49 protein-coding genes (2 of these 49 only partly in view) are annotated in these 57671 nt (G+C 59.7%); 47 read left to right on the top strand and 2 right to left on the bottom strand.

Annotated elements, in window-relative coordinates:
* Window positions 1-2105, top strand: the 3' portion of a protein-coding gene (locus AC05K6_RS02085; RefSeq protein ID WP_476727622.1) for a RelA/SpoT family protein. Its footprint begins 163 nt before the window's first position; only the last 2105 of its 2268 coding nucleotides appear in the window; its start codon lies beyond the left edge, outside the window; it ends in the stop codon at window positions 2103-2105.
* Between the two features lie 75 nt (window positions 2106-2180).
* Here AC05K6_RS02085 and AC05K6_RS02090 read toward each other — a convergent pair whose 3' ends face one another.
* Window positions 2181-3044: a peptidylprolyl isomerase gene (locus AC05K6_RS02090; protein ID WP_293791541.1), complete on the bottom strand. Its 864-nt coding sequence runs from the start codon at window positions 3042-3044 to the stop codon at window positions 2181-2183.
* A gap of 112 nt (window positions 3045-3156) precedes the next feature.
* Here AC05K6_RS02090 and AC05K6_RS02095 point away from each other — a divergent pair, with 112 nt between their 5' ends.
* The 4 genes from AC05K6_RS02095 (at window position 3157) to AC05K6_RS02110 (ending at window position 10455) form a co-directional block, all read left to right on the top strand.
* The gene (locus AC05K6_RS02095) at window positions 3157-3843 is read left to right on the top strand and encodes an MBL fold metallo-hydrolase (protein WP_473963259.1); all 687 of its coding nucleotides are present in this window, start codon (window positions 3157-3159) and stop codon (window positions 3841-3843) included.
* 22 nt (window positions 3844-3865) lie between these two features.
* Window positions 3866-5185, top strand: coding sequence for a histidine--tRNA ligase (hisS, locus tag AC05K6_RS02100; RefSeq protein WP_476727623.1), 1320 nt, complete (start codon window positions 3866-3868; stop codon window positions 5183-5185).
* A gap of 242 nt (window positions 5186-5427) precedes the next feature.
* On the top strand, window positions 5428-7566 hold the full coding sequence (locus AC05K6_RS02105; RefSeq protein WP_476727624.1) for a bifunctional metallophosphatase/5'-nucleotidase: 2139 nt from the start codon (window positions 5428-5430) through the stop codon (window positions 7564-7566).
* Between the two features lie 84 nt (window positions 7567-7650).
* Window positions 7651-10455 carry an ExeM/NucH family extracellular endonuclease gene (locus tag AC05K6_RS02110; RefSeq protein ID WP_476727625.1) on the top strand — a complete coding sequence of 935 codons (2805 nt, stop codon included), beginning with the start codon at window positions 7651-7653 and terminating at the stop codon, window positions 10453-10455.
* A gap of 29 nt (window positions 10456-10484) precedes the next feature.
* On the opposite strand, the gene ypfJ is transcribed toward AC05K6_RS02110, so the two are convergent.
* The gene (gene ypfJ, locus AC05K6_RS02115) at window positions 10485-11444 is read right to left on the bottom strand and encodes a KPN_02809 family neutral zinc metallopeptidase (protein WP_476727626.1); all 960 of its coding nucleotides are present in this window, start codon (window positions 11442-11444) and stop codon (window positions 10485-10487) included.
* Window positions 11445-11578: 134 nt separating this feature from the next.
* Between ypfJ and aspS the strand changes: the two genes are divergently transcribed.
* The 42 genes from aspS to AC05K6_RS02325 all read left to right on the top strand — a co-directional run.
* Complete coding sequence (aspS, locus tag AC05K6_RS02120) at window positions 11579-13381, top strand: aspartate--tRNA ligase (protein WP_293791535.1); 1803 nt, start codon at window positions 11579-11581, stop codon at window positions 13379-13381.
* A 10-nt stretch (window positions 13382-13391) separates the two neighbouring features.
* On the top strand, window positions 13392-14654 hold the full coding sequence (locus tag AC05K6_RS02125) for a phosphotransferase (protein ID WP_476727627.1): 1263 nt from the start codon (window positions 13392-13394) through the stop codon (window positions 14652-14654).
* A gap of 21 nt (window positions 14655-14675) precedes the next feature.
* A complete protein-coding gene (locus AC05K6_RS02130) occupies window positions 14676-16070 on the top strand; it encodes a replication-associated recombination protein A (protein ID WP_476727628.1) in 1395 nt (464 codons plus the stop codon).
* A 78-nt stretch (window positions 16071-16148) separates the two neighbouring features.
* Complete coding sequence (alaS, locus tag AC05K6_RS02135; protein ID WP_476727629.1) at window positions 16149-18812, top strand: alanine--tRNA ligase; 2664 nt, start codon at window positions 16149-16151, stop codon at window positions 18810-18812.
* A 20-nt stretch (window positions 18813-18832) separates the two neighbouring features.
* On the top strand, window positions 18833-19300 hold the full coding sequence (gene ruvX, locus AC05K6_RS02140) for a Holliday junction resolvase RuvX (RefSeq protein WP_293791532.1): 468 nt from the start codon (window positions 18833-18835) through the stop codon (window positions 19298-19300).
* A 79-nt stretch (window positions 19301-19379) separates the two neighbouring features.
* Complete coding sequence (mltG, locus tag AC05K6_RS02145; RefSeq protein WP_476727630.1) at window positions 19380-20534, top strand: endolytic transglycosylase MltG; 1155 nt, start codon at window positions 19380-19382, stop codon at window positions 20532-20534.
* A gap of 61 nt (window positions 20535-20595) precedes the next feature.
* A complete protein-coding gene (locus AC05K6_RS02150; RefSeq protein WP_448307629.1) occupies window positions 20596-21480 on the top strand; it encodes a shikimate dehydrogenase in 885 nt (294 codons plus the stop codon).
* Between the two features lie 100 nt (window positions 21481-21580).
* A complete protein-coding gene (locus AC05K6_RS02155; RefSeq protein ID WP_476727631.1) occupies window positions 21581-22066 on the top strand; it encodes a prepilin peptidase in 486 nt (161 codons plus the stop codon).
* A gap of 54 nt (window positions 22067-22120) precedes the next feature.
* The gene (gene aroC / locus AC05K6_RS02160) at window positions 22121-23380 is read left to right on the top strand and encodes a chorismate synthase (RefSeq protein WP_293791523.1); all 1260 of its coding nucleotides are present in this window, start codon (window positions 22121-22123) and stop codon (window positions 23378-23380) included.
* A complete protein-coding gene (locus AC05K6_RS02165; RefSeq protein WP_448307632.1) occupies window positions 23377-23937 on the top strand; it encodes a shikimate kinase in 561 nt (186 codons plus the stop codon). The genes aroC and AC05K6_RS02165 overlap by 4 nt, the downstream gene beginning before the upstream one ends.
* Before the next feature lie 63 nt (window positions 23938-24000).
* Complete coding sequence (gene aroB / locus AC05K6_RS02170; protein WP_476727632.1) at window positions 24001-25107, top strand: 3-dehydroquinate synthase; 1107 nt, start codon at window positions 24001-24003, stop codon at window positions 25105-25107.
* A 48-nt stretch (window positions 25108-25155) separates the two neighbouring features.
* Window positions 25156-25608, top strand: coding sequence for a type II 3-dehydroquinate dehydratase (gene aroQ / locus AC05K6_RS02175; protein ID WP_473963270.1), 453 nt, complete (start codon window positions 25156-25158; stop codon window positions 25606-25608).
* 46 nt (window positions 25609-25654) lie between these two features.
* Window positions 25655-26743, top strand: coding sequence for a M24 family metallopeptidase (locus AC05K6_RS02180; protein ID WP_476727633.1), 1089 nt, complete (start codon window positions 25655-25657; stop codon window positions 26741-26743).
* Window positions 26744-26806: 63 nt separating this feature from the next.
* Window positions 26807-27370: an elongation factor P gene (gene efp / locus AC05K6_RS02185; protein WP_293791514.1), complete on the top strand. Its 564-nt coding sequence runs from the start codon at window positions 26807-26809 to the stop codon at window positions 27368-27370.
* 21 nt (window positions 27371-27391) lie between these two features.
* A complete protein-coding gene (gene nusB / locus AC05K6_RS02190; RefSeq protein WP_476727634.1) occupies window positions 27392-28015 on the top strand; it encodes a transcription antitermination factor NusB in 624 nt (207 codons plus the stop codon).
* A 69-nt stretch (window positions 28016-28084) separates the two neighbouring features.
* Entirely contained in the window at window positions 28085-28672 is a 588-nt protein-coding gene (gene pyrR / locus AC05K6_RS02195) for a bifunctional pyr operon transcriptional regulator/uracil phosphoribosyltransferase PyrR (protein ID WP_476727635.1), read from the top strand.
* 3 nt (window positions 28673-28675) lie between these two features.
* Window positions 28676-29611, top strand: coding sequence for an aspartate carbamoyltransferase catalytic subunit (locus AC05K6_RS02200; protein WP_476727636.1), 936 nt, complete (start codon window positions 28676-28678; stop codon window positions 29609-29611).
* 78 nt (window positions 29612-29689) lie between these two features.
* A complete protein-coding gene (locus AC05K6_RS02205; RefSeq protein WP_476727723.1) occupies window positions 29690-31045 on the top strand; it encodes a dihydroorotase in 1356 nt (451 codons plus the stop codon).
* Between the two features lie 70 nt (window positions 31046-31115).
* Window positions 31116-32255, top strand: a complete 1140-nt coding sequence (carA, locus tag AC05K6_RS02210) for a glutamine-hydrolyzing carbamoyl-phosphate synthase small subunit (protein ID WP_476727637.1) — start codon at window positions 31116-31118, stop codon at window positions 32253-32255.
* Between the two features lie 58 nt (window positions 32256-32313).
* Complete coding sequence (carB, locus tag AC05K6_RS02215; protein WP_476727638.1) at window positions 32314-35679, top strand: carbamoyl-phosphate synthase large subunit; 3366 nt, start codon at window positions 32314-32316, stop codon at window positions 35677-35679.
* Between the two features lie 20 nt (window positions 35680-35699).
* Window positions 35700-36524 (top strand): orotidine-5'-phosphate decarboxylase, encoded by an 825-nt coding sequence (gene pyrF / locus AC05K6_RS02220; RefSeq protein ID WP_476727724.1) that lies wholly within the window; start codon window positions 35700-35702, stop codon window positions 36522-36524.
* Between the two features lie 294 nt (window positions 36525-36818).
* Window positions 36819-37139 (top strand): integration host factor, actinobacterial type, encoded by a 321-nt coding sequence (mihF, locus tag AC05K6_RS02225; RefSeq protein WP_005294871.1) that lies wholly within the window; start codon window positions 36819-36821, stop codon window positions 37137-37139.
* 2 nt (window positions 37140-37141) lie between these two features.
* Window positions 37142-37708 (top strand): guanylate kinase, encoded by a 567-nt coding sequence (gene gmk / locus AC05K6_RS02230; protein ID WP_476727639.1) that lies wholly within the window; start codon window positions 37142-37144, stop codon window positions 37706-37708.
* Window positions 37709-37795: 87 nt separating this feature from the next.
* Window positions 37796-38077 carry a DNA-directed RNA polymerase subunit omega gene (rpoZ, locus tag AC05K6_RS02235; RefSeq protein WP_034988049.1) on the top strand — a complete coding sequence of 94 codons (282 nt, stop codon included), beginning with the start codon at window positions 37796-37798 and terminating at the stop codon, window positions 38075-38077.
* A 20-nt stretch (window positions 38078-38097) separates the two neighbouring features.
* Window positions 38098-39366, top strand: coding sequence for a bifunctional phosphopantothenoylcysteine decarboxylase/phosphopantothenate--cysteine ligase CoaBC (gene coaBC, locus AC05K6_RS02240; protein ID WP_476727640.1), 1269 nt, complete (start codon window positions 38098-38100; stop codon window positions 39364-39366).
* A gap of 83 nt (window positions 39367-39449) precedes the next feature.
* Window positions 39450-40676 carry a methionine adenosyltransferase gene (gene metK / locus AC05K6_RS02245; protein WP_476727641.1) on the top strand — a complete coding sequence of 409 codons (1227 nt, stop codon included), beginning with the start codon at window positions 39450-39452 and terminating at the stop codon, window positions 40674-40676.
* 25 nt (window positions 40677-40701) lie between these two features.
* Window positions 40702-42765 carry a primosomal protein N' gene (locus AC05K6_RS02250; RefSeq protein ID WP_476727642.1) on the top strand — a complete coding sequence of 688 codons (2064 nt, stop codon included), beginning with the start codon at window positions 40702-40704 and terminating at the stop codon, window positions 42763-42765.
* Between the two features lie 11 nt (window positions 42766-42776).
* Entirely contained in the window at window positions 42777-43283 is a 507-nt protein-coding gene (gene def, locus AC05K6_RS02255) for a peptide deformylase (protein WP_293791500.1), read from the top strand.
* Window positions 43280-44284: a methionyl-tRNA formyltransferase gene (gene fmt / locus AC05K6_RS02260; RefSeq protein ID WP_448307643.1), complete on the top strand. Its 1005-nt coding sequence runs from the start codon at window positions 43280-43282 to the stop codon at window positions 44282-44284. Before def ends, fmt begins: the two co-directional genes overlap by 4 nt.
* Before the next feature lie 7 nt (window positions 44285-44291).
* Window positions 44292-45806, top strand: coding sequence for an RsmB/NOP family class I SAM-dependent RNA methyltransferase (locus tag AC05K6_RS02265; RefSeq protein ID WP_476727643.1), 1515 nt, complete (start codon window positions 44292-44294; stop codon window positions 45804-45806).
* A 16-nt stretch (window positions 45807-45822) separates the two neighbouring features.
* Entirely contained in the window at window positions 45823-46500 is a 678-nt protein-coding gene (gene rpe, locus AC05K6_RS02270) for a ribulose-phosphate 3-epimerase (RefSeq protein ID WP_476727644.1), read from the top strand.
* A 4-nt stretch (window positions 46501-46504) separates the two neighbouring features.
* Window positions 46505-47569, top strand: a complete 1065-nt coding sequence (ribD, locus tag AC05K6_RS02275) for a bifunctional diaminohydroxyphosphoribosylaminopyrimidine deaminase/5-amino-6-(5-phosphoribosylamino)uracil reductase RibD (RefSeq protein WP_476727645.1) — start codon at window positions 46505-46507, stop codon at window positions 47567-47569.
* 66 nt (window positions 47570-47635) lie between these two features.
* A complete protein-coding gene (locus AC05K6_RS02280; protein WP_476727646.1) occupies window positions 47636-48292 on the top strand; it encodes a riboflavin synthase in 657 nt (218 codons plus the stop codon).
* 19 nt (window positions 48293-48311) lie between these two features.
* Window positions 48312-49556 (top strand): bifunctional 3,4-dihydroxy-2-butanone-4-phosphate synthase/GTP cyclohydrolase II, encoded by a 1245-nt coding sequence (locus AC05K6_RS02285; protein WP_293791491.1) that lies wholly within the window; start codon window positions 48312-48314, stop codon window positions 49554-49556.
* Window positions 49557-49593: 37 nt separating this feature from the next.
* Window positions 49594-50076, top strand: a complete 483-nt coding sequence (gene ribH / locus AC05K6_RS02290; RefSeq protein ID WP_293791489.1) for a 6,7-dimethyl-8-ribityllumazine synthase — start codon at window positions 49594-49596, stop codon at window positions 50074-50076.
* A 35-nt stretch (window positions 50077-50111) separates the two neighbouring features.
* Window positions 50112-50567: a PH domain-containing protein gene (locus tag AC05K6_RS02295; protein WP_293791488.1), complete on the top strand. Its 456-nt coding sequence runs from the start codon at window positions 50112-50114 to the stop codon at window positions 50565-50567.
* A 2-nt stretch (window positions 50568-50569) separates the two neighbouring features.
* The gene (gene uvrC / locus AC05K6_RS02300) at window positions 50570-52621 is read left to right on the top strand and encodes an excinuclease ABC subunit UvrC (RefSeq protein WP_476727647.1); all 2052 of its coding nucleotides are present in this window, start codon (window positions 50570-50572) and stop codon (window positions 52619-52621) included.
* Between the two features lie 11 nt (window positions 52622-52632).
* Window positions 52633-53508 (top strand): RNase adapter RapZ, encoded by an 876-nt coding sequence (gene rapZ, locus AC05K6_RS02305; protein ID WP_448307651.1) that lies wholly within the window; start codon window positions 52633-52635, stop codon window positions 53506-53508.
* A 14-nt stretch (window positions 53509-53522) separates the two neighbouring features.
* Window positions 53523-54533: a gluconeogenesis factor YvcK family protein gene (locus AC05K6_RS02310; RefSeq protein WP_476727648.1), complete on the top strand. Its 1011-nt coding sequence runs from the start codon at window positions 53523-53525 to the stop codon at window positions 54531-54533.
* 55 nt (window positions 54534-54588) lie between these two features.
* A complete protein-coding gene (gene whiA / locus AC05K6_RS02315; protein ID WP_293791484.1) occupies window positions 54589-55575 on the top strand; it encodes a DNA-binding protein WhiA in 987 nt (328 codons plus the stop codon).
* A 185-nt stretch (window positions 55576-55760) separates the two neighbouring features.
* Window positions 55761-56768 carry a type I glyceraldehyde-3-phosphate dehydrogenase gene (gap, locus tag AC05K6_RS02320; protein ID WP_293791483.1) on the top strand — a complete coding sequence of 336 codons (1008 nt, stop codon included), beginning with the start codon at window positions 55761-55763 and terminating at the stop codon, window positions 56766-56768.
* 155 nt (window positions 56769-56923) lie between these two features.
* On the top strand, window positions 56924-57671 hold the 5' portion of the coding sequence (locus AC05K6_RS02325; RefSeq protein WP_448307653.1) for a phosphoglycerate kinase. 464 nt of this gene lie beyond the right edge of the window; 748 of the gene's 1212 nt are visible here — the first part of the coding sequence; it begins with the start codon at window positions 56924-56926; the stop codon falls past the right edge of the window.

Here is a 57671-nt window from a genome sequence, read left to right on the forward strand (position 1 = left end):
CGGCCGAAAGGCTGCACGAGGGCGTTAAGCGCAAGTCGGGTGAGCCGTACATTACCCATCCGCTCGCCGTGGCAACTATCGCCGCCGAGATAGGTATGGATACCACCACGGTGGTCGCAGCACTGCTGCATGACACGGTGGAGGATACGGATTACTCGCTGGAGGATCTTTCCCGCGATTTCGGCACAGAGGTCGCACGTCTTGTAGATGGCGTCACTAAGCTCGACAAGGTAGTGCTGGGGTCCGCGGCGGAGGCAGAAACGATCCGCAAGATGATCGTCGCCATGTCCGAGGATCCGCGCGTACTGGTGATCAAGGTGTCGGATCGGCTCCACAACATGCGCACGATGCGCTTCCTGCCACCAGAAAAGCAGGCTAAAAAGGCCCGCGAAACCCTTGAGGTGATCGCTCCGCTAGCGCACCGCCTGGGCATGGCGACGGTGAAGTGGGAGCTAGAGGATCTCGCCTTCGCCATTTTGTACCCGAAGAAGTACGACGAGATCGTGCGTCTCGTTGCTGACCGGGCTCCGAAGCGTGACCAGTACCTGGCCAAGGTCAAGCAGGAGATCGAGTTGGCAATGTCTCGCAGCTCTCTGCATGCCACCGTGGAAGGCCGACCGAAGCACTACTGGTCGATCTACCAGAAAATGATTGTCCGCGGCCGCGACTTCGACGAGATCTTTGACCTGGTCGGGGTACGCATCCTCGTGGATAGCGTGAAGGACTGTTATGCCGCGGTTGGTGGGATCCATACGCTATATCAGCCAATGCCGGGACGTTTTAAGGACTACATCTCCTCGCCCCGCTTTGGTGTGTACCAATCGCTGCACACCACAGTGATTGGGCCCGATACCAAGCCACTGGAGGTGCAGATCCGCACCCATGAAATGCACCATAATGCCGAATACGGCATCGCGGCGCATTGGCGCTACAAGGAAACTCGCGGCAATAACAATAGCGAGTCGCAGGAAGTAGACCAGATGGCGTGGATGCGCCAGTTGCTGGATTGGCAGAAGGAAGCAGCGGATCCGAACGAGTTCCTGGATTCGCTTCGTTATGACCTATCCACCAACCAGATCTTCGTATTCACTCCAAAGGGAGATGCGATTACGCTGCTGAACGGCTCCACACCGATCGACTTCGCTTATGCGGTGCACACGGAGATTGGGCATCGCTGCATTGGCGCGAAAGTCAACGGCAAGTTAGTGGCGCTGGAATCCAAGCTTAAGACGGGCGACAAAGTAGAGGTATTCACCTCCAAGGATCAAAACTCCGGCCCGTCGAAGGACTGGATGAACATTGTCGTCTCCCCACGGGCGAAGGCGAAGATCCGTCAATGGTTCGCCAAGGAACGCCGTGAAGAAGCTGCAGAAAAAGGCCGCGATATGCTGGCCGCGGAGGCACAACGCGGTGGCCTTGCGGTGCACCGTTTGTTTACGCACGAATCGCTGCGATTGCTGGCCAGCGAACTTAACTACTCTGACGTCGAGGCACTATATACGGCCATTGGGCGGGGAGAGATCACAGCGGGGAACGTATGCCACCGCCTGGTTGACGGGGTGGAGCCGGAATCCGAGGCGGATGACGTTTTACATTCTCGCCCCGCCACATCGAAGATTGCCAACACGCCACAGGAAGGGCGGGGAGATGGCTCCGGCATCCTAGTTCAAGGTGAGTCGGATTTCTCTGCCAAGCTGGCAAAGTGCTGTACTCCAGTGCCAGGCGATAAGATCTTCGGCTTCATCACGAAGGGCGGGGGAGTTAGTGTCCACCGCACCGACTGCACTAACGCCGAGAAACTACATCAAGAGCCACAGCGCATCATCGAGGTTTCGTGGGCAAGCAGCTTCCACAACGCGGTGTTTATGGTGACGATCCAGATCGAAGGACTGGATCGCAATGGATTGCTCTCCGAGGTCACACGCGTTGTATCGGAGCAGAAGGTGCCGATTATTGCCACGAATTCGCACACAGCGGGCGACCGGGTGGCAACGATCCGCTTTACTTTCGAGGTGTCGGACACGAAGCAGCTGGGCTACATGATGAACCAGTTGCGCAATGTCGAGGGTGTCTATGACGTCTACCGTGTGACGACCGGCGGCTAGAAGGATCTAGCCCCTCCGGTCACGTTGCATCTTGCGCAGTGGGACTTAACGCGGTCGGATTTAGCGCGGTGGGAGTTAACCCAGTACCGCGGACTCGATCTTGATGTCCTCGGTCGGGGCTGCATCACCCTCCGGTGCCTTCTCCATCAGCTTGTCGAGTGCCTTTAGACCCTCTTCGTCGATAGTGCCGAAGATGTTGTACTTCGGCGGCAAGGTGGTATCTCCCGTTACCAGGAAGAACTGACTTCCGTTCGTGTTCGGACCGCTGTTGGCCATGGCCAGGGTTCCGCGCTTGTAGTTGACGGGAGTTTCAGCCTTGTCCTTCTTAACTCCGTTCGTCGGGTACTCATCCGGGAACGAGTAGCCTGGGCCGCCTGCACCGGTGCCCTCCGGGTCACCGCACTGCAGGATGGTCATGGAGTCAGACTTGACGGAACGGTGGCACTTGGTGGAATCGTAGAATTTCTTCTGCACCAGATGCGCGAAGGAATTCGTCGAGCACGGAGATTTATCGTTGGCCAGCTCCAGACCAACCTTCTCGCCGTTCACGGTGAGAGTCACCTTCTGGGTGCCATGTGCAGAAACGTCATTGCCGTCCGGCAGACCAGCCTCGCTGAGCTTGCCCTTCGGGTCCTTCTTGTACTCGCACTTGACGCTATTGCCGTAGGGCTTCAGAGGCCCCTCGGGGAGTGCTGCGGTTTCCACTTCCGGCTCGGAGGTCTGCTCGTTGCTTTCGGCGACCTGATCCTCATCTTTATCGGAACTATAGGTGGAAGCGAACCAGATGCCACCTACGATAAGGACCAGCACGGCGAGGGTGGCGAAAACCACGCCCAGAGGAGCGATCTTGGCCTTGCGTTCACGAGACTTCAGAGCCTTCTCCAGCTCCTTTAGCGCCTCGTCACGCTTGGCCTCGTTCGGGTAGTTCTTTTCAGACACGTTTTCTAGAGCCTTTCTTCTGCTAGATACGGTGATCCATTATGCCTTATGGAGAGCACGAATCGGGCACAAGGGCACGCCCCTCGATGAGCTTTCGCTAGGGTGTAGTGGCATGAGCACCAATTACTCCGACCGTCCCGTAGCCCTGCCGGAGACCACGCAGATCTTGAGCTTCGCCGCTGGACCCTTCGAGACCAATTGCTATGTTTTGATTGATGGTTCTGACGCCACTTCGGGGGAAAACTTCCCGGCGGTCGTTATCGATCCTGGGTTAGGTGCGTACGAGCGTATTCAATGTCTCGCCGCCGAACACAACTTCAAGGTAGAGAAAGTGGTGCTGACTCACGGCCACATTGACCACATCCGAGACGCGGGTGCCTTTGGCGTGCCGGTGTTCGTTCACGAGCTGGATCGTTTCATGTTGGAGATGGATCAGGCAGCCAGCCCGCTCGCGGTACCTTTCGACGTGGCCAATATGCCAGCTATTGAGGATATTCATCCCCTTGAAGACTCGATAAGCATTGGCGGTACGGAGTTTGATATCCACCACATGCCCGGTCATTCCCCAGGCCATGTGATGTTCCGCGTGGATGGGCTGATTATCGGCGGCGATGTCCTTTTCCGCGGGGGAGTGGGGCGTACCGATCTGCCTGGTTGCTCGCCGGAGGACATGATGCTGAGCTTGAAGAAGCTGACTACGGATTTTGCGGACGAAGACATCGTCTTGCCGGGGCACGGACCGCACACCACCATCGGCGAGGAGAAGCGGACGAATAGCTTCCTGGCAGCCGTAAAGTAGCGGTTTAGTAGACTGTTTCTTTGTGACTGAGAGCGACAAGAAGCAACAGAAGGCTCAGAAGCCTAAGACCCAGAAGTTTAAGGCCCTGAGCGCGCCAAAGGGCGTGCCAGATTATTTTCCGCCGACGTCAGCGGAGTTCAAGGCGGTTAAGGACGCCTTTACCTCCGCGGCGCACACGGCAGGTTATGAGCACGTGGAGTTGCCGATCTTTGAGGAGACCTCATTGTTTGCTCGCGGTGTAGGTGAATCCACCGATGTCGTATCGAAGGAAATGTATACCTTTGCCGACCGGGGTGGTCGGTCGGTGACCTTGCGGCCGGAGGGCACTGCGGGCGTCATGCGCTCCGTCATTGAGCACAATCTGGATCGTGGACAGCTACCCGTCAAACTGGTCTACAATGGCCCGTTCTTCCGTTACGAGCGCCCGCAGGCCGGTCGCTACCGTCAGCTCCAGCAGGTCGGCGTGGAGGCCATTGGCGTGGACGATCCCGCGCTGGATGCCGAGGTCATCGCGCTGGCTAACCGCTGTTTTACCTCCATTGGCCTCACCGGTTTTCGCCTGGAGCTAACCAGTTTGGGCGACTGGGATGACCGTCCTGCATACCGACAAAAGCTGCAGGACTTCCTGTCAACCTTGCCCCTGGATGAGGAAACTCAACGCCGTGCGCAGCTGAACCCGCTGCGGGTGCTCGATGATAAGCGTCCAGAGATGCAGGAGATGCTGGCGGATGCACCGTTGATGCTCGACCATTTGAGTGATACCTCCCGCGAACATTTCGAGACCGTGACCGGGCTGCTTGATGATTTGGGAGTTGATTACACCATCAACCCGCGCATGGTGCGCGGACTCGACTACTACACAAAGACCTGCTTCGAGTTCGTTCACGATGGACTGGGTGCACAGTCCGGCATCGGCGGCGGCGGACGCTACGACGGCCTGATGGCACAGCTGGGCGGGCAGGATCTTTCGGGAATCGGCTTTGGGCTGGGCGTCGATCGAGCTTTGCTGGCGCTGGAAGCGGAGGATAAGCAGGCGTCCACAGGCAGAAGGGTCGACGTCTACGGCGTGGCACTGGGCGCAGAGGCTAAGCGCCGCATGGTGAGCATCGTCAACGACCTCCGTGGCCGTGGCATTTCGGCCGATATGTCCTACGGCGATCGCGGGCTCAAGGGCGCGATGAAGGGAGCGGATCGCGCTGGCGCTCTGTATGCCCTGGTGCTGGGTGATAAGGAGTTGGCCGAGGGGACCGTGACGGTGAAGGATCTCGCAGCCCACGAGCAACACGAGGTAGACCTGGCAGCAGTTGTGGAGCTGTTGGCGGAAAAGACAGCCGAGGGTTAAACCGGCGTCGAGTTCACACAGTTCACACCATTGCCCCCGCGTAACACCACGCGGGGGTATTTTTGGTGAATTAAAGATTAATAGAATTGTTACCTAACGTGAAGGTACAGGTCAGGTGCGGATCGACTCGGGATAGTGCACGGACAAAAGCGCGTAACGATGGTTAGCTCTCATTCGTTGTAACACCTTCTTTTTACGCAATTGTTTGCGATTGACGATTTCCAACGAGGAGAAAGCCCCAAGTGTTTAAGTTGTCCCGCCGCAGTTCCCGCGCCGTCGTGACTTTCGCCATGGCGCCCGCCCTTGCCCTCGCGGGCCTGAATGTCCCCGCGTATGCAGCTGAGTCCGACCAAGTCAGTCTCAACATCCTCGGTGTTACCGACTTCCACGGTCACCTGTCCCAGGCAAAGGACCGCGAGGAAAACATTTCGGAACCCGGCGCGGCAGTGATGGCCTGCTACATCAACAAGGAGCGCGAGGAGAACCCGAACACCAGCTTTGTTTCTGCGGGTGACAACATCGGTGGCTCTCCCTTCGAGTCCTCAATTTTGAAGGACGAGCCCACCATTGAGGCACTGAACAAGATGGGGCTGGAGACCTCCGCAGTAGGTAACCACGAGTTCGACAAGGGGTGGGATGACCTCGAAGGCCGGGTTGGTGTGAACGGCGACAAGTTGGCAAAGTTCCCCTACTTGGGCGCGAACGTTAAGGGCGCACAGCTCGCCCCTTCTAAGGTCATCGAAAAGGACGGCGTGAAGATCGGGTATGTCGGTACCGTGACTGACACGACCTCTGAGCTCGTTTCTCCAGACGGCATCAAGGGCATTAGCTTTACCGACCCAGTGGCCGCCACTAATGCAGAGGCACAGCGCCTGAAGGAGAGTGGAGAGGCTGACGTTATCGTGGGTCTGGTTCACGAGGGCATGGACAACACCGGATTCTCTGACAAGGTGGATGCAGTAATCGCTGGCCACACTCATGTTCTGCGCAAGCTGGACGGCAAGCCGGTTCTGGTGCAGCCGGCCAATTACGGAATGGATCTGGCTGACATTGACATCGTCTATGACAAGGCCGCCAAGAAGGTCGTGTCTGTTACCGCCACCAACCGCACCGCTAAAGACATGATGGACCGCTGTGGCTCCACGCCGGATGAAGAAGTGGCGAAGATCGTCACCGCAGCGAAGAAAAACTCGGAGATCGAGGGGGAGAAGGTTGTCACGAACCTGAAGAACGATTTCTACCGTGGTGCAGACGCCGGTGCTGAGACTGGCACCAACCGCGGCACCGAGTCCTCCCTGAACTCCATGATCGCGGACGCCACCCTGTACGGTGTAAACAAGCTGACCGACCTGAACGCCGACATCGGTGTTATGAACGCAGGTGGTGTGCGTGAGGACCTGGCATCCGGCGAGGTGACCTTCGCTGAGGCATTCGCCGTCCAGCCGTTCGGCAACTCCCTGGGCGTTGTGGAGATCACTGGTGAGGACCTGAAGAATGCTCTCGAGCAGCAGTGGCAGCAGGGTGGCAAGCGTCCGATGCTGTCGCTCGGTCTGTCCAAGAACGTGCAGTATGCCTACAACCCGGATGCTGCGCAGGGCAAGCGCATCTCCTACGTCACCATCGACGGTAAGCCCCTGGATCCGACGAAGACCTACCGCGTGGCGGGCTCCAGCTTCTTGCTCACCGGTGGCGATGGTTTCGATTCCTTCGCGAAGGGCAAGTTCCAGGACGCAGGGCAGATCGATGTCGATGTATTCAACCGCTACCTGAAGGACAACTCGGATATCTCCATTCGCCCGAACCAGACCTCCGTCGGCGTGCAGCTGTCCGGCGCTGGCGTGGACGAGGCTCAGGTGACCGACGAGGCGCTGCGTGGGACCATCCTGGCTCCGAACAAGGACGTCACCGTCAACCTCAGCTCCCTGAGCTACACGGGTCCTGAGGCAAAGCCGAAGACGGCGACCGCCAAGTTCCTGCGCTGCGAGGGTGAAAAGGCCATCACTGTCGGTGAGGCTTCCGAAGATATGGACAACACCATCACCGACTCCCGCGACGAAACCGGCAAGGCCACCGTCAACCTTACCGTTCCAGAAGAGGCTGCGTTCCTGCAGATCACCACCGATGCTGGCTCTAAGCTGAACTACCCGATCTCCGTCGAAGGCAAGCTCGATGTCGATCGTGGCTGCGGTGCAACGTCGGACGAGAAGCCGGGTGCAGAAGGCTCCCTGTCCGGTTCCTCCACCGGCGGCATCATCGGCACCATCCTGGGCATCCTCGCCGTGATCATCGGTGGCGCAACTGCCATCGCTTGGGTGCAGAACCACGGTGGCATCCCGACCCATATCCTGCCGAAGTGGGCTCGCGACCTGCTCCACATCTAATCACCTGACATCAACACTGATTCACCATTTCAGCTCTCGCACCTTTAATGCGGGGGCTGTTTTCACCAGAAAGCTTGAAGAAATATGAAGGCTCGTTTCAGAACCATCACCTCCGTCGCAACGTTCAGTGCTATGGCGCTCGGCGCCAATATCCTTTCTGTTCCAACCGTAGGAGCAACCCCCGCTGGCGATAGCGTCGTCATCAGCGCTGTTTACGGTGGCGGCGGAAACTCCGGCGCCACCTTGAAGAATGACTATGTGGAGCTTTTCAACCCAACCGATAAGCCCATCAGCCTGGACGGCTGGACCGTCCAATATCTTTCCGCAAAGGGAAATAACAATGGCCACCCTGTTGCCCTATCCGGCACGATTCAGCCGAAGTCGTTCTACCTGATCAAGGGCGCTGCGCGTAATGGCGGTACCCAGGACTTTGTTTCGGACGCCACCGGGGACAACCTGGATCTGAGCGGTTCCAATGGCACCGTCGTGTTGAGCGACACCGCCGACAAATGGGCTGCAGGTAACCCCGCGATCGACATTGTGGGCTACGGCAATGCGCAGGTGAATGAAGCTGCCGGTACTGGGACTCTGAGCTCCACCAAGGCAGCAGCTCGTGCTGCCGATGGCAAGGATACCGACGACAATAGCGTCGACTTCACCGTCGGCGCTCCAGCTCCACGTTTCAGCGGTGGTAATGCTCTTGATCCCAATGCGACGGCACCGGAACAGCCGGAAAATCCCACTAAACCGGAACAACCGGGCGAAGCAGAGCAGAAGAAGATCTCCGAGATCCAGGGCACGGGTGCAGAGTCCCCGCTGGTGGACAAAGAGGTAAAGACCGCAGGCTGGGTAACCGCTAGCTACCCTTCCGGGGGATTCGATGGCTTCACGATTCAGGAGGGAGGCACAGCCAAGCTGCACAAGCCGGGAGAGGCCTCCCAAGCTGTGTTCGTCTACACCGGCAAGAATGGCACCCCAGCCGACCTGGGTAAGTGCGTCGTTGTTACGGGCAAGGTAGGAGAGCACGCCGAATCTACGCAGATCGGTTATGCAAAGTACACCGAGTCCACCAACCCTGCCGAAGACTGTGGCGAAAAACCAGAACCAATCTCTGATTCGATCCCGCTAGACGAGGAGACTCGCGAGGCAAATGAGCACATGCTGTTCAAGCCATCTGCGACGTACACCGTCACCAACAACTACAACCTGAACCAGTACGGCACTGTAGACCTGGTGGAAGGTGACAAGCCCCTGTACCAGGCAACTGCCATGGTGGCGCCCGGTGCGGAAGCTCAAGCTTATGAGGCCGGTAATGCCAAGCGCGTCGTTACCCTGGACGATGGCGCGACGCTGAATTACTTCCGCAACAAGGACGCGCAAAATACACCACAGCCGTACCTGAAGACGGCGGAGGGTATCAAGTCGCTGCGCTCCGGGGATCAGGTAAGCTTCGCCAACCCGGTGGTGCTTTCCTACAATTTCAAAACGTGGGGATTGCAGCCGACACGTCAGGTCACGGGGGATACTGCCCAGGCTGACCTGCCGATCAACTGGGAGGATTCACGTCCTGCCGAGGAACAGGGTCCGAAGGCCGTCGGCGGTAGCCATTCCATTGCCAGCTTTAACGTGTTGAACTACTTCACCGATTTGGGGCAAGGCGAGGCCGGCTGCAAGGCTTACAACGATCGCGAAGGCAACCCCGTAGCTACTGATTCCTGCAAGGTTCGTGGAGCCTACTCGGAACAAGCATTCAAGGACCAGCAGTCCAAGATCGTCAAGGCAATCAACACCCTCAACGTCTCCGTTTTGGGGCTGGAAGAGATTGAGAACTCCGCTCGCTTCGGCGCGGACCGCGATGCAGCACTGAAGCACCTCGTTGATGAGCTCAACAAAGCTGGCGGAAATTGGAAGTACGTGCCAAGCCCGAGCAAGGTGGCGAAGAACGAGGATGTGATCCGCACGGCGTTTATCTACCAGCCGGACAAGGTAGAGCCGGTCGGGGAGTCCAAGATTCTCGACGTTAACGCCTTCGACGGGATTGCCCGTCAACCACTGGCTCAGCAGTTCAAGAACAAGGGCGCGGCTGATGACCAGGCATTCGTGGCGGTTGTCAACCACTACAAGTCCAAGGGGAGTGTAGCCAGGGGAGACACTGACACCGGCGACGGCCAAGGCAACAACGCCCGTCTGCGAGCCGACATGTCCCGCGAGCTGGTGAAGTGGTTGCGCGAGGATCCCGATCTCAAGGACAAGCCACAGTTCGTGTTAGGAGACTTCAATGCTTATGCAAAGGAAGAAGCAATCAGCATCATCGAGCAGGCGGGCTACACCAACCTCGAAGATAAGTACGAGGCAGGCCACTCCTACCAGTTCGGCGGACGCTTGGGATCCCTGGATCACGTGCTAGCCAATGAAAAAGCAACGCAACTGGCCACCGGTGCGGATGTCTGGGACATCAACGCCGACGAGTCGGTGGCGTTTGAGTATTCGCGCCGGAACTACAACGTGGTGAACTTCTATGAGCCGAATGTCTTCCGTGCTTCGGATCACGATCCGATCAAGGTGGGCTTCAATGCTCCGGGGGCTGACCCGAAGCCGACTCCGGATCCGCAGGAGCCGGGCGACCCCGGTAACCCCGGCAACCCCGACAAGCCGGGTGGATCTTCTGGGTCCTCGGATACCCCTGGTTCCACAGGATCTTCGGGTTCTAGCGATAACCAGAAGGGCGAAATCAGTGGCTCGGCCAAGGCTGGCATCATCACTACAATCATCCTTGGCATTATCGCCCTGGGCGCTGGCGGCGCCGGCGTATGGGGTTGGATCAACCACCTGATTCCAGCCCACGCTGTGCCAAGCTGGCTGCGGCCTTTCCTTCCTCCGCAGCGCTAGGGCAGTATCTAGGCCACTATCCAGGGCGTTTAGCGCTGGAAGTCCTGGTGGCAGGACTTCATAGTGCCACCCTGGTAGCCGCGCATAAACCAGTCCACGCGCATCTTTGAGGATCCGTGGGTCCATTTGTCAGGGTTAACTTCCTGCCCGGCGCTGGACTGGATGGCGTCATCACCAATGGCACGGGCGGTCTTAATTGCCTGCTCGACCTGCTCCTGGGTGAGGGGCTCCAGGAGAGCTCCCTCGCCCTTATCTGCGTTCTGGGCCCACACACCGGCGTAGCAGTCGGCTTGGACTTCCATTTTCACCGCATTGGAGTCCTCGCCTGGATTGTTGTAGTCGCTTAGCCCCAGGTTCCCTTCCAGCTGCTGAATGTGGTGGCCGAACTCGTGGGCAGTGACGTACATCTGTGCGAACGGTCCATCGGAACCGCCCATCTTTTTTAGCTCCTTAAAGAAGGGCGTGGACATGTACACCGTCTCGTCGCCTGGGCAGTAGAAAGGCCCTGTGTTGGCGAGGTTTGCCGATCCGCACCTGGTACTGGTTTGGCCTTCGGCAATCACAAGCCCAGGCTTGGTGTAATCGATCCCGGCTTCCTCGGGAAGTGCTCGGCCCCAGAAATCGTCGACGGAAGTCGCGGTCGCCAGGATTCGGCAGTCGTCGTCCTTATTCGCGTCATCGGCGGTCTTGCAGTGCTCGAAGCCTTCACCCTGCCTACTATTACTGACGCCCGCACGCTGGTCGGAGGCATTGTTTCCACCCAACATTCCGAGTCCGCCGTTAAAGAGGAACACCAGAATGGCGGCAACGATGATTCCCGGAATGCCGAAGCGGCGAGCGAGGGCGCCAAAAAGTAGGCCGGTAAACAGGCCGCCGCCCCCACCTTGGTTGCCACCCCCGCCCCCGAGGCCGAAACCGCCTCCGCCGGAGCCGGTACCTCCGCGCTGGCCACGATCGGAGTAATTGTTCAAATTATTGTTGAAAGTCACAAGTGAATCGTGCCATACCTAGGTGACATATACAGCCTTATATGGACAAGGTAAGCTGTAAGGTCGAAAAAGGCTCAAAAGCTAACACTAGCTAACACTTACGCGAACAATAACGAGGAAGGACTCTGAGGAACGTGCTGCGCACACACCTTGCGGGCGAGCTGCGCCCAGAAAACATCGGCGATGAAGTGACCTTAACTGGCTGGGTCGGTCGTCGACGCGACCACGGTGGCGTCATCTTCATCGACCTGCGCGACCGTACCGGCGTGGCACAGGTCGTTTTCCGTGAGTCCGAGGTAGCCGAGCGCGCGCACGACCTGCGCAGCGAATACTGCCTCAAGGTCACCGGCGTGGTCGAATCCCGACCTGAAGGATCGGAGAACCCAAACCTGGCTTCCGGCGGCATCGAGGTCAACGTTTCCGAGCTGGAAGTTCTGAATGCCTCGGCTGCACTACCGTTCCAGATTGACGATCCTTCCACCTCCGGTGAGGTGGGCGAGGAGACTCGCCTGAAGTACCGCTACCTTGACCTGCGTCGCAAGTCCCAAGGTGATGCTCTGCGTCTGCGTTCTCGCGTGAACCAGGCCGCCCGCGGTGTGCTGGCCAACCACGACTTCACGGAAATCGAAACTCCGACGCTGACGCGCTCCACCCCGGAGGGCGCTCGTGACTTCCTGGTGCCGGCGCGTCTGCGCCCGGGTACCTTCTACGCCCTGCCGCAGTCCCCGCAGCTGTTCAAGCAGCTGCTGATGGTGGCTGGCATGGAGCGCTACTACCAGATCGCCCGCTGCTACCGCGACGAGGACTTCCGCGCCGACCGTCAGCCGGAGTTCACCCAGCTGGACGTCGAGATGTCGTTCGTCGACCAGGAAGACGTGATCTCCCTGGCCGAGGAAATCCTGGTGGCTATCTGGAAGGAGATCGGCTACGAAATCTCCACCCCGATTCCGCGCATGACCTACGCCGATGCAATGAAGTACTACGGCTCTGACAAGCCGGATCTGCGCTTCGATATCCAAATCACTGAGTGCACCGAGTTCTTCAAGGACACAACCTTCCGCGTTTTCCAAAACGAGTATGTCGGCGCAGTCGTCATGGACGGTGGTGCAGACCAGCCACGCCGCCAGCTAGATGCGTGGCAGGAATGGGCAAAGCAGCGCGGTGCGAAGGGCTTGGCCTACATTCTGGTTGGCGAGGACGGCGAGTTGTCTGGTCCGGTGGCCAAGAACATTACCGACGCTGAGCGCGCTAGCATCGCCGAGCACGTCGGCGCTAAGCCGGGCGACTGCATCTTCTTCGCTGCGGGCGAAACGAAGCCGTCGCGTGCCCTGCTGGGTGCAGCGCGCGGTGAGATCGCCAACAAGCTGGGGCTCATCAAGGAAGGCGACTGGGCCTTCACTTGGGTCGTGGACGCCCCTCTGTTCGAACCGGCTGCAGACGCCACAGCCTCCGGCGACGTGGCTCTGGGCAACTCCGCTTGGACCGCCGTGCACCACGCCTTTACCTCCCCGAAGCCGGAATACCTGGACAACTTCGACGAGAACCCGGGCGAGGCCCTGGCCTACGCCTACGACATCGTGTGTAACGGCAACGAGATTGGTGGCGGTTCTATCCGTATCCACCAGCCCGACGTCCAGGAGCGCGTGTTCAAGGTCATGGGGATCAGCGAAGAGGAGGCTCGCGAGAAGTTCGGCTTCCTGCTCGATGCGTTCGCCTTCGGCGCCCCGCCACACGGCGGCATCGCTTTCGGCTGGGATCGCATTGTTTCCCTTTTGGGTGGCTTCGATTCCATCCGCGACGTTATCGCCTTCCCCAAGTCCGGCGGTGGCGTAGATCCTCTGACCGACGCTCCGGGCGAAATTTCCGCAGCGCAGCGTAAGGAATCTGGCATCGATTTCAAGCCTAAGAAGGGCCAGCAGGGCCAGAAGGAAAAGTAGGCGATTTAAAGTGCAATCTATCGAGTCCACCGTCGAGGCAGCCACGCAACTTTTGGCTACCCGCTTCGGAGGCTCACCAGAGCTCAGCGACCCGCAGGACCTGGGCGGCAGTGGATCCTCGATGGTTTTGCGCTGCAGGGTGTCTGCCGATCCTTTCCTGCAGGAGCGATCGGTGGTCATTAAGCAGCTGCCGCCAGAGGCCGGACAGGGTGCAGAGTCCAACACGGAGGGCGCCCCAACTGACAGTGGTGGTAGTGCCAGTTTCGGTCCCGATGCGCTAGGCATGCTGCGCGAGGTTGTGGCTTATCAGTACACGAACACGCTGGCCGAGACAGTTCGCCCTGGTCCGGTACTGCTTGCATATGACATCGACCAGCGCCTACTGGTGCTGTCCGACGCTGGAGACGGCACGAGTTTCACTGATGTGCTGACTCTCCACGATTCCAAAGCGAGGGGTGTCGCGCTGCGTAAGCTCGGCCGTTCGCTAGGCAAGATGCATGCCGCGACGTTCGGCGGGGCTTCGGCTTACTCGACGCTGATGCGACGCCAGTGTCAGCGTCATCAGATTAGCCCTGAGGCCATCGATGAATCGGATATCAACGTCGGTGAGCTCATCCAATCTGGCGTGGAGCTCATGACCTCCAATGGTTTGACCATCGACCCGGTGGTACACCGCTACGCCTCCCAAGCTGCGGAGCGCCAGACAAAGTCCGAGTATCAGGTCTTTACGCCCTTTGACCTGGCCCCGGACAATGTGATGCTCACCAACAACATTGTGCTGCTCGACTACGAGTGGGCGGGATTCCGGGATGCTGCATTTGATGTGGCGTGTGTAGTCGCGGGCTTCCCACAGGACAACACGACCCCCGCTCTGGACGAACCCGAGACTACTGAGTTCCTGGCTGCTTGGCGTGCCGAAGCTCAGCAGATTTGGCCTACGATCTCTGACGACGAAGTGTTCCACGAATGGGTGATGTCAGCCCTTATTGGCTGGGCTTTCCTGTCGTTGATCATGATGTATTACGGGCGCCTTTCGGTGGCCAAGCATTCCTCTTTCGTCTTCGGCGAAGAGTCCGACAACCAGGACGTTTCCCGCTCCATCCGTCATATGTCGGAGGAGCAGTTGGAAGACCTCGCCACGACAGTGGAGGCCATCGAGCGTTTCTCTCGCCGTCGCGACTCCAAGGATTTCGAGGCTATCGGCGCTTTTGCACGTATGCTTCTGAAGGTTCTGGCGCAACTGGGGGCTTTCCCTCACGAGCGCGAGGACTAGCGTCGACGAGGTGTAAAACCTATGGACGATCTTTTCTCCCACACTGGCCAGGGCGACAAGAAAAGGCAGGAAAGCAGTGCCGATCAGGCGTCCGCAGAGGCCTACTTTCACCCAGGCACCCATGCGCCGCTGGCCGTTCGTATGCGCCCGCGCACACTGGATGAGGTAGTGGGACAGGACAAGGTTCTCGGCCCCGGTTCGCCATTGCGCCGCCTGATCGAGGGCCAGGGTGATACCTCCGTGATTCTTTACGGACCGCCCGGCACAGGAAAGACGACAATCGCCAGCCTGATCTCGCAGGCCTCGGGGCGCCGCTTTGAGGCATTAAGCGCCCTGAACTCCGGTGTCAAGGAAGTCCGCGCCATTATCGAGCAGGCCCGCAAGCGCCTCCTCCTCGGCGAGCACACCGTCTTGTTTATCGATGAGGTTCACCGCTTTTCGAAGACCCAGCAGGATGCCCTCCTTGCCGCAGTCGAGAACCGTACCGTCCTGCTCGTTGCCGCCACGACCGAGAACCCCTCCTTCTCTGTTGTATCGCCGCTGTTGTCCCGGTCGCTGCTCGTACAACTGTCTTCGCTTAGCGACGCCGACATTCGCACCGTACTCCAACGCGCCCTCGACGATGAGCGAGGATACGGTGGGCGCTTGCATGTTACGGAGGAAGCCTTAGACCAACTCGTTGCCATGTCCGCAGGAGACGCCAGGCGCAGCTTGACTTACTTGGAAGCCGCAGCCGAGGGAGTCCAGTTCGATGGGGAAAATGAAGTTGGGGAGCTGGTGGCGTCCCAAGTAAAAAAGTCCCTGAATAAGGCCGTGGCGCGCTACGACCGCGACGGCGACCAGCACTACGACATCACCAGTGCCTTCATCAAATCCATCCGTGGGTCGGACCCTGACGCGGCTTTGCACTACCTGGCGAGAATGCTAGAGGGTGGGGAAGACCCGCGGTTTATTGCGCGCAGACTCGTGATTCATGCCAGCGAGGACATCGGCATGGCGGATCCACAAGCACTGCAGGTTGCCGTCGCTGCGTACCACGCAGTGGGCTTTATTGGCATGCCGGAGGCACGCCTGAACCTGGCGCAGGCCACAATCCACCTGGCTACCGCCCCGAAATCCAATGGAGTAATCGCCGCGATTAACTCCGCTATCGGGGATGTTCAGGCAGGTAGAGGCGGGGCAGTGCCAGCGCATTTGCGCGATGGTCATTACCAAGGCGCTAAGGCATTAGGTAATGCGGTGGGGTACGTCTACCCGCACGATGACCCCAAGGGAGTTGTCCCGCAGCAATATCTGCCGGAGGATTTGAAGGATGCCGTGTACTACCGGCCAACCACCCATGGGCACGAAAAGACCATTGCAGCTCGGTTGAGTAGCCTGAGGGCTATCGTTCGCTCCTTTTTGACCCGGGGGTAGAATGTATGCGTTCCATCTACGGTTTACACTGACCGACGATTAAAACTTTCGACTAAAAATCTACGAGGTAAAGCCAACGTGCAAACGCATGAGATCCGCCAGCGCTTCATCGAGCACTTCACCAAGGCCGGGCACACCGAGGTCCCGAGCGCATCGCTGATCCTGGACGACCCGAATCTGCTGTTCGTCAACGCCGGCATGGTGCCGTTTAAGCCTTACTTCCTAGGCCAGCAAAACCCACCGTTCGAGAATGGCACTGCAACGTCTATCCAGAAGTGCGTGCGCACGCTCGATATCGACGAGGTTGGCATCACCACCCGTCACAACACGTTCTTCCAGATGGCAGGCAACTTCTCCTTTGGTGCTTACTTTAAGGAAGGCGCCATCACGCACGCCTGGACACTGCTGACCAATCCAGTGGACGAGGGCGGCCTGGGGCTCGACCCGGAGCGTCTGTGGGTCACCGTCTACACCGATGACGACGAGGCTGCAGAGATCTGGAACAAGAAGATCGGTGTGCCTGAGCACAAGATCCAGCGCCTTGGCATGGAGGACAACTACTGGTCCATGGGCATCCCCGGCCCGTGTGGCCCGTGTTCCGAGATCTACTACGACCGCGGCCCGGAGCATGGCAAGGAGGGTGGCCCGATTGTCGACGACACCCGTTACATCGAGATTTGGAACCTCGTGTTCATGGAGAACGAACGTGGCGAGGGGCTTGGAAAGGGCAACTTCGAAATCGTCGGCAAGCTGCCGAAGAAGAACATCGATACCGGCCTCGGCATCGAGCGTGTGGCCTGCATCCTGCAGGACGTGGACAACGTCTACGAAACCGACCTGCTGCGCCCTGTCATCGACGTCGCCCAGGAGGTAACAGGCGCGAAGTACGGTGCTGATAAGACCAACGATGTGCGCTTCCGCGTCATCGCCGACCACTCCCGCACTGGCCTTATGCTGATGCTCGACGGCGTGACCCCCGGTAATGAGGGGCGCGGTTACATCCTGCGTCGTCTGCTGCGTCGCATTATCCGTTCTGCCCGTCTGCTGGGTGCAACGGGCGAGACGCTGGAGAAGTTCATGGATACCGTGCGGGAGACCATGACCCCGTCCTACCCAGAGATCGCCGACAACTACGAACGCATCCGCGCAGTGGCTTTGGCCGAGGAGAAGTCTTTCCTGAAGACCCTCGAGTCTGGTTCTCAGATGTTCGACGATTGGGCACGTGGCGCGAAGGAACGCGGCGAAGATACCGTGCCGGGCGACGTTGCATTCTCCCTGCACGATACTCACGGCTTCCCGATCGACTTGACCCAGGAAATGGCCGCAGAAGCTGGTCTCAAGGTCGATATTGACGGATTCCATGACCTCATGGCGGAGCAGAAGGCCCGCGCCAAGGCCGACAACAATGCCAAGAAGTTAGGCCACGTGGATCAGACGATCTACCGCCCGTTCGTGGACAATCACCCGACTGTGTTCACCGGCTACGAGAACCTGGCCGACGAGGCTTCCGTGCTGGGCATTATCCGTGACGGCGCGCTCGTGGAGACCGCTCCGGAGGGCGCTGCCGCCCAGGTGATTCTGGACCGCACCCCGTTCTACGCCGAAGCCGGTGGTCAGATGGCCGACCGTGGTGAGATGAAGTCCACCTCGGGTGCCGCCCGCGTCGAGGATGTGCAGAAGGTCGGTAAGAAGGTGTGGGTGCACCATGTGACCGTTAGCGGTGGTGAGCTGGCTGTGGGACAGAAGATCCAGGCCACTGTCGATAAGGCTTGGCGCCACCAGGCCCGTCAGGCGCACTCCGGTACCCACCTGATCCACGCCGCACTGCGTGAGGTGCTAGGCCCCACAGCCGTACAGGCCGGTTCTATGAACAAGCCGGGCTACCTGCGCTTTGACTTTAACTATGGTGAGCAGCTCACCGAGCACCAGCTGGGTCAGATCGAGGAGATCGCCAACGGTGCCGTTGACAGCGACTACCAGGTCAACACCATCGAAACCTCCCTTGAAGAGGCAAAGGCAATGGGCGCCATGGCGCTCTTCGGCGAAAACTACGGCTCCGAAGTTCGCGTTGTGGAGATTGGCGGACCATTCTCCATGGAGCTTTGCGGTGGTATCCACGTCGATCACTCCTCCCAGATCGGCCCGATCGCCGTGCTGGGCGAGTCCTCCGTCGGATCCGGTATCCGCCGCATCGAGGCATATACGGGTATGGATTCCTTCCGCTTCCTGAGCACCGAAAAGTCCCTTGTTGCGGGTCTGGCTACCAGTTTGAAGACTCCCAGCGAGGAACTCCCTGAACGTATCGATAGCCTCACCGCCAAGCTGAAGGCCGCTGAGAAGCAGATCCAGCAGCTGCGTGGCCAGCAACTGCAGAGCCAGGTCGGCGAGCTGGTAAACAAGGCCGAAACGCTGGGTGATGTCAAGGTCCTGGCCCAACAGCTCCCCGAGGGAGTGGCAGCTGGCGATCTGCGTACCCTGGCCATGGATGCGAAGAACCGCCTCGGCTCTGAAGCCGCTGTTGTGGTGTTTGCTTCCGTTGATGGAGACAAGGTGCCTTTCGTCGCCGCTGCCAACGACGCTGCCGTGGCTCAAGGCATCAAGTCTGGCGAGCTGGTCAAGACGTTCGGTGAGAAGGTCGCTGGACGCGGTGGCGGTAAGCCCGCCATGGCTCAGGGCTCTGGTTCTGACGCCGCTGGCATCCCAGCTGGTATTGAGGCCGTCAAGAGCGCACTGCGCAGTTAAGTGGGATCGAAGGTTTCTTAATGCATACTGAAACGCCAGACCCAGCTACCGATCCCGGCCGTGGTAGGAGGCTAGGCCTCGACGTCGGCACCGTGCGCATCGGGGTGGCGATTTCAGATCCAGACTGCATCCTGGCCACCCCCGTAGAGACCGTGCAGGCCACCGCAGACGATGGTGATGTGCAGCGTGTCGTAGAGATCTGCCGGGAGAACTTCGTCGTGGAAATAGTCGTCGGCCTTCCAGTGGCACTGCGTGGAAACCATACCCAGAGCACAATTAATGCGGAGGAGTTTGCCCGGCTAGTTAAAGAGGAATTGCCGGATATTCCGTTGCGCATGGTGGATGAGCGAATGTCCACAATGGCTGCTACCCAGGCTTTTCACGCCTCTGGCGTCAATAGTAAAAAGGGCAGAAAAAAGATCGATCAGGCAGCGGCGGTGCATATCCTGCAGGGGTGGTTAGACACGCGGCGGCGCGTGCTTTCCTAAAATTTATCAATTCGTGAGAAAATGACCGCTGAATTGTAAATCATTGTTGTAGAACTCTGGACGAAAGGGCCCACGACCTATGGGATCGACCCGCAACATGCAGCCAAAGTTTCGACGGCGCCGCCAGCTTGCCGCCGCATTGGCTCTCGCCCTGGTTGTTCTGTTGGTCGGTACGTGCGTATACGTTTGGTACCAGCGCGACGTCGTTGCCGTGCGTGACTTCGCCGGCGAAGGTAATGGCAATGTGGTCATGGTTAGGGTCAGCCCCGGCGACTCAGTCGATAGCCTGGCGGAGCAGCTGGTGGACAAAGGCGTGGTCGGATCCCGCCGTGCCCTGATGTCGGCTGCCGAACGCAAGGAACCAGAGCTACAGGCGGGGTACTACCCGTTGCAAGAGCAAATGTCCGCAGACAAGGCGCTCGATTGGCTGTCCAGTGACGATCGCCGTCGCGGCGTGGTCGACATTCCCAATGGTTTGACCCTCAACGATGTGAAGGTGGTTGGGGGCGAAAGCCGCAAGGGCATCTTCAGCCTGATTTCGCAGCAAACCTGCCAGGATGAGCACACCTGCGTGTCCGTCGAAGATTTGCAAAAGGCTGCGGCGCAGACCCCGCCGGAGCAGCTGGAAATCGCGGATTGGGCGATGGAAAAGGTCAAAGCGCGCGGTGACGACCCGAAACGTATCGAGGGCTTGATTTCCCCAGGCGTTCACCTTTTTGATCCCACGAGCAGCCCCGAGGAGATCCTGAAGTCCTTGCTCAATACCTCCAAGGAGGAGTACCAGGACACTGGGCTTGTCTCTTCGTCCCAGAAGGTAGGCCTGAACCCCTACGACATGCTGGTTGCGGCCTCCCTGGTGGAGCGCGAGGCACCGGAGGGCGATTTCGATAAGGTAGCCCGCGTGATCCTGAACCGTTTGGCGGAGAAGCAGAAGCTGGAGTTCGACTCCACGGTGAACTATGACCTCAGCGAAGTCGAGGTCGCAACGACTGACGCCGACCGTAATCGTCCGACTCCGTGGAATACCTACGCCAAGGAGGGCCTGCCGGAGACCCCGATTTCCTCCCCGGGCCTGCAGGCACTGCACGCCATTGAGAACCCGGCTGATGGCGATTGGCTGTACTTCGTTACGGTGGATCGCAACGGTCGCACCGTTTTCAACCGCGACTTCGCTGCGCACGAGCGTGCTATCGAGGAATCCCGCCGCAACGGTGTTTTGGACTCTAACAGGTAGCACCAGCTTTTAACTCTTAAGAAAACGTTTTCTCGAAGAAGCACGAATAGGGTGAATTGCTATGTCCGCCGCAGGCCACGTGATCTCGGTCGATGAGTTTCTAGGGATGACCAGTCTGCGCTGTGCAGTGCTGGGCAGTCCGATTGAACATTCGCTATCCCCGCAGCTGCACACTGCTGGTTATCGCGCCCTTGGCCTGGACATGGACTATGTGCGGGTCGAGGCAGGAGAGTCTCGCGATATTCGTCGGCTAATGGAAGAGTCCGATGGTCTGGTTCGTGGTTTCTCCGTGACCATGCCGGGCAAGCAAGCTGCTCTGGAGCTCTCGGATTTGGCTACCACCCGCGCTCAAGAGATCGGATCGGCCAATACCCTGGTTCCGCAAGGCGACGGCCAATGGCTTGCCGATAACACCGATGTTGACGGGGTTGCTCGTTGCTTGGAGTACATCGGTGGTGGCGATACTGCTGGCCTGCGGGGAGCACGCGCCGTCATTGTTGGAAATGGGGGGACGGCGCGTCCGGCAGTCGCCGCTTTGGCCGCCGCTGGGGTCGAGCATGTGACTGTCCTGGCTCGCTCCGAGCGGGCTCTGAACCTGCAAAGCGTCGTAGAAACGCTGGGTATGGAGTTTTCTTGGTCCCGTTTTGAAGAAGCGGATATCGCCCAGACCTGCGCAGACGCAGCGGTTGTCGTGTCGACTATCCCGGCTCATGCCGCCGCGGAACTTTCCGCAGGGTTGTGTGCTGCCGCGGGTATCGTGGACGTCATTTATGACCCCTATCCCACGCCATTGCTGTCAGCTGCCCAGGCTAAGGCAGTGCCGCATGCGGATGGTCTGCGGATGCTTGCAGGCCAGGCAGAGGAGCAATTCCGTTTGTTCACCGGCAAGTCTGCCCCAGAGGGGCTCATGCTCGATACCGTCCTGCAGGCCAAAGGGCAACTGTAGTTCATAGCCGTTGTGGATAAATCTCTTTTGTCCACAAGGCACTCACTTTCGGCGGTGCTCTGGGCTGGCGCTGTCCGCGCCGCTCGCTAGCCTGCGAGACGTGCCGAACTCCTCGTTTCTTCTTCTCTTTTTGCCCTGGGCGGTTGCTCTCCTAATTTTTGACGCCCGCACCTCCCGCTTGCCCAACTGGCTCACCCTCCCGGGCATTCCCGTGGCAGTAGCGTTGTCGTGGACGATTCCGTGGGCTAACGCTTGGGCGTTTCTCGGAGGGCTGGCCTGGTCGGCATTGGCATTCGGATTACCGCTCATACATCATCGGTTGTTTGCGGGAGCTGGCGATGCAAAGCTTGCTTTGACGACGGGAACTCTTGCGGCTGTGATCTTCCCGCCGGGCGTGATTATTGCCGTGGGACTTAGCGGTCTCATGCACTGCATTTATTTTGCATTCTGCAGCCATTCATTTTCTGGTTTGACGCAGTGGGGTTGTAGGGGATGCACAGCAAACTCAGCTCGGGCGAGTCCACATGGCCCTGCGATGTTGATGGCAACGGGAGTAGTGGTGGTGGCGTCGTTAATGCTGCGTTAATAAAACGTCACGTCATTGGGGCTAGACCTGCACGTGACCTGTATTATGCTTCTTATGCTTCGTTGGACTACTGCAGGTGAATCGCACGGCCAGGCTCTGATTTCTTTGATTGAGAACCTCCCGTCCGGACTCTCGGTCACCCGGGAAGATGTTTCCTATCAGTTGGCACGTCGCCGCCTGGGCTACGGCCGGGGTGCGCGTATGAAGTTTGAGGCGGATGAGGTCACTTTTGTCGGTGGAGTGCGCCACGGCAAGACTCTTGGAAGCCCGGTTGCGGTAATGATCGGTAATACCGAGTGGCCCAAGTGGACCACGATCATGTCGGCCGACCCGGTGGATGAATCCGACCCGGAGGTCGCTAAGGAGATGTCCAGCGGACGTGGTGCAAGGCTGACTCGCCCGCGCCCTGGTCACGCGGATTTCTCGGGCATGGTGAAGTACGACCACGATGAAGCACGCCCGATTTTGGAGCGTTCCTCTGCCCGCGAGACGGCTGCTCGCGTCGCAGCTGGCACTTTCGCCCGGGCGCTCCTGCGAGAGGTCTTGGGAGTGGAGGTGCTGTCGCACGTCATTAGTATTGGCCGCTCCGAGCCCTACGCGGGACCCAGCCCGGATTTTTCTGACCTTGAGGCTATTGATGCTTCCCCCGTACGCGCCTTCGATTCTGCGGCTGAGGAGTCCATGGTTGAAGAGATCAAAGCGGCAAAGAAGTCCGGCGACACACTCGGAGGCATCGTCGAAGTTGTGGTGAAGGGTCTGCCGATCGGCTTGGGCTCACATGTCTCTGGTGATGAGCGTCTCGACGCACAGCTGGCAGCTTCCCTCATGGGGATCCAAGCAATCAAAGGTGTGGAGATCGGTGATGGTTTTGAGGAAGCTCGTCGCCGCGGCTCCGAAGCACATGACGAGATGGAGGCCGGTGCGGAAGGCGGAGTACGCCGCCTGAGTAACCGGGCTGGTGGTCTGGAAGGCGGTATGACAAACGGGGAAGATCTGCGCGTCCGCGCCGCCATGAAGCCTATTAGCACTGTTCCGCGTGCCCTGAAGACTGTGGATATGGCAACGGGTGAGGCCGCAACGGGCATTCACCAGCGTTCTGATGTGTGTGCGGTTCCGGCCGCCGGCGTCGTCGCCGAGACGATGGTAGCCCTCGTGCTGGCGCGTGCTGTGCTGAAGAAGTTCGGTGGCGACTCCGTGGCAGAAACGAAGCGCAACGTGCAGTCCTACCTTGAGTACGTGGACAGCCGACTTGACTGGGCTGCCGAGGCGAACAACGCTGCCGATGGGGAAGTGGCGGACGGAGACATCCGATGAGTCCCCGCGCGGTGCTGGTTGGGCTTCCCGGTTCCGGCAAAACCACCATCGGTAAGCGTTTGGCAAATGCTTTGAACCTACAGCTTGTCGACACCGACCATTTGCTCGAAGCCAAGCTAGGGAAGACCTGCAACCAGATCATGGCCGAACTGGGCGAGCCGGGCTTCCGCGAGCAGGAGGCGACCGTAGTCGCAGAGGCTCTGACCACCGATGGGATCGTTTCCCTCGGTGGGGGCGCCGTAGTCACAGAAAGCACCCGCGACCTGTTGGCAGATCACACGGTGGTCTACCTCAATGTTTCTATTGCTGAAGGCGTTCGCCGCACCTCCGGTTCCAAGACGCGACCGCTTCTGAATGTGGCTGACCCCCGCAGCAAATACGAGGAGCTTTTCGCCCAACGTTCGGCATACTACGAGGAAGTGTCCAACTTCATGGTTCGCTGTGATGGAAAAGAGCCCCGCCGCGTGGTCACAGACATCCTTCGGTTCATTGAAGAGATTCGCCTGGAGCGACTCACCGAGCGCAGTTCCGAGCCCCACGACCCGGTTTTCCGATAGCACGTATCCCAACCCACGCCCCAACAACTGATTGACAACTGATTGACGAGGAATCCCCATCAAATGTCTGACGCACCGCGCCAAACCTCTACACAGAAGCGCATTCGGGTGGCATCTCAGTCGCCCTACGATGTGGTGATTGACCGAGGGATCGAGTTCGCTTCCGAGGAGATCCTCAACGTAGCTGGGAATACCGCCAACTACCTCATCATTCACCAACCGGCCCTGGGCGCTCGCGCGAAAGAACTGGCTGCGCGTCTTTCCTCTGCTGGCTTTAGCGCGCATACCTATCAGATCGAAGACGCAGAGTCCGCCAAGACAGCTGAATCCGCTGCTGCCTGTTGGGATCAATGCGCGCGCGTCGGCCTCACCCGTGCCGACACCATCATCGGCCTGGGAGGGGGCGCGGCGACTGACCTCGCTGGGTTCATTGCCGCCACGTGGATGCGAGGCATCAAGGTGGTTCACTATCCCACCACATTGCTGGCCATGGTGGATGCGGCCGTGGGCGGCAAGACCGGTATCAACACCCCAGCCGGGAAGAACCTTGTTGGTGCCTTCCACGAACCAAGTGCGGTCATCATCGATCTGGAGGTGCTCGATACTCTCCCACGCGAGGAGATGATCGCCGGATCAGCAGAGATCATCAAGGCGGGCTTCATCGCCGACACCGAAATCCTCGACATCTACGAAGCAGACGCACAGGCTGCACTGGATCCGCACGGTAGCCTGCCGGAGTTGATTGCCCGCGCTATCCAAGTGAAGGCCAACGTGGTGGCGGTAGATCTCAAGGAGTCCAGCCTGCGCGAGATTCTTAACTACGGTCACACCTACGGCCACGCGGTGGAGCACCATGAGGATTATCGCTGGCGCCACGGCCAGGCGGTCGCCGTGGGCATGATTTTCGAAGCGGAGTTGGCGAAGGCCGCTGGATTGTTGAGTGCCGAGGACGTTCGGCGTCACCGCGATATCCTCAACTCTGTGGGGCTGGCGACCAGCTACAACGGCGCTGAGCTCGACGAGCTACTCGCGGCGATGGGGCGAGACAAGAAGAATAAGGGCGGCAAGATCCGTTTCGTCGTTCTCGAAAGGATCGGCACTCCCACCCGCCTGGAAGGCCCGAGTGAGGAGCTGTTGCGCGAGGCGTATGCCGCTAGCGTGGAAGCGTGAACCAGAACATAAAACCCAAAACGTATACCCAAGCCTTAGGAGGCAGCGATGAATCCAGCACAACCTCATGCGCCGAAGGTGTGCGTTGTTAACGGGCCGAATCTTAATCGCCTGGGCAAGCGCCAGCCCGAGGTCTACGGCACCACCACGCTGGCCGATGTGGAGGATCTGCTAGCCCGCGAGGCACAATCCCTGGGGATCGAGATTGACTTCTTCCAATCGAATCATGAGGGAGAATTGCTGGATCGCATTCACCAGGCCGCCGACGATGGGGCTGCGGTAATCATCAACCCTGGAGGGTTTACCCACACCTCTGTTGCTCTGCGCGATGCGCTTGCTGAGATCGCGGACGGCGCGGGTTTCGTGGAGGTACACATCTCCAATGTTCACGCGCGTGAGGAGTTCCGCCACCACAGCTATCTCAGCCCACTGGCCAGCGGCGTCATCGCGGGTCTGGGAATTTACGGCTACGTCGCTGCCCTGCGCTACTTTGCCCAATAGCGCCCAGCTAAATCTCTGCGTAACGCCATAACTTTAAGGAGTGTTGATGTCTAAGAAACTTTTTGACGCCTACCGCACCCGCCGCAATAAGGCCACAGCACTGATCCAGGAGTCCGAGCATGCGGCGCTTCTTATCAGCGACCTGAAGAATGTTCGCTATCTCACCGGTTTTTCCGGTTCTAACGCATTGCTGGTTATCCGTGAGGACGGCGAACATCTGCTCCTGACGGACGGACGCTACGACACGCAGATCCGAATTGAAACCGGCGAGCCTGATGACGTGGCCATTGAGATTGGTAGCAAGCTTTTTGACCGTGCGGCTGAGTTCGCCAAGATGACTGCGGGGGAGAGGTTCGCCGTTGAATCCAGCCTGGCTTATGGCCAGGCTCAGGGCTTGGGCAACCCGCCGGTACTGGCGGATGTGGTGGAAAAGCTGCGCCTTGTAAAAGATGAGCTGGAGATCGAAGCTCTTGCCGAGGCTGGTGAACTGGCCGATAGCGTATGGCGATCCTTTATTGAAGATGGTGGTATCCGCGAGGGCATCACCGAAATTCAGGCTGCCGCAGAGTTGGAGTTCCAGCTTCGTACTGCCGGGGCTGATGGTTTGAGCTTCGACACAATCTTGGCCAGTGGCGTGAATGCCACTAAGCCGCACGCGGGTGTATCTCGAGAGAAGATTGTTCCCGGGCTAGTGACGGTGGACTTCGGCGTATACCTCAATGGCTATGCCTCCGACCAAACCCGCACAGTTTGTGTGGGAGAGCCAGATGAACTAACCCGCGAGCTCTACGACGTGGTGTACCGTGCGCAGAAGGCCGGGGAAGCGATCCTGGCCCCAGGCGTGGAGCTGCGTAATGTCGACGCGGCCTGTCGAGAAGTTATTTCCGAGGGTGGTTACGGCAAGTTCTTTGTGCATTCGACCGGGCACGGCGTGGGGCTCGATGTGCACGAGGCTCCGCGGGCGGCAGCGGGCGTCGATCCCGCAGAAAAGCTTGTAGAAGGCATGACCGTAACAGTAGAGCCGGGCATTTATATCCCGGAAAAAACGGGCTTGCGCATCGAGAACACGTATGTGATTACCGCCGATGGTGCGCGTAGCTTTAATGCCTCGCCGACGGAACTCATCGTCGTTTAGGGTTTGGCGAGCTGCTAGACTGCAATAGCCAAAAATTTTTTACTCGCTAGAAGGAGACCATTCGTGGCAACTACCGCAGACTTCAAGAACGGCCTTGTGTTGAAGATGGACAACAAGCTTCAGCAGATCCTGGAGTTCCAGCACGTCAAGCCGGGCAAGGGCCCTGCTTTCGTTCGCACGAAGCTGAAGGACGTTGTCTCGGGCAAGATCGTCGATAAGACCTTCAATGCCGGCGTGAAGGTCGAGACCGCTACCGTGGATCGCCGCGACATGACCTACCTGTACAACGATGGCACCAACTTCGTTCTGATGGACGAGAAGACCTACGATCAGATTGAGCTGGCTCCGCACCTGATGGGTGATGGTGCCAAGTTCCTGCTGGAGAACACCACCGTGCAGGTTTCCTTCCACGAGGGCGAGCCACTGTTCGCCGAGCTGCCGGTATCCGTTGAGCTGAAGGTTGAGCAGACCGATCCGGGTCTGCAGGGTGATCGATCCACCGGTGGCACCAAGCCCGCCACCCTGGAGACCGGGGCGGAGATTCAGGTACCGCTGTTCATTGAGACCGGTAACGTACTGAAGGTGGATACCCGCACGGGCGAGTACCTATCTCGCGTCAACAACTAAGGCAGCGACTGCTTTTCACCCATGACTGAAGAACGTACAGCTGAGACGAACGCGGGCAAAGGCACCTCGTTTAAGCGCCATGGCTCCCGCTACAAGGCGCGCCGCCGCGCAGTGGACATTCTGTTTGAGGCGGAGTTCCGCGACATCGACCCGGTGGAGATCGTCGAAGAGCGCATTTCCCTGGCCAAGGATGCGGCTAACCAGGTCAAGCCTGTGCCGGAGTACACCCAACAGATTGTGCCCGGAGTGGCAACGAACCTGGATGCGCTGGACGAAGCCATCGCTTTGCACCTTTCCAGCGAGTGGCGCTTGGATCGCCTGCCAGCCGTCGACCGCGCCGTGTTGCGCGTCGCGGCGTGGGAGCTGAAGTTCAACGATGATGTCCCCTCTCAGGTGGCAGTAGTTGAGGGGGTAGAGCTAGCGAGCGAATACTCCCACGACAAGGCTCCGAGCTACATTCACGCAGTACTGGATGGCATCAACAAGGACATGCAGGTACAGGCTGACCTGCAGATCGCCGATGCAGCTGCAGCGCAGCGTGTCAAAAGCGAGGCGGACGACAACCTGGATTCACTGCTTGGTGACGTCGTAAACGAAGAGGGGGAGGCTTCCGACAAGGAAGCCGGTGATTCCGCGAACGCGTGATAGACTGCGAGTCGGACAATGTAGACATCCTTTAACAGACCGCACAGAGAGGCGGGAAAGGAGGTCACGATGAACCCGACGGCTGGGGAAGCCGGCGTCACCTTACTCGACGCAGATCAAGTTTCCCGTACTGTCGCGCGCATCGCGCACCAGATTATTGAAAAGACCGCGCTTGACGGGGAAGAGGCTCAACGCGTGGTTCTTCTAGGCATTCCATCGGGGGGAGTGCCGCTCGCGGCACGCTTAGCCGAGAAAATAGAGCATTTCACGGGGGTAGAAGTCTTCCAGGGTTCTTTGGACATCACCCTGTACCGAGATGACCTTCGTACCACAACTCATCGGGCGCTGAAGCCCACGAAGGTTCCGCCGCAAGGTATTGATGGCACCACCGTAGTGCTGGTCGACGATGTTTTGTACAGTGGCCGGTCTATTCGCGCTGCTCTCGACGCCCTGACGGACATTGGCCGACCAGAATCCGTACAGGTGGCTGTCCTCATCGACCGTGGCCACCGAAAGCTGCCTATCCGAGCGGACTACGTAGGCAAGAACATTCCCACAGCTGCGGATGAGGATGTGACGGTAAACCTCGCCGAGCTGGACGACGTCGACAACGTGATTCTGTTCCGCCGGTCGAGCGCACAGGAAGAGAGTAAGTAGCCCATGAAGCACCTGATTAGCATCGCTGACCTGAACAAGTCCGAGATTCTGGGTCTAATGGATGAGGCCGATCGCTTTGCCGAGGCACTCGATGGTCGCGAAATGAAGAAGCTGCCCACCCTGCGGGGGCGCACCATCTTCACGATGTTCTACGAAAACTCCACCCGCACCCGTTCCTCGTTTGAAACCGCCGGAAAGTGGATGAGCGCGGATGTTATCAACATCTCCGCCAGCAGCTCCTCAGTGAAGAAGGGCGAATCCCTCCGCGATACCGCACTCACGCTGAAAGCCGTCGGCGCCGATGCGATCATTATGCGCCACCCGTCCTCCGGTGCTGCCCGGCAGGTCGCGGGGTGGCTGGATGATACGGCCATCATCAACGCAGGTGACGGTTCCAACCAGCACCCGACCCAAGCCCTTTTGGACGCCACCACAATGCGCAACCGCATTGGGGACATTAGCGGCAAGAAGGTCATTATTGTCGGCGATATCCTGCACTCCCGCGTGGCTCGCTCGAATGCCCAACTGCTGACGACCCTCGGCGCGGAGGTGGTGTTCGTAGCTCCACCGACACTAATTCCACTGGGTATTGAGCACTGGGGTGCATACCCGGACAGCGTGCGTGTCAGCTACGACTTCGACAGTGAGATCGCCGACGCCGACGTGGTTATGATGCTGCGAGTCCAAGCTGAGCGCATGAATGGTGGCTTCTTCCCCTCGCACCGCGAGTACGCCACCCGCTACGGACTCTCGCAGGCACGTGCGGAACGTATGAAGGATGACGCCATCATCATGCACCCGGGGCCGATGTTGCGGGGTATGGAAATTAACTACGATGTGGCTGATCTGCCGAACACCGTGGTGCTTAATCAGGTGACCGCCGGCGTGCATGTGCGTATGGCCGTCCTATTTACCCTTTTGGTCGGGGACGAGGGATAGCGAAGAAGGGTACAGAGGTTCAGCATGGCAAACACAGCAAAGACAGATAAGAAGACTTTCGACAAAGGAGCATTCACTATGACCTCCGAGTATCCTGCCACCGGCGAGCTGGCCAGCCACCCGACCGGCGCTGACAAGGCAGTCCTGTTGCGCGGCGTATTGATCTACGGCGAGGGCGACAAGCAGGATGTGCTTATCCAAGATGGCGTAATCTCCGAGATCGGCAGCGACCTAGCTGACTCTGCTCCAGCGGGTGCGGAGGTACTGGATCTCGACGGACAAGTGTTGTTGCCGGGGCTGGTGGACATGCATGTGCACCTACGCGAACCGGGACGGGAAGATACTGAGACCATTGCCACCGGCTCCGCAGCAGCGGCTCAGGGTGGCTTTACGGCTGTATTCACTATGGCCAACACTGCTCCCGTGACGGACAACCCCGCGATCGCAGAAATGGTGTGGTACAAGGGGCAAAACACGAATCTCTGCGACGTTCACCCCGTCGGCTCTATCTCGAAGGGACTAGAGGGCAAGGAGCTTACGGAGTTTGGCATGATGGCCGATTCTGATGCAAAGGTGCGGATGTTCTCCGACGACGGAAAGTGCGTCGACGATCCACGCCTAATGCGTCGCGCCATCGAGTACTCCAAGGGAATGGATGTGCTGCTGGCTCAGCACTGCGAGGAGCCCCGCCTGACCATCGGCGCTGTCGCCCACGAAGGAGAGACCGCCGCGCGTCTCGGCCTGGGCGGATGGCCGCGTGTCGCCGAAGAATCCATTGTCGCCCGGGATGCCATCATGGCTCGCGACTACGGCGGAAGGCTGCACATCTGCCACGCCTCCACGGAAGGTACCGTGGATCTGCTGCGCTGGGCGAAAGACCAGGACATTCCGCTTACCGCAGAGGTAACCCCACACCACCTGCTGCTCACCGATGAGCGACTGGAAACCTACGACGGCGTGAACCGAGTCAACCCGCCGCTGCGCGAACAACGCGATGTGGAGGCGCTCCGTGCAGCACTCATCGACGGCACCGTCGACTGCGTGGCCACCGATCACGCGCCACACGGTTCGGAAGACAAGTGCTGCGAGTTCGATAAGGCCCGCCCCGGCATGCTGGGAATCGAGACCTCTCTGGCACTCATCGCCAAGATCTTCGTTATCGATGGCGACCAGGACTGGCGCTTCGTAGCCAAGGTGATGTCCGAGCGACCTGCCGAGATCACCAAGCTCCCCGGACACGGTCGCCCGATCGCGGTCGGGGAACCGGCAAACTTGTGCGCTGTGGATGTCAATAAGTCCTGGGTCGCGCACGGCCACGACATGGCTTCCAAGGCCAATAACACTCCCTACGAGGGCATGGACATGCCCGTGAAGGTGAGCACCACGCTGTTGCGGGGCAAGGTGACCTGCAAGAATGGCTCAGCGGTGCACTAAGCATCCACGAGTGGGCGTCAATTAAAAAAAGAACCAAACACAACAGCTAAGAGTTAAGGAAATAAGCACAATGAGCTACACGCCAGCAGCACTGGTTCTCGCCGATGGAAAGATCTTCCGCGGCCGCGCATTCGGCGCGACGGGGCGCACCCTGGGCGAGGCAGTTTTCACCACCGCCATGACCGGTTATCAAGAGACAATGACCGACCCGTCTTACCACCGTCAGATTGTGGTGGCGACCGCTCCGCACATTGGAAACACCGGCTGGAACGACGAGGATTCCGAGTCTCGTGGCGGCAATATCTGGGTCGCTGGGCTGGTAATCCGCGATCTTTCCCGCACCGTAAGCAACTGGCGTGCCACCAGGAGCCTGCCGGAGGAGATGGAAGCACAGGAGATCATCGGTATCCAGGGCGTAGACACGCGCGCGATCGTTCGCCACTTGCGCGACAAGGGTTCGGTAGCCGCGGGCATCTTTAGCGGTGACGCCCTTAGCTCCGACGACGATATGATCAGCCAGGTTCAGGCTCAACCGGCAATGTCGGGTGCAGACCTGTCCGGCGATGTAAGCACCGACGAGCTGTACGTGGTGGAGGCTGAAGGGGGAATCAAGCACACCATCATCGCCTACGACATGGGTATTAAGACCAACACCCCGCGCGAGTTCTCCAAGCGCGGCGTGCGCAGCGTGGTCGTTCCCTCGACGACTACCTTCGACGAGGTAAAGAAGCTGATGGAGGAGTACAACGCCTCGGGCGTGTTCATCTCCAACGGCCCAGGCGATCCGGCGACCGCCGATGCAACCGTGGAGGAGCTAAAGAAGGTACTGGAAGCCAAGATTCCGTTCTTCGGCATCTGTTTTGGTAACCAGCTGCTTGGTCGCGCACTCGGCATGGATACCTACAAGCTGAAGTTCGGCCACCGGGGTACGAACGTGCCGGTGATCGACCACCGAACTGGCAAGATCGACATCACCGCACAGAACCACGGCTTCGCTCTGAAGGGCAAGGCTTTGGAGACTTTCGACACCCCGTTCGGCGAGGCGCAGGTGACGCACACCTGCCTGAACGATGACGTGGTTGAGGGAGTAGCGCTGGTAGATGGCAGCGCATTCTCCGTCCAATACCACCCGGAATCCGCGGCTGGACCGCACGATGCAAACCCGCTGTTCGACAAGTTCTTCGAGAACCTCGAAAAGTACAGCAACTAAAACGCAACTGAAGAAACTGCAGCAACCTTAAGCAACAGGGATAGTAGGGAAGACACCAATGCCACGTCGCGAAGATATCAATCACGTACTCGTCATCGGCTCCGGCCCGATCGTCATCGGCCAGGCTTGTGAGTTCGACTACTCCGGAACCCAGGCCTGCCGCGTGCTCAAAGAAGAGGGCTTGCGCGTTACGCTGATTAACTCGAACCCGGCGACAATCATGACCGACCCGGAGTTCGCCGACCACACCTATATCGAGCCGATCTCCCCGAAGTACATCGAGAAGATCTTCCAGGTAGAGCAGGATGCAGGGCACAAGGTCGACGCCGTCCTGGCGACTCTCGGTGGCCAGACCGCATTGAATGCCGCCATCCAGCTGGATCGCTTGGGCATCCTCGACAAGTACGGGGTGGAGCTGATTGGCGCGGATATCGACGCTATTGAACGCGGTGAGGACCGCCAGAAGTTCAAGGACATCGTTGAGAAGATCGGCGGCGATTCCGCACGCTCCCGTGTTTGCCACAACATGGAGGAAGTACACGAGACCGTCGCAGAGCTGGGTCTGCCCGTCGTTGTGCGTCCGTCGTTCACCATGGGTGGTTTGGGCTCCGGCCTGGCCTTTAACGAAAAGGATCTGGAGCGCATCGCCGGCGGTGGCCTGGCGGCCTCCCCAGAGGCGAACGTGCTGATCGAGGAGTCCATCCTCGGTTGGAAGGAATACGAGCTGGAGCTTATGCGCGACGGCAAGGACAACGTCGTGGTCGTCTGCTCCATCGAGAACGTGGACGCGTTGGGTGTGCACACCGGTGACTCCATGACTGTTGCCCCCAGCATGACCTTGACTGACCGCGAGTTCCAGACCATGCGCGATCAGGGTATCGCCATTCTCCGCGAGGTCGGCGTGGACACCGGTGGTTGTAACATTCAGTTCGCGGTGAACCCGAAGGACGGACGCATCATCACCATCGAGATGAACCCGCGCGTTTCCCGTTCCTCAGCCCTGGCCTCTAAGGCCACTGGTTTCCCGATCGCCAAGCTGGCTGCGAAGCTGGCCATCGGCTACACCCTGGATGAGGTGCGCAACGACATCACCGAGGTCACCCCAGCCGCTTTCGAGCCGACCCTGGACTATGTGATCGTCAAGGCTCCGCGCTTTGCTTTCGAGAAGTTCCCCGGCGCCGACGATACGCTGACCACCACGATGAAGTCCGTAGGCGAGGCCATGGCAGTGGGGCGCAACTACGTCACTGGTCTGAATAAGGTGATGCGCTCCTTGGAAACCAAGCAAGCTGGATTCTGGACCGTCCCAGACGAGGCGTTTGCCGGTGAACGTGCCACCGACAAGGAAGCCGTGCTGGAAGATCTAAAGCGCCCCACCGAGGGTCGCATGTACGACGCGGAATTGGCGCTACGTCTGGGCGCTACTGTCGATGAGGTCTATGCCGCTTCTGGCATTGACCCCTGGTTCCTGGACGAGCTCGCCGGGTTGGTCGAGTTCCGCGCCCGTCTTGTGGACGCCCCAGTCTTGGATGTGGAACTTCTCCGCGAAGCTAAGTACTTGGGTCTGTCGGATGCACAGATTGCCGCGCTGCGTCCGGAGCTTGCTGGCGAGGATGGCGTGCGCGCCCTGCGTTGGGCACAGGGCATTCGTCCGGTGTTTAAGACCGTTGACACCTGTGCTGCTGAGTTTGAGGCTAAGACGCCATACCACTACAGCTCCTATGAGCTGGATCCCGCAGCCGAGTCTGAGGTGGCTCCGCAGCGGGATAAGAAGAAGGTGCTGATTCTCGGCTCTGGTCCAAACCGGATTGGCCAGGGCATCGAGTTCGACTATTCCTGTGTGCACGCGGCTTTGGAACTTTCCCGCGTGGGCTATGAGACCGTTATGGTCAACTGCAACCCGGAGACCGTGTCCACCGACTACGACACCGCTGACCGCCTGTACTTCGAACCGTTGACCTTTGAAGACGTCATGGAGATTTACCATGCAGAGGCTGAGTCCGGTGAGATCGCTGGCGTGATCGTGCAGCTCGGTGGCCAGACCCCGCTGGGCCTTGCACAGCGTCTGGCTGACGCCGGCGTGCCGGTCGTCGGCACCTCCCCGGAGGCCATCAACCTGGCAGAGGACCGTGGCGAGTTCGGCAAGGTACTAGAGAAGGCAGCTCTACCCGCACCGGAGTTCGGCACCGCCACCAGTGTTGAAGAGGCTCACGCCGTGGCTGCCCGCATTGGCTTCCCAGTACTGGTTCGCCCGTCCTACGTACTGGGTGGACGCGGCATGGAAATCGTCTACGACGATGACAGCCTGTCCGACTACATCCAGCGTGCTACGGAAATCACTAGCGATCACCCGGTACTGGTTGACCGCTTCCTGGATTCCGCTATCGAGATTGACGTGGACGCACTGTGTGACGGTGAGAATGTCTACCTGGCCGGCGTGATGGAGCACATCGAAGAGGCCGGAATTCACTCCGGCGACTCCGCCTGCGCAATTCCGCCGATGACGCTGGGTGCAGAGGACATTGAGAAGGTCCGCAAGGCCACCACTGCGCTGGCCTATGGCATTGGTGTGAAGGGACTGATGAATGTCCAATTCGCTTTGAAGGACGACGTGCTCTACGTCATCGAGGCAAACCCCCGCGCTTCCCGCACCGTACCTTTCGTGTCGAAGGCTACGGGTGTGCAGCTGTCTAAGGCTGCCGCACGCATCATGCTCGGCACTAGCATTTCGGATCTGATTGAAGAAGGCATTCTGCCGCGTGATCGCGACGGCGGTTCGCTGCCGCAGGGACACCCGATTGCCGTGAAGGAAGCCGTCATGCCGTTCAACCGCTTCCGTAGCCCGGAGGGCCACGTACTGGATTCTCTGCTGAGCCCGGAGATGAAATCCACCGGCGAGGTCATGGGCTTGGACGATGATTTTGGCTCTGCATTCGCAAAGACTCAAGAGGCCACGGGTGATCTGCCGACCGAGGGTACTGTCTTCGTTTCGGTAGCCAATCGCGACAAGCGCACCTTGATCTTGCCGATTCAACGCCTGTACTCCCTTGGATTCAAGATCCTGGCCACCCAGGGCACTGCAGCTATGCTCCGTCGCAACGGTGTGGAGTGCGAAGTTGTGGCCAAGATTTCGGACGAGCGCCGCGCGGCAGCGGACAACACACCGCTTGTAGACACGGACGGCAAGCCGATGCGCACCGTGGGCGACTGGATCAAGGATGGCGATGTCGACCTCATCCTGAACACGCCTGCAGGTTCCGCCGGGGCGCGTCATGACGGTTACGATATCCGCTCCGCCGCGGTGAACATGGGCGTACCGTGCGTCACCACCGTCCAAGGCGCCGTGGCCGCAGTACAGGGCATTGAAGCACTCCAGGGTGCTGCGCCAACCGTCCGCGCCATTCAGGAGGTCGATCACTCGTGAGCGTGAGCGAAGGCCCAAGCCTGACCTTTGGGCAGCGGTTCCTTGAGCGCTCTAAGACCTATGGGCAGCTTTGCGTGGGCATGGATCCCCACGTCGGCATCTTGGAAGCTTGGGGACTCAAAGCGACTGTCGAAGGGCTTGAGGCCTTCAGTAAGACGTGCGTCGAGGCTTTTGCGGATGTTGCGTGTGTCGTAAAGCCTCAAGTTGCCTTCTATGAACAGTTCGGTTCTGCGGGTCTAGCTGTCCTGGAAGAGTCCATTGCACAATTACGACGCGCAGGTGTTTTGGTGATTGCCGACGCCAAGCGTGGCGACATTGGATCCACTATGGCAGGTTATGCCCGAGCATGGCTGGACCCGGAGTCGCCCTTGTGTAGTGACGCCGTGACCGTTTCCCCCTGGTTGGGGTTTGAATCCCTGCGGCCTGTTCTCGACCTGGGCGAGCGACATGGCAGGGGAGTGATCGTGCTGGCTGCAACCTCTAACCCGGAGGCCCGTGGCGTTCAGCGTTCCCTGTTTGATGGAACGCAGGTGAACCTGGCGCAACACATTGTGGATCGAGTGGCCGAGGAAAATGCCCAGCATTCCGGTGCTGGCAACGTGGGCGTGGTGGTAGGCGCAACCCTGGCTGATCCACCCCGCTTGGACCGTGTCGGCGGCATGGTTCTGATGCCTGGGGTAGGTGCACAGGGCGGAACTATGGACGATGTGAAGCGTATTGCCGGGGGAGACGAGACGGCGTCATTAGTCTCACCAAATGTCTCTCGCGGTGTGCTCCGTGCCGGACCCGACGTGGCCGACCTCCGCGCAGCGGTGAAAGAGCAGGCGACACAGCTCACACTTTGAGACTTTAACCGGCTTTTAGCAGGGGCTTTTGCTGCTTTCTAGGATTCCGGGTGCTACACTGACATGCATTGTTTGAAACCTAGTGTCGCGGTACCGCAGTTGCACTTTTAGGTGTCTTTCCTGAACCGTGTACAGTAGTCGAGAACATATTCTCGGTGTGTCAGCTTGGCAAAATTATCCGAGACAACTTAATATCCAGCGTTGCTTGGAATACCGTTCGGTCTCTACAGCATGCTGGTTATCAACCAGAAAAACTTTCCATTCAAAAGACGAGAATATTAAACGGAGGCACCCGTGGCACTTCCCCAGTTGACCGATGAGCAGCGCGCAGCGGCGCTGAAGAAGGCAGCCGAGGCACGCAAGGCACGCGCAGAACTGCGCGAGAAGCTGAAGCGTGGCGGCACCGACCTGAAGCAGGTCCTGAAGGACGCCGAAACCGATGAGACCCTGGGCAAGATGAAGGTTTCCGCTCTGCTGGTCTCCCTGCCGAAGGTTGGCAAGGTGAAGGCCAAGGAAATCATGGAGCAGCTGGAGATCGCCGAAACCCGCCGTATCCGTGGCCTGGGCGACCGTCAGCGTCGCGCCCTGCTGGAGCACTTCGGTTTCGAGGAATAATCTTGAGCCAGGACCTGAATAGCGGCCGGATCGTCGTCCTCGCAGGACCTTCGGCAGTGGGGAAGTCCACAGTCGTTCGTCGTCTGCGCTCGGACGTTCCGGATCTGTTCTTCAGTGTGTCCATGACCACCCGCGCCCCACGTCCGGGCGAAGTCGATGGCGAGGACTACATCTACGTCACCCGCGAGCAGTTCGAGGACAATATCGCGGCGGGTAAGATGCTCGAGTGGGCGGAGATCCACGGTGGTCTGCAGCTATCCGGCACGCCGCGTGAGCCGATTGAGAACGCGTTGGCTCAAGCCCGCCCCGTTCTCGTCGAGGTTGACCTCGAAGGCGCTCGTAACGTCAAGAAGATGCTGCCCCAGGTACAAACGGTTTTCCTTGCGCCGCCGTCCTGGGAAGTGCTCGTAGAGCGTCTGACCGGTCGCGGTACGGAAACCCAGGACGTCATTGAACGTCGCTTGGAGACTGCGAAAGTCGAAATGGCCTCGCAGTCGGAGTTCGACCATGTGGTGGTCAACGATGACGTGGAACAAGCAGTCGCGACAATCAGCGGCTTTCTCCGATAGAAGCCGCGGCGGCACGCTGCGAGCACTGTGCTCAATAAAGAACTAAAAGAATATACAGTTTACAACCCACCAAAGAAGGTGCATACCGTGGAAAACCAGGACGTGAATGCGAACGATAGCGTGTTCGATCCTCCTGTAGGCATCACCAACCCACCCATCGACGAGCTTCTCACGAAGGTGTCTTCCAAGTACGCCTTGGTCATCTTCGCAGCTAAGCGCGCACGTCAGATCAACGACTACTTCCAGACGGTCGACGAGGGCGTCTTTGAGTTCGTCGGACCTCTGGTTACCCCGGATGTCCACGAGAAGCCCCTGTCCATCGCTCTGCGCGAGATTAACCGGGATCTGTTAGAACACACCGAGGGTTAAACCAGCTAGGCTGATTCGTTGTGAACGTTGCATCAGCTTTAACCAACACCAAGCCGCTCCGCGTCGTTATCGGCGTAGGGGGCGGCATTGCTGCGTATAAGGCCGCTCACTTGGTGCGCTATTTCACTGAACGCGGCCATGATGTGCGGGTGATTCCGACCCGATCGGCATTGAACTTCGTCGGCGCTTCCACATTTGAAGCGCTGTCGGGCCATCCGGTGGCGACTGAAGTATTCGATGCGGTGGATGAGGTACAGCACGTTCGTCTCGGGCAAGAAGCCGATCTTATTGTCGTGGCTCCGGCGACGGCGGATTTGATGGCTCGGATTGCTCATGGCCGTGCTGATGATCTGCTGACTGCAAGTTGTTTGGTAGCGACGTGCCCCGTGGTGCTGGCTCCTGCAATGCACACGGAGATGTGGGAGAACCCGGCGACTGTAGATAATGTGGCGACGCTGCGTCGGCACGGGATTACCGTCCTGGATCCCGCCCACGGGCGACTTACCGGCAAAGACACTGGCGCCGGTCGGCTGCCGGAACCGGAACAGATTGGCCAGTTGGCTCTTACTGTGCAGGCGGACCGAGAGGCATTTACCCGTGATCTCGAAGGCAAGCGGGTACTCATTAGCGCCGGTGGTACGCATGAGCCGTTGGATCCCGTGCGTTATCTGGGTAATGCCTCGTCTGGGCGACAGGGCTACGCGCTGGCAGAGGTTGCGGCTCAGCGGGGAGCCAAAGTTACCCTCGTGGCTGGGGTGACGGAGAACTTGCCCACGCCCAGTGGAGCCGAGGTTGTTAGGGTGAAGACCGCTCGTGAGATGCAAGAAGCGGTAATGGAACATGCCACCACCGCAGACGTCGTCATCATGGCTGCAGCTGTAGCTGACTACCGCCCAGCAGAGATAGCCGGATCGAAGATGAAGAAAGGTTCTGACGCTGATCTGTCGACGATTCAGCTCACCGAGAACCCGGACATCCTCGCTGGTGTGGTTGAGGCACGGGCGCGCGGAGCCGTGGCGTCCACAACAAAGATCGTGGGTTTCGCGGCAGAAACCGGCGACCAGAACAGTAGCCCGCTGGACTTCGCTCGCAAAAAGCTACAGAAGAAGGGCTGCGATCTTTTGATGTGCAATGCCGTGGGCGAGGGCAAGGTTTTTGGCCAGCCGGATAGCGCGGGCTGGATCCTCCGCCCCAATGGAGAGGTCATCGAGGTGCCGCCTGGTCCGAAGACCAGGGTCGCTGCCGCGATCTGGAAGGCTGTATGCGAGACTAAACCAACCACTACGTGACAAATACAGACAGCTTGGTCTAGTATGTGTCCATCGACTTAAGAGTCCTTAATAACTGATACCTAAAAAAGGAAAAATTCCACGTGTCTTTGCGCCTATTTAGCAGCGAGTCCGTCACCGAAGGGCACCCTGACAAGATCTGCGACGCGATCTCCGACAAGATCCTCGACGCATTGCTTGCCAAGGACCCAGAGGCACGCGTGGCCGTCGAAACCGTCGTGACCACTGGACTGGTTCACGTTGTCGGCGAAATCCGCACTACCACCTATGTAGAGATTCCCGCACTCGTACGCAAAACTCTGCTGGAGATTGGCTTCAACAGCTCCGATATGGGCTTTGACGGCTCTACCTGCGGCGTAAGCATCGCAATCGGCGAACAGTCCCAGGAGATTGCGCAAGGTGTGGATACCGCCTTGGAGCACCGCTCCCAGAACGACGATGACGGCGCAGAGCTGGACGAAATCGACCGCCTGGGCGCCGGTGACCAGGGCCTCATGTTCGGCTATGCCACCAACGAAACCCCGGAGTTTATGCCACTGCCGATCGCGCTGGCGCACCGCCTATCGCGGCGCCTGACCGAGGTGCGCAAGAAGGGCATCGTCCCGCATCTGCGTCCCGATGGCAAGACCCAGGTGACCTTCGCTTATGACGCAGAAGGCACCCCGGTTCGCCTGGATACGGTCGTGGTTTCCACTCAGCACGACGACGGCATCGAACAGGAGCGGCTGCATGAGCAGATCCGCACCCACGTTGTTCAGTATGTGCTGGACGAGGCAGGATTGAGCGGCAACCTGGCCGACACAGACTACACGCTGCTGGTGAATCCCTCTGGGTCCTTCGTTCTGGGCGGCCCCATGGGTGATGCAGGCCTGACCGGCCGCAAGATCATCGTCGACACCTACGGCGGCATGGCTCGCCACGGCGGCGGTGCGTTTTCCGGAAAGGATCCAAGCAAGGTCGACCGCTCCGGTGCTTATGCCATGCGTTGGGTGGCTAAGAACATTGTGGCTGCCGGGCTGGCTGACCGTGCGGAGGTTCAGGTGGCCTATGCTATCGGCCGCGCAACGCCTGTTGGCCTGTACGTGGAGACCTTCGGCACCGAGACCGTTCCAGTGGAGGTCATTCAGGATGCCGTCCGCCAGGTATTCGATCTGCGCCCCGCTGCGATTCTTCAGGAGCTTGACCTCAAGCGCCCGATTTACGCCCAGACCAGCGCTTACGGCCACTTTGGCCGGACCGACCTGGACCTGCCGTGGGAGCGCACCGACCGAGTGGCTGCGCTGAAGAAGGCTGTCGAGGCCGCTCAGTAGCACGTAGCAGGTAGCAATTAGCACTGTGGAACAGCCCGTCGCGCGAGTCCTGCCGTTACTCGGCGTGCCACACCTAGATCGGCTTTTCGACTACGCGGTGCCGGAAAGCATGGATGCGCACGCCCAACCGGGTGTGCGCGTTCGCGTTCGCTTTTCCGGGCGACTCGTCGATGCCTTCGTTATTGAGCGGCGCCGACGGAGTGACCATCACGGCGAGCTGCGATCACTGGAGCGTGTGATTAGCCCCCTGCGTGTGTTGCCGAAGCACCTATGGGAGCTGGTGAACGTTCTGGCGGATCGCTATGCCGGGGTGCGTTCGGATATTCTGCGTTCGGTTGTTCCCTCCCGGCATGCCTCAGCGGAAGAGGCGGGGTTGTTCGCCGATGGCGCGGCATGGGAAAACCTTGGTGCGAAGTTGCAGTCCGTCGAGCAGGCTTCCGCCGACTCCTATCAGGCCGCGGAGGAGGCCCTTACGCCTTACCCTCACGGTGGGGCGTTCCTTTCTGCGCTCGTCGAGGGCAAACCTGCCAGGGCTTGTATATTGACGCCCCCAGGCCGCGACATCCCCACCCTCATCGCGGCCGTTGCAGCTGCCGTGGCCTGGAACACCGACGGTGGGGTCTTGGTGGTGGCACCCAACCAACGCTTGGTCGATCGCCTGGTAGCCGGATTAAAAGAGCATATGAACACCGCGCAGGTGATGGAGCTGACGGCCCAGGTCGGCCCCAATGCACGATACCGCCGCTACTTATCCGTTCTGGCAGGTCAAGCGCGGGTGGTGGTCGGTACCCGCTCAGCGGCGTTGCTGCCAATGCCCAAGCCCCGGTTAATGGTGCTGATAGGTGAGTCCGACGATAATCTGGTGGATCCGCGTGCACCGTATATCCATGCGCGCGAAGCACTGGCGCTGCATGCACAGCACACCGGGGCGGGACTGCTGATCGCTGGGGTTCATAGGTCGGCGGAAGTGCAGCAGTGGGTGGATCGGAAACTGGTGTATCCCCTGTTGCCCACCCGAGATTCCTTACATGAGGCCATGCCATGGATCCGGGGATTAGGGGAGACGGACGGAGCCACGGAACGGGAGCTGCATGCGCCCGGGGCAAGAATCCCCTCCATGGCGTTTGCCGCTATACGAGAATGCCTGGATAGTGACCTGCCCGCTCTGGTGCAGGTACCGCGCCGCGGGTACGCACCCGCGTTGGCCTGTGCACAGTGTCGCACCCCCGCGCGCTGCAGACACTGTAATGGGCCATTGGAACTGCCGACAAGTGCGGATGCAGCTCCACCGCGCTGCCGGTGGTGTGGGCAAACCGCGGGGCTATTCACCTGTCCAAGTTGCGGTAACCACAGCGTGCGCTTGTCTGTCATAGGGCATGACCGGACCGTGGAAGAGTTGGGGCGGGCCTTTCCTGGTGTGCCAATCATCGCTAGCGGTGGCAAGCACGTAGTGGACAGCGTGAAGCGTCGCGGGAGCATAGTAGTAGCCACCCCGGGGGCCGAGCCCACTGTGGAAGACGGCCTCTATGGCGCAGCGGTTTTGGTGGATCCTTGGATTCTGTTGGGCAGACAAGACCTAAGAGCGGCTGAGACAGCGCTTCGGCATTGGATGGAAGCAGCATCACTTGTGGCGCCCCGAACGAATGGCGGCAAGGTTGTCTTCGCCGGCGCGGCCAGCCTCCCCACGGCTCAACAGCTTATTCGCTGGGATCCGGTTGGGGCAGCTCGTGCTGAACTTGCCCACCGCGCCGAGGCTGCCTTCCCTCCAGCTTTTGCCGTGGCTGCTGTCGACGGCACCAGTACGGCGATTGAAGGACTTGAATCCAACTGGGAGTTACCCCCGGGTGCGGAGACCTTAGGCCCCGTGGAGCTTCCACCCGGAGTGCGTTTGCCCGCCGGAATTGATAGCCACGACCCGCAAGCTCGGCAGGCCGCCAGGCGCATGCTGGTGCGGGTTCCCGCCGACCAGCACATTGCGCTGGGGCAAGCGTTGCGCAGCGCCCAATCGGTACGCACAATCCAGCGGGGCAGTCGTTCAACCCAACCCGACGCCCTGAGGGTTGTCATGGATCCTGTGCGGATCGGTTAGTGTTGATAACCATGACCGTGCTGAACATGCGCTACTTTGGGGACCCGGTCCTTAAGACCGTGGCGGACCCAGTGAAATCAGAACTTATTCAGGATGCGGGAACGCGTCGCCTGGTCGAGGACATGCTGGAGACCATGGATCACTTCGGTGGCGTGGGACTGGCCGCCAACCAGGTGGGTATCACTCGCCGCATTTTCGTCTTCGACTGCGATGGGGATCGCGGACATGTGATCAACCCGACTTGGGAGGCCGTGGGTGAGGAGACGCAAACCGGGGGCGAGGGTTGCCTTTCCATCCCGGACGTCGGCGGTGACGTCACCCGTGCCCAGCGAGTGCGCTTGCGTGGTACGACCGTCGATGGCGAGGAGATTGACCGCGAGGTTACGGACTTGCTGGCGCGTTGTGTGCAACACGAAACCGACCATCTTGATGGCGTGCTTTTCATCGAGCACCTAGAGGCAGACCAGCGCCGTGAGGCAATGCGCCAAATTCGCGAATCGGAGTGGTTTAAACAGTGAAAATCGTCTTTGCCGGCACTCCGGAACCCGCTGCCGTGGCGCTAGAACACCTCATCGCCGATGAGCGTATCGAGGTCGTTGCGGTGGTTACCCAGCCCGACGCCAAGCGGGGACGTGGCCGCAGCCTGCGCCCATCGAAGGTCGCGGAAGTTGCGGAAAAGGCCGCCATCCCCACTTACAAATGGCCTAGCCTCAAAGCCGGTACGGAATCCGGTGACGAGGCCCGCGCGGTGCTTTCCAACCTCGCCGAACGCGGTGTGTCTGCCACAGCAGTAGTGGCCTATGGCAACCTGATTCCTACCGACCTCCTCGACGTGTTTGAGCATGGATGGGTAAACCTGCACTACTCACTCCTGCCACGCTGGCGCGGTGCAGCGCCCGTTCAAGCAGCGCTGGCCGCTGGCGACGAGTACACGGGAGCATCCATCTTCCGCATCGAACAGGGGCTGGACACCGGCCCAGTCGCCGCCCAACTGACCCAGAAGATCGCCATTGAAGATACGGCAGACGACCTGCTGGCAAGTCTGACCTATGCCGGACGCGAGCTACTGGCCGATGCCCTCATCGAGATGGATGATGGCTCTGCTGAGCTGTCCGCACAGGACGATGAGGCGGCTACACACGCGCCGAAGATTCACCCGGCTGATGCGCAAATCGATTGGAAGCAGCCCGCCGAAGTCATTCAGCGCACTGCCCGTGCTCACACTCCGGCGCCTGGTGCATGGACTTTGTTGGACGACCAACGGTTCAAGATCGGCATGCTGCTACCTACCTCACCCACGGACGCGTCAGAACTTGCTGAACTCGGTGCAGGTGATGTTGCGGCGTCGAACAAAAAAGTTTTCGTAGGCACGGGCACCAGCGCGCTAGAGATCACGCTGATCCAACCGCCGGGGAAGAAGATGATGGACGCGGCCGCCTGGGCGCGCGGTCAGCAGGAGTTGCTGGCGAAGCATCCGACCTTCAGCGCCCGGAACACAGAAGCGGAAACAGGGGAGTAATAGGAACATGGGAGGCTTCAGGGCGCGCTCTGAATCGGCGCGCAGCGGCGAACATAAACCCGCAAAGGCTACGGGCTACCAGCAACGCCGTCCCGAACATAGGCAGCGGAAAAGCCGTGCAAAGGGCTCCGGGGACAAGGTACGCGACGTCGTCTTTGGCGTATTACGGGCCGTCACAGTCGACGACGCTTTCGGCAACTTGGTGCTGCCCAAGGCGCTGCGGGAAGCAGGTATAAAGGGACGCGACGCCGCATTTGCCACAGAGCTGACCTATGGCACCCTGCGCGCACGCGGACTATTGGACGCAATCATCGCTGACGCTGCTGGGCGCCCGATTGAAAAGATCGACTCAGTAGCCCTTGATGCCCTCCGCATGGGCGCTTACCAGATCCTGCGCACACGGGTGGAGAACCACGCTGCCGTCAACACATCGGTGGAGTTGGTGAAAGCCCATGGCGCAGGCCAAGCATCCGGGTTCGTCAACGGGGTGCTGCGAGGGCTGACCCGGAAGAAGCCCGAAACATGGATCGAGCGAGTGGCGCCAGGTAATGAACTGGCAGACATAAGCTTGCGCAATGCACACCCGGAATGGATTGCCCAGGTATTCGCTGAGTCCCTGGGAGTGGATCCCGCTACCGAAGAAGGGCGCAGCGAACTCGAATATGCGCTGGCTACCGATGACGCGCGCCCGATTGTGCACCTGGCCGCCCGCCCCGGCCAGATTAGCGGCGAGGAGTTGGCACTGATCACCGGTGGTACCGAGGGCAGGTTCTCTCCCTACGCGGTCTATTTGGATGAAGGCGCCCCCGGCGACATCGCCCCGGTGCGCGAGGGGCTGGCTAGCGTACAGGATGAAGGTTCGCAGCTAATTGCCCTGGCTACGACCCGCGTACCTGTCGCTGCCGAATTGCCTGGCCGGTGGCTGGATCTCTGCGCGGGGCCGGGCGGTAAGACTGCGTTTATTGCCTCGGCTGCACTGTCCGAGCAGGCGAGTGTGGATGCGGTGGAGATTGCCCAGCACCGCGCCACGTTGATCGAGCAGACTGTCCGCGAGTTGCCAGTGCGGGTGCACGTGGGCGACGGGCGGAAGTTGGAAGAGATCAAGAGCCTGAATATTCCGGAGGGTGGTTTTACTCGTGTACTGATCGACGCCCCGTGTTCCGGTCTCGGTGCGTTGCGTCGCCGCCCTGAGGCTCGGTGGACGAAGTCCCCAGAGGATATTCCGCCGCTTGTCACGCTCCAGCGCGAGTTGCTGACCAGTGGCCTGGCTGCGACGGCTCCGGGCGGGGTGCTGATCTACTCCACGTGCTCCCCGCACCCTAAGGAGACTACGGACGTGGTTCGCTCGGTCGCGGCACGTACCGGTGCGGAGATTCTGGACGTTACTGAGTACCTGCCTGAGCTGGCCGCCACGAACGTCGCCCAGACTAAGCCCTTTGTTCAGCTCTGGCCCCATATCCACGGCACCGACGCAATGTTCTTCGCCGCGCTGCGTCCGGCAAGGCGCCCCGCCGACAAGTAGAAAGGCTTTTGCTCCTATGCCGAACCCCCGCACTTCCCGCACCCCGCTCATCGCCCCTTCGATCCTCGCTGCCGATTTCTCTGCCTTGGCCAGCGAAATCGGCCGAGTACCGAATGCAGACTGGTTGCACATCGACGTGATGGATAACCACTTCGTTCCTAACCTTTCTTTCGGTCTTCCAGTGGCCAAGTCGCTGCTTCCCCACACGGACAAGCACTTGGATGTGCACCTGATGATTGAGAACCCGGAGAAGTGGGCGGAAGACTATGCCGATGACTTCCAGTCCGTCACCTTCCACCTGGAAGCCGTGGCGGATGTCGACGCAGCTATTGCCTTGGCCGACAAGTTGCGCGGACACGGCACGGCGGCGGGCATTTCGATCACGCCGAATACTCCGGTGGAGCCACTTTTGGATCATCTGGACAAGTTTGACCTCGTTCTGGTGATGAGTGTGGAGCCGGGCTTCGGCGGCCAGAAGTTTATGCCCGAGGTACTGGACAAGGTTCGCGCACTGCGCAGCCGTATCGACGAATTGGGCCTAGATACTCTCATCGAGATCGATGGAGGCATTGGGCCGGAGACCGCTGCCGAGTCCGCCGCCGCGGGCGTGGACGTGTACGTTGCCGGCTCCAGTGTCTTCGGCAAGGAAGACCCCGCCGCGGCGGTTGATGAGATCCGCGCTCGCGCCCAGTAGCTACATGGATCTTTCTCTGTTTTCCGACGCCCACCGCCTCGGTTGGCAAGCGGCCCAGAAAGCTAGCCCGAACCCGCCGGTCGGTGCGGTGATCGAAGACTCTGCCGGGGTAGTGGTAGGCCGTGGCCATACACAACGCCCTGGCGCAGCACACGCTGAAGTGATGGCACTGCAGGAGGCCGGCGACCGCGCCCGCGGTGGCCGGGCGATTGTGACTTTGGAGCCCTGTAACCACACTGGCCTCACGGGTCCGTGTGCGCAGGCACTGATTGAGGCGGGTATTCGCCGCGTTGATTTTCTCTTCGCCGACCCGAACCCCACTGCGACTGGGGGCGCCGAGACTCTGCGCGCGGCCGGTGTGGAGGTTTTTGGTCCTTATCTGCCACAGCCGACTGCCCCAGGTGGTGCGACGCTGGTTCCGTGGACCCAGATGTACAGCGTGGAACCCTGGCTTATCGCGATGGCTGAGCAGCGTCCGCATGTTTGTCTCAAGATCGCCTCAACGGTGGACGGACGGGTAGCTGCGATAGATAAAACGAGCCAGTGGATCACCGGGGATGCTGCGCGTGTCGCTGCTCACGAAGACAGAACCCGTCGTGATGCAATCCTTGTCGGAACTGGTACCGTCGCCGCCGATAACCCTCGCCTATCTGCACGTGATGCACAAGGAAAGCCCTTTGCAGAGGACCTCCAGCCCCTGCGAGTGGTACTAGGAACCCGTGACGTTCCCACCGACGCACGGATTTTTGACGCTCCGGGACAGGCTGTCCACTTGCGCACTCGTGATGTACACGCTGCCCTTGCAGACCTCTGGGAGCGCGATGTGCGCACGCTGCTGGTGGAGGGTGGTGCAGAGGTAGCTGCGGCTTTTATAGGCGCTGGGGTAGTGGACGAAGTGCAGTACTACGCAGCACCGGCAGTGTTGGGGGCAGGGGTGGCGTCGCTAAGCACGCAGCGAGGCGACCTCGGCCAGACAATCGCAGATATCCTGCGCTTTGTGCCACGTGAGCTGGAGGTATTGGGTGGGGATATTCGCTGGACGATGACGGCGCCCGGACGTACCCCCTGACACTGGGAGTAACCCACAGTGGGCTAGTGTGTATGTAATCACGTACATAAAACGTTAGGAGCGCGCATGTTCACCGGGATCATCGAGGAGGTCGGACGGGTCGCCGCTATTGACGCAGCGGGAGACTCGCTGCGGATGCGTTTCACTGTCCCCGGCGTGCTGGAGGATGCCAAGCGAGGCGATTCCATCGCGATTAATGGCGTGTGCCTGACTATCGCGGAGCTCGGCGCGGGCGAAAAGGCCGCAGAGTTCACAGCTGATGTGATGCAGGTGACGCTGGACTACAGTGCCCTGGGAAGCATCTCAGTGGGCGACCGGGTGAATGTCGAACGTGCGATGGCCAGCGGCCAGCGCTTTGGCGGGCATATCGTGCAAGGACACGTGGACGGCACTGCCCAGCTGATCGAGCGGCGTCCCTCAGAGCACTGGGAAATTTTCCGCTTCCGTTTGGATCAACCGGAGCTGTCCCGTTACCTCGCCAAGAAGGGCTCGGTAGCGATCAATGGCACGTCGTTGACCATTGCTGAGGTCCCAGAGGTGCCGACAGTAGGGAAGAATGAAGAAGACTGGTTCGAAGTCTCCCTGATTCCCACCACACTGGCCGACACTATGTTGGGTGATCTGCAGCCGGGATCCCGCGTCAACGTGGAGTGCGATGTGCTTGCGAAGTACGTCGAACGGCTATCTCAGCATTGCGCGAACACCAACGGCCAGCAAAACTAACGCGAGAGGCAAGATCACGATGAGCACAAGCGAAAACCAGGACATTCAGCTGGACTCCGTGGAGCGTGCCATCGCCGACATCGCTGCGGGTAAAGCCGTAGTGGTCGTCGACGACGAGAACCGGGAAAACGAAGGCGACCTCATCTTCGCCGCCGAGCTAGCGACTCCCGAACTGATGGCCTTCATGGTGCGCCATAGCTCCGGCTATGTGTGCGTAGGCATGGATAGCGCCGAATGCGACCGCCTAGGTCTGCCGCCGATGGTTGCCCGGAACGAGGACGTCCGTGGCACCGCCTATACGGTAACGGTTGACGCCGCCGAAGGCGTGGACACCGGCATCAGCGCCACTGATCGAGCCCGTACAGTGCGGCTGTTGGCGGATCCTACATCCACCGCAGCGACCTTCAACCGCCCAGGCCACGTGGTTCCGCTGCGCGCCAAGCGCGGAGGCGTGCTGGTACGCCAGGGCCACACCGAGGCCGCGGTGGATCTGGCACGGGCGGCGAACCTGGCTCCCGCAGGGGCGCTGTGTGAGATCGTCTCAGAGGAAGATCCCACCACCATGGCCCGCCTGCCCGAGCTGCGACGCTTCGCCGACGCACACGGACTGGCTCTCATCAGCATCGAGCAGCTGCAGCACTGGCGCCGCCACCACACCCAAACCTTGGAGCGAGCAGTGGAAACGCGGCTGCCGACCAAGCACGGAGACTTCCGGGCGATCGGCTATGTCAACATCATCGATGGCACAGAGCATATCGCGCTAGTCAAGGGCGATCTCTCTACCGCAGGGGAGCAACCCGTCCCGGTTCGGGTGCATTCTGAGTGCCTTACCGGCGATATCTTCGGTTCGCGCCGCTGCGACTGCGGTGACCAGCTTTCCGCCGCGCTCGACTACATCGAGTCGAAGGGGCGTGGCGTATTGATTTACCTGCGCGGTCACGAGGGTAGGGGTATCGGTCTACTGCCGAAGCTCCGCGCGTATGTGCTGCAGGATGAGGGGCTGGACACCGTGGACGCTAATCTCGAGCAGGGGCTTCCAATAGACGCCCGCGAGTACAGCGCGGCAGCTCAGATTCTCAAGGATCTGAAGGTAGACACGGTTGCTCTGATTTCCAACAACCCGGACAAGATCCACGACCTCGCCAGCCACGGTGTTAACGTCGCCACCCGCATTCCGGTGGAGTTGCACCCCAATGAAGACAATGTGGTCTACCTTCGCACGAAACGGGACCGGATGGGTCACCAACTCGATACGCTGGACTGAAAAGCTCATATCGAAGTACCAAGGAGGAGCCCCTACCATGGCGCATAACGGAGTCGCCGATATCCACATCAAGGCCGGTTCTGCTTATGGCATGACTGTCGCAGTGATCAGCGCATCGTGGAATGCGGACATTACCGATCAGCTGCACCAACACTCGATTGCGACTGCTAAGGAAGCAGGTGCGCAGGTTACCGAATGGCGGGTCGCCGGGGCACTCGAGCTGCCTGTCGCGGTCGCCGCGGCATGTAAGCGTTTTGACGCCGTGGTGGCGAACGGTTGCGTAATTCGGGGTGAGACCGAACATTTCCGCGTGGTCTGTGATGCAGTGACCTACGGGCTTACGCGCGCCGGCTTGGACTCGGGCACTCCCGTTGGCAATGGTGTGCTTACTGTAGATACCCATGAGCAGGCGATTGACCGTGCCGGTGGCATGGATGCAAAGGAAAACAAGGGGCGCGACGCAGCGGTTGCGGCGATTCATACGGCTCTCGTACTGCGACAGATCGAGCGGGGCGTTTAGGGCTGCCCCGTGTCAACAGAGTAGGGTGGAATGCCGTGAGCGATAAGGATGAATGGGAGCTGGAGGTTTCCTCGCCGTTCTTGAAGAAGCTGGCGTGGATCCTGGTCGTTGTGGTCATGGCTGTGCATATTTTCATGGCCATCGTCGTGGCGGTGGGAGACACTGGCGTGACGGTAACGCGTGCCGATCAGTGGGGATTCATCGGCATTGGACTGGTCTTCTCTTTCGTTGCCCTCTCCCTCTTGCGTCCGCACGTCAAGGTAAATAGCCAAGGCGTGGAAGTTCGCAATATCGTCAACGGACAGTTCTATCCGTGGGAAATCATCCACGGATTGTCCTTCCCCCAAGAGGCCAAGTGGGCTCGCCTGGAACTTCCGGACTTTGAGTTCGTCCCCATGATGGCCCTTAACATCTACGATAAGCAGCTCATCGCGCAGCGTGTAGAGAACTTCCGCCAGCTGGAAGACCGATACATGCCATTTGACGAGTAACTTTGAGCAGCGTTTCTTACCGCCCCGAGCCCGGGAGCATCCCCACCGATCCTGGCGTCTACACTTTTCGCGACGCCGACGAACGCGTCATCTACGTCGGTAAGGCCAAGAACCTACGCGCCCGTCTGTCTAATTATTTCCAGGATCTCAGCCAGCTACACCCGCGTACCCGCGCCATGGTGCAATCGGCGAGCCATGTTCAATGGACTGTTGTTTCCAGCGAATTGGAGGCACTGAACCTCGAATACACCTGGATTAAGCGCTTTAACCCCCGGTTTAACGTCATGTACCGGGACGATAAGACCTATCCCATGCTGGCGATCAGCGTTAAGGAAGAGATTCCACGGGCATTTATGTACCGCGGTCCCCGGCGCAAGGGCGTGCGTTACTTTGGTCCCTATCCCAAGGCCTGGGCGATCCGTGAGACACTTGAGTCTTTGACGCGCGTCTTTCCTATTAGAACGTGTTCAGCTGGGGTGTATAGGCGTCACGAAGCTTTGGGAAGGCCGTGTCTACTCGGCTATATCGATCGGTGCAGCGCCCCGTGCGTGGACAAGATCACTCCCGAAGGTCACCGGGCGCTCGTCGACCAGTTCTCCAGCTTCTTGGCTGGCAACACCGAACCAGTGCTGCGTAGGGTGCGCAAGGAGATGGAGGAGGCTGCCGAAAACCTAGACTTTGAGCGAGCAGCCGCGCTGCGCGATCAACTGCAGGCCATGCAAAAATCAATGGAGCGGCAGGCGGTGGTATTTTCCGATAAGACCGACGCCGACCTCATCGCTTTCGTCGCCGATGAGTTGGAGGCGGCGGTGCAGATTTTCCACGTCCGAGGGGGACGTATCCATGGCCAGCGGGGGTGGGTCGTCGAGCGCGAGGATCTGAGCGAGGAGCGGCTCGTTGCGGACTTCATTACCCAGTTCTACGGGGAGACCGCGGAACTGGCTAAGGCCACAGAGACTCAGGTCGGTGGCGCATCCGGACCGGAGGTGGATAGGGAACTTGCCCGCGCGATCAACCCTGCGTCCACACAGGATCTTGGCGACCTGGTGGGTGATGTGCAGGTCACGCCTGTGCCACGGGAAATTCTTGTACATGTCTTGCCGGAAGAAGCCCCGGATTTGGCTGAATGGCTAACAAGCCTGCGCGGTTCCAATGTGGAGATCAGGGTGCCACAGCGCGGTGACAAAAAGGCGCTGATGACCACTGCAGAAACTAACGCCACACAGGCGTTGGCGCAGCACAAGCTGAAGAGGGCGGGCGACATTACGGCACGTTCGGCAGCTTTGAAGGAGCTGCAGGAGGCACTGTGGATGGACGAATCTCCGCTGCGTATCGAGTGCACCGATATTTCGCATATCCAGGGCACTGATGTCGTGGCCAGCTTGGTGGTTTTCGAAGACGGTCTGCCTAAGAAGGCCGATTACCGCCGCTATAAGATCCGCGAGGCCGCCGGTGATGGACATTCCGACGATGTAGCTTCCATTGCGGAGGTGGTGCGTCGTCGTTTCAAGCGCTATCACCAGGACAAATCCGCTGTTCCCGCTGGCGACGACGGGGGAGACCTGCTCGACGGCGAGGCGGACCTCGAACACACGGACACGGCAAAGCAGAAGTTCGCTTACCCGCCCCAGCTATTCATTGTGGATGGTGGCCTTCCACAGGTGAATGCGGCCCAAAAGGTCTTGGATGAGCTTGGAGTCAACGACGTAACTCTCGTAGGCATCGCTAAACGTCTGGAGGAAATCTGGGTTCCTGGCGAGGAGTATCCCATTATCGTTCCCCGCAACTCGCCAGCTCTATACCTAGTACAGAATCTCCGCGACGAAGCCCACCGTTTCGCCATCAATTTCCACCGCCAACAACGCAGTGCCCGCATGCGGCGCAGCAAATTGGACGACATCCCGGGACTCGGGCCGAAGCGCCGTAAGCAACTGGTTAAGGAGTTCGGCTCCGTGGCGAAGGTGAAGCAGGCCAGTGTGGAGGACATCGCCGCGCTTCCGGGCTTTGGGCCGAAGTTGGCACAACTTATTCACGACGCCCTCAATGCTGGGTAGGATCGGGAAGTATGAGCGCATCAACGCAGCAAGAGCCCAGTTTGATATTGATCACGGGCATGTCTGGGGCAGGGCGTCGAGCTACCGCCGCAGCCCTGGAGGAGCTCGGGTGGTACGTCGCGGACAACCTTCCGCCCGAGCTCATCGTGCGAATGGTTGAGCTTAGTTTCTCCCCGGATTCGCCCATCGAGAAGTTGGCCATCGTCACCGACGTCCGCTCCCGCGATTTCGCCGGCAGCCTCACCAGTGTCCTGCACGATCTCCATACCGGAGGCCGTCGCCCTACAGTGCTTTATTTGGATGCCACGGATGAGGCACTGATTGCGCGCTTTGACGCTGTGCGCCGCACCCACCCGCTGCAACAAAAGGGCACGTTGCAGGACGGTATTGACCGTGAACGCGAAATGCTCGCCAGCATCCGCGAACGCGCTGACATCGTTTTGGATACCACCGACCGGAGCATCCACGATCTGCGCCGTGAATTGGAGAAGTTCTTCGCAGCTGCGGATCACTCGAGTGTCCGCATTAATCTGCAGAGTTTCGGCTTTAAGCACGGACCGCCCAAGGATATTGACATACTGCTGGACGCTCGTTTCCTGCCGAACCCGTACTGGGATCCGCAGCTGCGCCCTTTTAGAGGTATTGACGCCCCCGTCTCCGACTTTGTCCTGTCTCAATCCGGGGCCGAAGATTTCCTCGACCACACCGTGGGACTCATCCACTCCGTACTGCCGGGATACCGCAAAGAGGGCAAGTTCTTCGTATCCGTAGCCATCGGCTGCACTGGTGGCCACCACCGCAGTGTGGCGATCGCTGAGGAACTAACCCGCCGGCTGGCAAAAGACGGTGTACTCGTAAACCTTTCTCACCGAGACTTGGAACGCTAGGGGTGAAAAGCAACATGACGCATAACGAAAACTCTTCCCCGAAACGAATCGCGCGGATGGCTTGCCTGGGCGGCGGACATGGCCTTTTCAATACGCTGCGTTCGGCGCGCACCATCGCGGATTATGTCTCCGCCATAGTGACGGTGGCCGACGACGGAGGATCGTCAGGACGCATTCGTCGTGAGTTGGGTTCTCTACCGCCAGGTGATCTGCGCATGGCGCTGGCGGCGCTCACTCGCGATAACGAGCGCGGACGCATGTGGGAAGACGTGATTCAACACCGTTTCGGCGGTTCTGGCGCGCTCAAAGGCCACGCACTCGGCAATTTCCTTATCACCGGTCTGGCGCAGGTTATGGGAAGTGAGCTAAAGGCGCTGGACGAGATTGGTCGACTCCTCGGCATCGAAGGGCGAGTCATCCCGATGAGCAACGAGCCGCTGGATCTGGAGGCCGAAGTGCTCGGGCTGGAAGAAGACCCACGGGAGGTTGTTGCCGTGCGCGGGCAGGTTGCCGTTGCATCCACGTTGGGGGAGGTGCGCCGAGTGAAGCTCTACCCCGTGGACCCGCCAGCGTCTCCGGAGGCCGTCGAGGCGATTCTTAATGCCGATTTGGTCTCCATGGGCCCGGGATCCTGGTTTTCCAGTGTGATCCCGCACCTCCTCGTCCCCGGAATCGTGGATGCTCTCAACCAAACTAAGGCGGTAAAGGCGCTGGTCTTGAACTTGGTTCCGGAACCTGGAGAGACCGCCGGGATGTCCTTGGAACACCATATCCATATGGTGCGACAGCATTGTCCCAGCTTGAAGATTGACGTTGTCATCGTCGATCTGTCGACGATGCCCGTGGCCAGCGCTCGGCGTCATATCGAAAGGGCAGCGGCAGCACTGGGCGCGAAAGTGATCTACCGCGACGTGCGGGAGGACGACAACCGCGGGCGATGGACCGACCGTCACAATCCGACCAAACTCGCTGCGGTTCTGCATGAGGTTTCAGGCGGCGTGCAAGACCTGCCGGAGCGAGAATAGCTAGCTCGGCTATAATTGGGTGCCCTGTGTGCAAGTTGGGAAGGAAGGACAGTCCGTGGCACTGACGGCCGATGTGAAGGCAGAACTAAATCGAGTTCTGGTGACTCGCCATGATGTGATGACCGCGGAGGTTGCCAGCCTGCTGCGGTACACGGCTGCCTTGCACCTGGTGGGCAAGAAGATCGTCGTGGAGTCCGAGGTGGACTCCGCAGATACGGCTCGTCGCCTCACAGACATGGTGGAGCAGCTTTACAAGATCGAACCGGAGCACCAGATTATCGGCGCAGGCAATCTTCGTCGCAGCCCTCGGCATGTGCTGCGGTGGACTGAAGGTGGCATGGAGCTGGCACGTCGCACCGAGTTGATCGACCGCGTAGGGCGCCCAGTACGAGGCTTGCCGCGATTCATTATCGGCGGCACCAAGGATCAATGTGTAGCCGCCTGGCGGGGTGCTTTCCTGGCGCATGGCTACATTACGGACCCGGGACGCTCGTCCGCGCTGGAGGTGCAGACGCCGTCGAATGAGGCCGCTCTGGCACTGGTCGGCGCCGCACGCCGTATTGACGTGACTGCAAAGACGAAGGAAGCCAGGGGAGTCAACCGCGTCGTGATTCGCGACGGCGATTCCATCGGACGGCTCCTCATGCTGATGGGTGCTCAAGAGACCCGCGAAATATGGGAGAAGCAGCGCCGGAACCGCGAAAATCGGGCAAAAGCAAACCGCCTGGCGAACTTCGATGATGCGAATCTGCGCCGCAGTGCCCGCGCCGCAGTGGCCGCTGCCGCCCGCGTGGAGCGTGCCTTGGAGATCTTGGAAAACGATGTGCCCCAGCACCTGGCCGAAGCAGGACAGTTGCGGGTGGAACATAAGGAAGCCTCGCTGGAGGAGCTCGGTCGCCTTGCAGAGCCACCGATGACCAAGGATGCCGTGGCAGGTCGCATTCGACGCCTGCTTTCAATGGCTGATAAACGCGCCGAGGAACTGGGATTACCGGACACACATTCCGCTGTCACCTCGGAGTTGTTCAACGACGTTGATTGATTTCTAACCCCGTAGAAGTCAGCACGGATACCCCATCGCATATGGGATAAGAATCGCTGCGAACCCTAGAAGGCGCAGGTACTCTCGGAGGTGTCGGCGTGAGGGTCGAGGGCTTGGAGTTTTGAGCCGTAGGCCTTGGCGTCTAGCTCGAAGAAAAATAGACGCAGTTTTTAGGAGTTCAACTTATGACTATCCGTGTTGGCATCAACGGTTTCGGCCGAATCGGCCGTAACTTCTTCCGCGCAATCCGTTCCCAGGGCGCTGACCTGGAGGTTGTGGGCATCAACGACCTGACTGATAACAAGACGCTGTCTGTCCTGCTGAAGAACGACTCCGTTATGGGTCGCCTGGATGCTGAGATCGAGTACGACGACGAGTCCATCACCGTCGACGGCAAGCGCATCGCCGTTTCTGCTGAGCGCGACCCGAAGAACCTGAACTGGGGCGAGCTGGGTGCGGACATCGTTATCGAGTCCACCGGTTTCTTCACCGATGCTGAGGCTGCCAAGGCACACATCGACGCGGGCGCTAAGAAGGTCATTATCTCCGCTCCGGCGAAGAACGAGGACGCTACCTTCGTCGTTGGTGTAAACCACACCGACTACGACCCGGAGAACCACCACATCATCTCCAACGCCTCCTGCACCACCAACTGCCTGGCTCCGCTGGCCAAGACTCTCGACGAGGAGTTCGGCATCGTCAAGGGCCTGATGACCACCGTTCACGCTTACACCGGCGACCAGCGCCTGCACGACGCTCCGCACAAGGACCTGCGCCGCGCCCGCGCCGCAGCCGTTAACCTGGTTCCGACCTCCACTGGTGCTGCAAAGGCCGTTTCCCTGGTTCTGCCGCAGCTGAAGGGCAAGCTGGATGGCTACGCAGTGCGCGTTCCGGTTATCACCGGCTCCCTGACCGACCTGACTTTCGAAGCTGAGAAGCCGGTCACCGTCGAGGCTGTCAACGCTGCACTCAAGAAGGCAGCCGAGAATGAGCTGAAGGGGATTGCGAAGTACTCCGATGACGCTCCGCTAGTCTCCACCGACATCGTGGGTGATTCTCACTCCTCTATTTTCGACTCTGGCCTGACCAAGGTCATCGACAACCAGGTCAAGGTTGTCTCCTGGTACGACAACGAGTGGGGCTACTCCTGCCGTCTGGTCGACCTGGCAACCTACGTCGGCGAGCGCCTCTAAGTAGGCCTTGTCCGCAAAGCTATAAGGATTACGGGTTCGGCTCCGATCGCCGCACGTGTCGCGCGTCGCGGGGTCGAGCCGGCCCGTTTTCTCATGTAGCCCCCACTCTCTACCTTCATTAACCACCCAAATAGAAACTTTTTAAGGAGCTTCCCATGGCCATCAAGACCGTTAAAGACCTGATCAACGAGGGCGTCCAGGGACGCCATGTTCTGGTTCGTGCGGACCTGAATGTCCCGCTGTCTGACGGCAATATCACCGACCCGGGTCGTATCGATGCTTCCGTACCTACGTTGAAGGCTCTGTTGGAAGCCGGAGCTCGCGTCGTTGTCTCCGCCCACTTGGGTCGCCCCAAGGGTGAGTTCAAAGAGGAGTTCTCCCTGGCTCCCGTCGCGGAAGCTCTCGCTGAGCGCCTAGACCAGTGGGTACCGCTAGCCACTGACGTCACCGGCGAAGATGCTCACGAGCGCGCCAACGGCCTTGACGACGGTGACATCCTGCTGCTGGAGAACGTTCGCTTCGATGCCCGCGAGACCTCTAAGGACGAGGCAGAACGCGCTGAATTCGCGGCCGAGTTGGCTGCCCTCACCGGTGACAATGGTGCCTTTGTCTCCGATGGCTTCGGCGTGGTTCACCGCAAGCAGGCCTCCGTCTACGATGTGGCCAAGAAGCTGCCGCACTACGCAGGTGGTCTTGTCGAGGCCGAGCTGAACGTGCTCCGCCGCGTGTCGGAGACCCCGGAAAAGCCCTACGCCGTTGTACTGGGTGGTTCCAAGGTGTCTGACAAGTTGGGCGTCATCGAGGCACTTGCACCGCGCGTGGATAACCTCCTGATCGGCGGTGGCATGTGCTTCACCTTCCTCGCGGCACAGGGCTACTCGGTCGGCGGCTCTTTGCTGCAGG

It is taken from the genome of Corynebacterium sp. TUM25020, from assembly GCF_056388495.1.

Bases quoted from the DNA above. Each gene is read 5' to 3' on its own strand.
- AC05K6_RS02095 (WP_473963259.1), top strand. From the start codon at position 3,157: ATGAGCACCAATTACTCCGACCGTCCCGTAGCCCTGCCGGAGACCACG.
- AC05K6_RS02110 (WP_476727625.1), top strand. From the start codon at position 7,651: ATGAAGGCTCGTTTCAGAACCATCACCTCCGTCGCAACGTTCAGTGCT.
- AC05K6_RS02130 (WP_476727628.1), top strand. From the start codon at position 14,676: ATGGACGATCTTTTCTCCCACACTGGCCAGGGCGACAAGAAAAGGCAG.
- ruvX (WP_293791532.1), top strand. From the start codon at position 18,833: ATGCATACTGAAACGCCAGACCCAGCTACCGATCCCGGCCGTGGTAGG.
- mltG (WP_476727630.1), top strand. From the start codon at position 19,380: ATGGGATCGACCCGCAACATGCAGCCAAAGTTTCGACGGCGCCGCCAG.
- AC05K6_RS02150 (WP_448307629.1), top strand. From the start codon at position 20,596: ATGTCCGCCGCAGGCCACGTGATCTCGGTCGATGAGTTTCTAGGGATG.
- aroC (WP_293791523.1), top strand. From the start codon at position 22,121: ATGCTTCGTTGGACTACTGCAGGTGAATCGCACGGCCAGGCTCTGATT.
- AC05K6_RS02165 (WP_448307632.1), top strand. From the start codon at position 23,377: ATGAGTCCCCGCGCGGTGCTGGTTGGGCTTCCCGGTTCCGGCAAAACC.
- aroB (WP_476727632.1), top strand. From the start codon at position 24,001: ATGTCTGACGCACCGCGCCAAACCTCTACACAGAAGCGCATTCGGGTG.
- aroQ (WP_473963270.1), top strand. From the start codon at position 25,156: ATGAATCCAGCACAACCTCATGCGCCGAAGGTGTGCGTTGTTAACGGG.
- AC05K6_RS02180 (WP_476727633.1), top strand. From the start codon at position 25,655: ATGTCTAAGAAACTTTTTGACGCCTACCGCACCCGCCGCAATAAGGCC.
- nusB (WP_476727634.1), top strand. From the start codon at position 27,392: ATGACTGAAGAACGTACAGCTGAGACGAACGCGGGCAAAGGCACCTCG.
- pyrR (WP_476727635.1), top strand. From the start codon at position 28,085: ATGAACCCGACGGCTGGGGAAGCCGGCGTCACCTTACTCGACGCAGAT.
- AC05K6_RS02200 (WP_476727636.1), top strand. From the start codon at position 28,676: ATGAAGCACCTGATTAGCATCGCTGACCTGAACAAGTCCGAGATTCTG.
- AC05K6_RS02205 (WP_476727723.1), top strand. From the start codon at position 29,690: ATGACCTCCGAGTATCCTGCCACCGGCGAGCTGGCCAGCCACCCGACC.
- carA (WP_476727637.1), top strand. From the start codon at position 31,116: ATGAGCTACACGCCAGCAGCACTGGTTCTCGCCGATGGAAAGATCTTC.
- carB (WP_476727638.1), top strand. From the start codon at position 32,314: ATGCCACGTCGCGAAGATATCAATCACGTACTCGTCATCGGCTCCGGC.
- def (WP_293791500.1), top strand. From the start codon at position 42,777: ATGACCGTGCTGAACATGCGCTACTTTGGGGACCCGGTCCTTAAGACC.
- AC05K6_RS02265 (WP_476727643.1), top strand. From the start codon at position 44,292: ATGGGAGGCTTCAGGGCGCGCTCTGAATCGGCGCGCAGCGGCGAACAT.
- rpe (WP_476727644.1), top strand. From the start codon at position 45,823: ATGCCGAACCCCCGCACTTCCCGCACCCCGCTCATCGCCCCTTCGATC.
- ribD (WP_476727645.1), top strand. From the start codon at position 46,505: ATGGATCTTTCTCTGTTTTCCGACGCCCACCGCCTCGGTTGGCAAGCG.
- AC05K6_RS02280 (WP_476727646.1), top strand. From the start codon at position 47,636: ATGTTCACCGGGATCATCGAGGAGGTCGGACGGGTCGCCGCTATTGAC.
- AC05K6_RS02285 (WP_293791491.1), top strand. From the start codon at position 48,312: ATGAGCACAAGCGAAAACCAGGACATTCAGCTGGACTCCGTGGAGCGT.
- ribH (WP_293791489.1), top strand. From the start codon at position 49,594: ATGGCGCATAACGGAGTCGCCGATATCCACATCAAGGCCGGTTCTGCT.
- rapZ (WP_448307651.1), top strand. From the start codon at position 52,633: ATGAGCGCATCAACGCAGCAAGAGCCCAGTTTGATATTGATCACGGGC.
- AC05K6_RS02310 (WP_476727648.1), top strand. From the start codon at position 53,523: ATGACGCATAACGAAAACTCTTCCCCGAAACGAATCGCGCGGATGGCT.
- gap (WP_293791483.1), top strand. From the start codon at position 55,761: ATGACTATCCGTGTTGGCATCAACGGTTTCGGCCGAATCGGCCGTAAC.